A 56,567-nucleotide genomic window follows, 5' to 3' on the forward strand; every position below is an offset into this window, starting at 1 on the left:
GCCCACGATCATCCATGCCGATCACGAGATCCTGGTGGTGGCCAAGCCCGCCGGTCTGCTGTCGGTGCCGGGGAGAGGACCAGACCGCGCCGATTGCCTGATCGCGCGGCTGCGCGGTCCCTTTCCGACAATCCTTCTGGTGCACCGGCTGGATCTGGACACCTCGGGCGTGATGGTCTTTGCGCTGACGCCTCATGCCCAGCGGCACCTGTCGAAGCAATTCGAGGACCGGCGGGTCAAGAAAGCCTATGTCGCGCGGGTCGCGGGGCTGGTGCAGCCCAGGACCGGCCGGGTCGACCTGCCGCTGATCGTCGATTGGCCGAACCGGCCGCGCCAGAAGGTCGATCGCGATCGGGGCCGCCCGGCGCAGACCGACTGGCGGGTGATGCGCGCCCTGGCCGACGAGACGCGGCTGCGACTGTTCCCGCTGACAGGGCGCAGTCATCAATTGCGCGTCCACATGGCCGAAATCGGCCATCCGATCCTGGGCGATCCGCTTTATGCAACAGGGGCGGCGCGCGGCCACCCGCGGCTGATGCTTCATGCCGAAAGCCTGCGGTTCCGGCATCCGGACAGCGGCATCCAGCAGACGTTTTCGGTCAAGCCGCCGTTCTGATCGTCAAGCGCCCTGACCGTTCGGATACCAGTCCGCGATCACGACCTTGGCGCCGGAATCACCGGCTTCGACCAGTTGCGCAAAGGCCTGCACGTCGCTGCCGCGATGATGATAGGGGAAAACGGTCTTCGGCTTGAAGGTCGCCACCGCCTCGGCGGCCTGTTCGATGGTCATCGTATAGGGCAGGTTCATCGGCAGGAAAGCGACCTCGATATTTTCCAGCGCGGCCATTTCCGGCACCGGCTCGGTATCGCCGGCGATGTAGAAACGGCTGCCGCCGATGGTCAGGACATAGCCATTATCGCGACCCTCCGGATGATACTGCATCCGCTCCGGGGTGGTGTTGTAGGCCGGGATCGCCTCGATCCGCATGTCCAGCGCCTGGGCTGAATCGCCGTTCTCCATCGCTGTCGCGCGTTCCTTCATGGCATCGGGCAGCATCTCGTTGACTGCGGGATTGGTGATCAGGCGGACGGCCGGCAGCGTCTCCAGCGTCGGCTGGTCGTAATGATCGCCATGCTGGTGGGTGATCAGGATCAGCGACGGCGCGGGCATGCCGGAAAATTTTTCCGCGCCGCCGACCGGATCGACATAGATCACGCCGCCGGGCGTCTCGATCACCATCGAGGCGTGTTCGACCGGATAAACGACGACCTCGCCGCCCTCCACGGGAAAGCGGAAGGACGCGGACGCCTTGTCCTGAGCCAGCAGGATGCGGGGCAGCGCCGAGGCGCCAAGCGCGAGGGCAGCGGTCGTGAGACCGGAACGGCGGGTGAAATGCATGAAAGTGCCTCCTGCTGGCAGGTTGGATCAGAGGGTCAACGCGGTTCGCGAAGATCCGGTTCCGCTGTCGCCGGTCGCGTCGCTTGCCGTGGACGCGGGGCTGCCCTAGACACGGTTTCCGAAAGCCACGCGAGGATGAAGGGGCGTTTCGTGACACATCTGTGGGTGCGGGCAGAATGCCGCCCGAACGAAGATCGCGTGGGAATCACGCCCGATGGGGTCGCGGCTCTGATCGCGCAGGGGATGGCGGTGACGGTCGAGGACAGCCCGCGCCGGGTGATCCCGACCGCAGCCTATGCCAGGGCCGGGGCCGAGATCGTGCCCGAGGGGTCCTGGCCCGATGCCCCCACGGACGCGATCATCTTCGGGCTGAAGGAATTGCCCGACGACGGCTCGGCCCTGCCGCACAGCCACATCATGTTCGGTCACGCCTTCAAGGGACAGCCCGCCGGGCAGGTGCTGCTGCGGCGCTTTCGCCATGGCGGTGGCACGCTGCTGGATCTGGAATATCTGACCGACGATGAGGGGCGGAGACTGGCCGCCTTCGGCTATTGGGCCGGCTATGCCGGTGCCGCCGTGTCGCTGAAAGCCTGGGTCGCGCAGATCGGCGGCGGCATCTGCGGGCCGGTCCATGCCTATGCTGACCAGCACCGGCTGATCGAGGAATTGCGCGCGCAGATGGATGCCACGGCCCGGCCCCGGCCCCATGCCATCGTCATCGGCGCCAAGGGGCGCGTGGGCAGGGGCGCGGCCGATCTGCTGTCGGCGATGGGCGTGCCCGTGACCCGCTGGGACATGGAGGAGACCGCGCATGGCGGCGTCTTTCCCGAAATCCTGGCGCACGAGATTTTCGTCAATGCGATCCTCGCCCGGCCCGGCGCCCCGGTTTTCGTGCCGGCCAGCGCGGTGGCGCCGGGCCGTGCGCTGCGGGTGATCGGCGATGTGGCCTGCGACCCGACCAGCGATTTTTCCCCGATCAAGGTCTATGAGCGCACGACGACATGGGATGCCCCGGTGCTGCGGGTGGCCGACAATCCGCCGCTGGACGTGATGGCCATCGACAATCTGCCCTCGATGCTGCCGCGCGAATCCTCGCAGGACTACGCGGCGCAATTGCTGCCCGTCCTGGCGCAGCTGGACCGGCCCGAACAAGGCCCGTGGGGCCGCGCCCGGTCGATCTTTCGCGATCATCTGGAAAGGGTTTGACCATGACAATCCACTGGATCGGCACCGGCCTCAGCGCCATTCCCGGCCTGCGCAGGCTGCTGCGAACGGGCGCGCCGGTCACGGTCTGGAACCGGACCGAGGCCAGGGCGCGCGAGGCCGTGGGCGACCTGGCGGGCGACATCCGCTGCTACAGCTTTACCGCGCTGGAAGACGCGGTGGGGCCGGGCGACATCATCGTGTCGATGTTGCCTGCCGATCAGCACCTGGCGCTGGCGAGGATGGCCATCGGCAAGGGCGCGCATTTCGTCAGTTCCAGCTATATAGCGCCGGACATGGCGGCGCTGGATCAGGCGGCGAAGGCCGCGGGTGTGGCGCTGGTGAACGAGGTCGGCCTGGATCCCGGCATCGATCATCTCATGGCACATGATCTGGTGGCGGATTTCCGTCGTGCGGCGCGGCCGGGCGATATGGTCCGCTTTACCTCGTATTGCGGCGGGATTCCGAAATATCCCAATCCGTTCCGCTACAAGTTCAGCTGGTCGCCGCTGGGCGTGCTGCGGGCCCTGCGCGCACCGTCAAGATCCCTGCGCGGCGGTGCGGTGCGCGACGTGTCCCGTCCCTGGCACGCGATCGAGGGTTACGACGCGCCCCTGCCCGTGCCCGAACATTTCGAGATCTATCCGAACCGCGACTCGCTGCCCTTCGTGCGGCAATATGGCTTTGATGCCGACTGGAACCTGCAGGATTTCGTGCGCGGCACCATCCGGCTGAAGGGCTGGGCCGAGGCATGGGCGCCCGTTTTCGACGAGATCGAGGCCCTGGACGGCGAGGCCGCCGAACCGCGCCTGCGCCAGATGGCCGAGGAATTCTGGCGCGACAATGCCTATGCCGAGGGTGAACCCGACCGGGTCGTGCTGTTCGTGGCCCTGCGCGCCGAACGCGACGGCGCGGCGGTCTGGCACAAGGAATGGGTGATGGATGCGCAGGGCGATCGGGATCGCACTGCGATGGCCCGACTCGTCTCGACGCCGGTCGCGCTGGCGATCGCGGCAGTGCGGGACGGGCGCATCGCGCCGGGTGTCCATGCCGCGCCGGATGCGCCCGACCTGATCGCCGAGTGGCTGGCCGAGATCGGCCAGATCGCGCAGCATCTGGAAAAGGTGGATCACCTGGGCTGAGGATCGCGAGGGCGCCGCCAGACGCGCCTCTGCCGGGGCAAGGGATCGATCGGCGACCACGGCCCTGCACTGGGGCGCCACCATCGCGGGCGGGCCGGCCCTGAGACGGAAAGCTATTCCGCCGCTGTCTCGGCCGTGGCGTTTTCGGCCTCGATCATCTCGGCGCGTTTCTCGACCAGATCGACGATGTGGTCGATCATCTGTTCGTTCGACATCTTGTGGCTCTGGCGGCCGGCCATGTAGATCATGCCGCTGCCCGCGCCGCCGCCGGTAAAGCCCAGATCGGTCATCAGTGCCTCGCCGGGACCGTTCACCACGCAGCCGATGATCGACAGGCTCATCGGCGTCTTGATATGTTCCAGCCGCTGTTCCAGCGCCTCGACCGTCTTGATGACATCGAAGCCCTGCCGCGCGCAGGACGGGCAGGAAATGATCTGCACGCCGCGCGTCCGCAGCCCCAGCGATTTCAGGATCTCGAACCCGACCTTCACCTCTTCGACCGGATCGGCCGACAGGCTGACGCGGATCGTGTCGCCGATCCCGGCCCAGAGAAGGTTGCCCAGCCCGACCGCGGATTTCACCGTGCCGCCGCGCAGCCCGCCGGCCTCGGTGATGCCCAGATGGATCGGCGCGTCGGTCGCCTCGGCCAGTTGCTGATAGGCGGCGGCGGCCAGGAACACGTCGCTGGCCTTCACGCTGATCTTGAAGTCGTGAAAATCGTTGTCCTCCAGGATCCGGATGTGATCGAGCCCGGATTCGACCATCGCATCGGGGCAGGGTTCGCCATATTTCTCCAGCAGGTGTTTTTCGAGGCTGCCGGCATTCACGCCGATGCGGATCGAGCAGCCGTGGTCGCGGGCGGCGCGGATCACCTCGCGCACCCGCGCGGCGCTGCCGATATTGCCGGGATTGATGCGCAGGCAGGCGGCGCCGGCCTCGGCGGCCTCGATCGCGCGCTTGTAGTGGAAATGGATGTCGGCCACGATCGGCACCGGGCTTTCGCGGCAGATTTCCTTCAGCGCGCGGGTCGTATCCTGATCGGGGGCGCTGATGCGGACGATATCGGCCCCCGCATCGGCAGCGCGAATCACCTGGTCCAGCGTCGCGCGGACATCGCGGCCGTCGGTATTGGTCATGGTCTGGACACTGATCGGGGCGTCGCCGCCGACCGGGACATTGCCGACCATGATCTGGCGGGATTTCCGCCGCTCGATATTGCGCCAGGGGCGGATCGGGTTCAGCGACATGCGGCACCTTTGGGTTTCGCCCCCGCAAATAAGCCATCGCGGCCCGCGCCACAACCGCCACACGGGCGGTTGATCGGCTCAGTCATCGGCGGACGATCCGCCGGCCTCGTCGAAGAAGGGCTGCACCTGGGCGATGATGACCGCGTTTTCGTCGCGCGCGCGATCCATCAGCGCGCGTTCCTCGTCGTCGATCTCGTGACCATCGGCCAGCCTTTCCTCGCGCGTGCCATAGCCGGTGACGTCCAGCGGCGCCATCCCGGCCTGTTTCAGGATCGCCACGGTTTCGCGAACGGCCTCGTCCTCGTTGCGGCCAGAGGCATAGCAGACCAGCGCCGCGCCCCGGCTGCCGCCGGGCAACCCGTCGCCCGTCCTGCGTCCGACCTCGACCAGCAGCGTATAGACATTCATGATCGCTCGGTCCCTGCCATTGGCGTCTCCGGCGCAACCCAGACCTTGCCGCCGCAATGGCCGCATCTGCCGTCGGGCAGGGCGACATGCGCCGCCTCGATCGCGCCGCATCTGGCACAGCATGTCAGGCCGCCCGGCGCAAGGGCCGGATCGGTCAGCGGCGCGGCGCCGGGCTGGTCGGGGACCACGGAATGGGGCGGCACCAGTGACAGGCCGGGGCGCGGTGACGGAAAGCGAAATACCGACAGCCCGCCGCTGCTTTCGAGATAGGCATGTTCGACCGCACCCAGATTGCGCACGCCGTTCTGGCGCAGCAGGGCCTTGATTTCGGCCGAGCCCATGTCGCAGGCATCCATCCCCTCGGGCAGCAGGCGCCCGTCATGGACCAGCGCCACCGCGCGGCCGTCGATCATGTGCTTGGCGCTGTCGGATCGCAGGATCAGCAGGTCCAGAACCTTGTTCATGCCGATGACGCCGGTGATCACCAGCATCGCCGCCAGCAACGGCACATCGGGGTAGAACATCGCATCGCCCACCGCGGAGCCGAGAGCGATGACCAGGACGAATTCCACCATCGACAATTGCGCCACGCCGCGCCCGCCGATCCAGCGGATCATGACCAGCGTATAGGCATAGATGATCAGCGTCCGCACAAGGATTTCGGCATAGAACAGCAGCGGCTGTTCGCCCAGGAACATGCGTTGCAGGTCAAAGGGGGTGACGGGCTGGTCCATGCCGGGCGCTCGTGGATAGGTGTGGCCGAACGCGCCTTCTCGGGCCGGGTTCCCCGGCGGCGCGGTTGTGGGTATTTGGACAACAGAGAAGCGGAGGGCGGCGTGAGCAAGAGCCTGAACCGCGTGCGCGCCGCGCTGGTGGCGGCGGGCGCGCCGGTCGAGATCGTCGAAATGGGCGAATCTACCCGCACCGCGGCCGAGGCGGCGCGGGCGGCGGGCTGCGGTATCGACCAGATCGCGAAATCGGTCATCTTTCGCGGCGAGGAGAGCGGTCATGTCGTGCTATTTTTGACGGCGGGCGGCAACCGGGTCGATCCGGCCCGGGCGGCCGCGGTCGCCGGGCAGGCCCTGGGCAAGGCGGATGCGGCGCTGATTCGGGCCGAGACCGGGTTCGCGATCGGCGGGGTGGCTCCGCTGGGGCATCTGAAGCCGGTCACAGCCTATTTCGATCCGCGCCTGTCGGATTTCGACCGGGTCTGGGCCGCGGCGGGCACGCCGCGCCACATCTTCGCCATCGCGCCCGATCGTCTGTTGGCAATCACCGGAGCGGTGGTGGCGGATTTCAGCGGCCGGTGAAACGGGCCGCGCCCCGGCCGCGTTCACCCGCTGCCAAAGGAGTGTAGACATGACCCAACCCATTCTGACCCTGAACGATCACCGCCCGATGCCGCAGCTTGGCCTGGGTGTCTGGCAGATGCCGGAAGGCCGGACTGCCGAGGCGGTGGGCGAGGCGCTGCGAACCGGCTACCGGCTGATCGACGGGGCGGCGATGTATGGCAACGAGGCGGGGATGGGGCAGGCGGTGCGCGCGTCCGGCCTGCCGCGCGACGAGGTTTTCGTGACCTCGAAATTGTGGAACGACCAACAGGGGCGGGACCGGACCCTGCGGGCGTTCGATGCGACGATGCAGCGGCTGGGCCTCGATCATCTGGATCTGTATCTGATCCACTGGCCCTGTCCGGACCGCGGGCTCTATGTCGAAACCTGGAAGACGCTGATCGAATTGCGCGATGCCGGGCGGGTCAGGTCGATCGGGGTCGCCAATTTCCTGCCGCCGCACCTGATCCGGCTGATCGACGAGACCGGCGTGGCCCCGGCGCTGAATCAGATCGAGTTGCATCCCGGCTTCAACCAGGCCGACCTTCGGGCCGAGAACCGGCGTCTGGGGATCGTGACGCAGTCCTGGGCACCGCTGGGCCGCGGCGAGGATCTGGCCGCCGCGCCGATCAGGCGGATCGCGGAACGGCTGCAGGCCACGCCGGCGCAGGTGGTGCTGGCGTGGCATTTGGCGCATGGTCTGTCGGCGATTCCGAAATCGCAGGATCCGGGTCGCCAGCGCGGGAATTTCGGCGCCTTGCAGGTCACGCTGTCCGATGATGACATGGCCGCCATCGATGCCCTGGACACGGGGCGGCGAACTGGCCCCGATCCTGCGAGTTTCAACGGCTGAGCAGCGCCCGCGTCATCGCGCTGTCGGGGCATGCCAGCGATTCTATCACATCGAAATGGTGACGGCCGGGCGCGATCACGCATTGCGTGGCCGCCCCCAGGCCCGCCCAGATATCGGCCAGAAGGCGCGCCTGACGTAGGAATTCCGGCCGTTCGGCGCCGCCAACCCAGGCCGTGACCGGGATATCCGCGCGGGGCGTCAGCAAGGCCGGGCTTTCGGCGGCGGCCTCGGCCGGGTCGAGCCGCAACGTGTCGTTCAACCTGGTGCGCATCAGCGGGCGCAGGTCAAACAGCCCCGAGATCGGCACACAGGCCGAGACGCGCGCGGCCAGCGGCGCGGGCAGGGTGCCGTCGTCGCAGATCATCCGCGCGGCAAGATGGCCGCCGGCGGAATGGCCGGTCAGCGCGATCGGGCCCGCGATCGCGGCGGCGGCCTGGGCGATCGTTCGGGCGACCTCTTGCGTGATCCCGGGGATGCGGGCGGCTGGGGCCAAGGTATAGGCGGGCAGGGCGACCGCCCAGCCATGGGCCAGCGGACCCGCCGCCAGATGCGACCACAAGGAAGGGTCGAACCGCATCCAGTAGCCGCCATGAACGAAGACCACCAGTCCTTGCACATCCCCGTCCGGCCTGAACAGATGCCCCTGGCCAAGGGGCTGCGGCATGTGGCGTTGGCGGAAGGCTGCCGCCGCCTCGGCCCAGCGGGCGGGCCATGCCTCGCCGTCGGGAATATGGCGGGCATTGGCGTAGGCGTCGTCCCAGTCGGTGATCCGATACAGCATGGCGGTGCTCCTCTTCCGCGCAGGTCACGCGGCTGGTAGCCTTGGGTCAAGAGCAGGGAGACGCGCATGACCGATTTCAGCCGAACGAAACGCGCCTTCCACCTGCCCTCCGGTGTGACCTATCTGGACGGCAATTCGCTGGGGCCGATGCCGCGGGCGGCGCAGCAGCGGGTGGCGGCGATGATGGCCGATGAATGGTCGGACATGCTGATCACGGGCTGGAACAAGGCGGGCTGGTATGAACAGCCCCAACGCGTCGGGAACCGGATCGCGCGGCTGATCGGCGCCGGGCCGGGCGAGGTGGTGATGGGTGACACGCTGTCGATCAAGGTGTTTCAGGCGCTGAGCGCGGCCCTGGCCCTGCGGCCCGAACAGCGGGTGATCCTGTCCGACAGCGGCAATTTTCCGTCCGATCTGTATGTCGCGCAGGGCCTGGCCACCGCGATGGGTGCCAGGTTGCGCGTGGTCGCGCCCGAGAGCGTGGCCGATGCGATCGGCGACGACCTGGCGGTGCTGATGCTGACCGAGGTCGATTACCGCACGGGGCGCCGGCACGACATGGCGGCGCTGACGGCGCGGGCGCATCGGGCCGGGGCGCTGACGATCTGGGATCTGGCCCATTCCGCCGGCGCGGTCGATGTGGACCTGACCGGCTCAGAGGCGGATTTCGCCGTGGGCTGCACCTACAAGTATCTGAATGGCGGGCCGGGCGCTCCGGCCTTCATCTGGGTCAATCCGCGCCATGCAGATGTCGCGCGGCCGATCCTGCAGGGCTGGATGGGGCACGAGGCGCCCTTTGCCTTCACGCCCGACTACGCCCCCGCCCCGGGGATCGAGCGGATGCGGGTCGGCACGCCGCCGGTCATCGCGATGGCCGCGCTGGAGGCGGCGCTGGATGTCTGGGACGAGGTTTCGATGGACCATCTGCGCGCGAAATCGGTCGATCTGACCGGGGCCTTCATCGCCGAGGTCGAGGCAAGTTGCCCCGATCTGCTGCTGAATTCCCCGCGCGACCCGGAACGGCGCGGCTCTCAGGTCGGGTTCCGGCATCGCCAGGGCCATGCGGTGATGCAGGCGCTGATCGCCGAAGGGGTGATCGGGGATTTTCGCGCGCCGGACGTGATGCGCTTCGGTTTCGCGCCGCTCTACAACGATCGCGACGACGTGTCGCGCGCTGCCGCAACGTTAGCCCGGATCCTGCGCGATGAAGGCTGGAAAAAGGCGCAGTTCATGAGAAAAGCTGCCGTCACCTGAGACGAACTTCCCGAGGTCGCGCGACGATCACGCAAAAGGCGGGCACATTTCTGGTGACAAGAATGATTTCATCGCGATATCTGCCGCTTATGGGAATAATCCTGTCAGCCCAGCCGGCCATCGCCGAGGATCCGGCCTTGCGGGTCGAATTCGTCACGGCAGAAGAACAGACGCTGATGCTGGACATGCGCCTGTCGGGCACGATCGAGGCGCGAAACAGTGTCGATCTGGGTTTTCGTCAGGCCGGGCGCGTGGTCGAGGTCCTGGTGCGCGAGGGTGACCGCGTGACCAGGGGAGAGGTTCTGGCGCGGCTTGATTCGGCGCAGCAGGATCAGGCGCTGAAACTGGCCCAGGCTGGCCTGGCCTCGGCCGAGGCCGGGCGCGCGCAGGCGCAACAGGCCAGCGACCGTGCGGCGGCCATGCTGTCGCGCGGTGTCGGCACCCGTGCGGCGCGCGATTCGGCGGTGCAGGCCCTGTCCGAGGCGGAAGGAATGGTCGAAAGCGCGCAAAGCCGGGTCGAGCAGGCGCGCCGGGCGGTCGAGGATACGCAGCTTCTGGCGCCGGACGATGCCGTCGTGACCCAACGCGACCTGGCTCCGGGGCAGATCGTCGGCGTGGCGCAGCCGGTCCTGTCTCTGGCCGCGCTGGACGGGATGGAAGCGGTATTCGGCGTCGCGGATCAACCGATGTTGCGCGAGGCCATGGGCCGACCGGTGCGCCTGCGCGCGCTGGATGTCGAACGTCCGGCCATGACCGGCATCGTCAGCGAGATCGCGCCGCTGGTCGATCCGGCCTCGGGCACCGTCACCCTGCGCGCCCGGATCGAGGACATGCCGGGCGAGACCGCGCTGCTGGGCGCGGCGGTGCGCGGCGACCTGACGATCGAGGGGGCCGCAGGCATCGTCGTCCCCTGGACCGCGCTGATGCGCGACAATGGCGGCGCCGCCGTCTGGGTGGTGGGTCAGGACGGCCGCGTCGCCCTGACCGATGTCACCATCGGCAGCTTCACCGACCGGGCGGTCTATGTCGCGGATGGGCTGACGCCGGGGCAGGTGGTCGTCGGCGCGGGATCGCAATTGCTGTATCCCGGCCGGGCGGTCATGGCGGCCGAGGTCGTCCGATGAGGCACGCCGCCACGATTCTGGCGGTGCTGCTGATGACGGCCGGTCCGCTTCAGGCCTTGCAACTGCCGGGCTGGCTGGCCTTTGGCAAGGCGGTCAGCGAACCCGCGGCCCCGCGTCCGGTCGTCACCGAAATCGTCGAGGACAGCGGCGAATCATCGCGCTGGGTGCCCGGCGTGATCGCCTCGCGCAATCAGGTCGACATGGCCTTCCAGACGCTGGGCCGCATGACGGCCCGTCGCGTCGATCTGGGCGACCGGGTCCGCAAGGGCGAGATTCTGGCCGAGCTTGCGACCGAGGATCTGGCCGCCAATACCCGCGCCGCGCGGGCGCAGCTGGATGCCGCCGAGGTGCAGCAGCGGACGGCCCTGACAACGCTGGACCGGACCCGTGCGCTGGCCCGGCGCAACGTCGCCTCGGCGGCGCAGCTTGAACAGGCCGAACGCGCCGCCGCCGCCGCGGGCGCGGCCGTCGAACAGGCCCGCTCGGAACTGGCGCAGGCCGAGAATACCGAAGGCTACGCGACCATGAAAGCGCCCTTCGACGGCGTGGTCAGCGCCGTTTTCGAAACCCAGGGCGCGGTGGTCAATGCCGGCAAGCCGATCCTGAGGCTTTCGGCCGAAGACGAACGAGAGGCGGTCATCGACCTGCCGGAACCGGCGCTGGCCGGGTTGCCGCCCGATGCCGTCTTCACCATCTGGCAGCGCGGCGATCCCGGCAGCGAGGTGCCGGCGATCCTGAACCGCATCGACCCGCTGGCCGATACCGCGACGCGAACGCGCAGGCTGTATCTGACGCTGCCGCCGGACACGACGCTGCGGCTGGGCGCGCTGATCCGGGCGCGGCTGGGCAGCGCGCGCGATCCGGCGCTGACCATCCCCGAACAGGCCGTCTTCGACCGCGACGCCAGTCCCCATGTCTGGCGCGTGATCCGCGAGGATGGGAAGGGCCCGTCCGGGCCCGGTCGCGTCGAGGCGGTGGCGATCGGGACCGGCGCCACGCTGATGGGGCGGGTGCTGGTCACCGGCGGTCTGAATCTTGGCGATGAAATCGTGATCCGCGGCGTGCGGTCGCTGAGCGATGGTCAGGCCGTGGGGCGGAGGGTCGATCCGTGAACCGCTTCAATCTGTCCGACTGGGCGCTGCATCACCGCAGCTTCGTCTGGTTCCTGCTGATCGTTTCCATGCTGGCGGGCACGCTCAGCTATCTTGCCCTGGGTCGCGAGGAAGATCCGAATTTCACCATCAAGACCATGGTGGTCGGGGCCGCCCTGCCCGGCGCCTCGATCGAGGAGACGCGCGATCAGGTCACCACGCGGATCGAGAAGAAGCTGGAGGAACTGGACGCGCTGGATTTTACCCGCTCGGTCACGACGCCGGGACAATCGGTCGTCTATGTGGAACTGCTGCCGACGACGCGCGGACCCGCCGTTCCCGAAATCTGGCAGCAGGTGCGGCGGATGATGTCCGATATCCGCGCCGATTTTCCCGATGAATTCGCGGGGTTCCAGTTCAACGACGATTTCGGCGATGTCTATGGCAACATCTATGCCTTTACCGCCGACGGTTTCAGCCCGCGCGAGATGCGCGACCGGGTCGAGGCGATCCGCAGGCAGGTCGCCGCGCTGGATGCCTCGGGCAAGGTCGATCTTCTGGGCGAGCAGGACGAACAGATCTTTCTGGAATTCTCGACCGCGCGGCTGGCCGCGATGGGCCTGAGCCAGCAGCAGGTGCTGAATTCTCTGGCCACGCAGAACGCCATCGTGCCCTCGGGCGTGATCGAGGCCGGGCCCGAGCGGGTGCTGGTCCGCGTGGGCGGGCAGTTCGACGACGCCTCGGCGATCGGTGCGGTGAACCTGCGCGTGGGCGAGCGGTTCTTCAACGTCGCCGATGTGGCGACGGTGACGCGGGGCTACGAGGACCCGCCCCTGACCCTGTTCCGCTATCGTGGCAAGCCCGCCATCGGCTTGCAGATCGGGATGCGCGAGGGCCAGAACATCCTTGAATTCGGCAAGGAGCTGGATGCGCTGATGGATCGCGTCGCGGCCGACCTGCCGATCGGAATCGAGATGGCCAAGGTCGCCGACCAGCCCCTGGTCGTCGACCAGGCGGTCGGTCACTTCGTCAAGGCCCTGGCCGAAGCGGTGTTCATCGTTCTGATCGTCAGTTTCATCAGCCTGGGCTTCCGTGCCGGTTTCGTCGTGACGATGACGATCCCGCTGGTTCTGGCAATCACCTTCGTGATCCTGGAGATTTATGGAATCACGCTTCAGCGGATTTCGCTGGGCGCGCTGATCATCGCGCTTGGCCTGCTGGTGGACGATGCCATGATCGCCATCGAAACGATGATCTCGCGGCTGGAAATCGGAGAATCGCTGGAAAAGGCGGCAAGCTATGCCTGGACGTCGATCGCCTTTCCGATGCTGACCGGGACGCTGGTGACGGTGGCCGGTTTCATTCCCATAGGACTGAACGATTCAGCCGCCGGCGAGTTTACCTTCTCGCTGTTCGTGGTGATCGCGGTGTCGCTGGTCGTCTCGTGGATCGTGGCGGTGCTGTTCGCGCCGCTTCTGGGCGTCACCTTCCTGACCACCCGGATCGCCCGCCACGACGCCCGGCCCGGTCGGCTGCGGCGCGGCTTTCACGTGCTGTTGCGGCTGGCGATGCGGTTCCGCTGGCTGACCATCGCGATCACGCTGGCGCTGTTCGCGGTATCGGTCTTCGGAATGCGCTTCGTCGAGCAGCAATTCTTTCCGACCTCGGACCGGACCGAGGTTCTGGTGGACGTGACCGAACGCCAGAACGCCTCGATCACCAAGACCATCGCCGACATGGACCGGCTGGAAGCGACGCTGGAAGGCGATCAGGACGTGTCGTTCTGGACATCTTACATCGGCCGGGGGGCGCCGCGTTTCGTGCTGTCGATGGACGTGCCGACGCCGGGACCGCATATGGGCCAGATCGTGATCCAGACCCCCGACCTGGCCGCCCGCGACCGGGTCAAGGCGCGGCTGAACCGGCTGGCCGCCGAGGAATTCGCCGGTGTCGACATCTATGTGAAGAACCTCGAAATCGGGCCGCCGGTCGGCAAGCCGGTGCAATATCGCGTCAGCGGTGCCGATGTCGATTCGGTGCGCGATGCCGCGCGTGGGCTGGCCACCGTGATGGCGACCGAGCCGCGCCTGCGCGATATCGCGCTGGACTGGAACGAGCCTGCGCGGGTCGTCCGGCTGGAGGTCGATCAGGAACAGGCGCGGCGTCTGGGCGTGACCAGTCAGGATATTTCCTCGTCGCTGTCGGCGGTGTTTTCCGGCAAGACCGTCACCCAGTTGCGCGACGGGATCTTTCTCGTCGATGTGATCGCGCGCGGAAACGAAGCCGACCGCAATTCCATCAATTCGATCCGCAATCTGCAATTGCTGAACGGCACCGGCCGGAACCTGCCGCTTACGGCCCTGGTCAGTCTTGATTTCGACACCGAACAGCCGCTGATCCAGCAGCGCAACGGCCTGCCAACGATCACCGTCAAGGCGGCGATCAACGGCAAGGATCAGCCCGCGACCCTGGTCGAGGCCCTGGCCGGCCGGATCGCGGATTACGCGGCCGGCCTGCCGCCAACAATCGACATCGCCGTCGGCGGAACCGTCGAAAGCTCGGGCGACAGTCAGGCGCCCATCGCCGCGGTGGTGCCGGTCATGCTGCTGATCATCGCGGTGCTGGTGATGATGCAGATGCAAAGCTTCCGGCTTTCGCTGATCGTCTTCGCGGCGGCACCCTTGGGTCTGATCGGGGTGGTTGCGGTGCTGGTGCCGTTCCGGGTGCCGATGGGTTTCGTGGCGATCCTGGGGATCCTGGCGCTGGTCGGCATCCTGATCCGCAACTCGGTGATCCTGGTCCACGAAATCCAGGAATTGCTGCATCGCGGCCGCTCGCAATGGGATGCGGTGTTCGAGGCCTCGGACAGCCGCGCCCGGCCGATCCTGCTGACGGCGGCGGCGGCGTCGCTGGCGCTCATTCCGATTGCGCGACAGGTGTTCTGGGGACCGATGGCCTATGCGATGATGGGCGGCATCATCGCCGGCACGCTGGTGACGCTGGTCTTCGTGCCGGCGCTCTATTGCGCGGTGTTCCGGGTCAGGCCGCCGCGGGATTGATGCCTGCCCTTGCCCGCGAACGGGTCTGCGCGCGCCGCCGTGCGACCTGGCGGCAGGCACAGCGCCCCGACGGCGGCGCCATCGCGGGACGCAAAAAACAGCGCCGCGAAGCTTGTCTTCGCGACGCCCTGCCTGCCGGTTTCGCGGCCAATTCTGCAAAGACGCCCTTGCGGCACGCCGCGACCGTCAAATCGCGCCGCCTATTCGGCGGCGCTTCGTCTCGGCAGCACCCAGTTCGGGCGCGGGAAATGGCAGGTATAGCCGTTGGGAAAGCGTTCCAGATAATCCTGATGTTCGGGCTCGGCCTGCCAGAAATCCCCGACCGGTTCGATTTCCGTCACGACCTTGCCCGGCCACAGACCCGAGGCCTCGACATCGGCGATCGTGTCCTCGGCCTCGCGCTTCTGAACCGCATCCGCGTAGTAGATCGCCGAGCGATAGCTGGGGCCGATATCGTTGCCCTGCCGGTTCGGCGTGGTCGGATCGTGGATCTGGAAGAAGAATTCCAGCAGCCGGCGATAGCTGATGATCTCGGGGTCGAAATCGATCTCGATCGCCTCGGCATGATTGCCGTGGTTGCGATAGGTCGCGTTCGGAACCTCGCCGCCGGTATAGCCCGTGCGGGTGCTGATCACGCCCGGCAGGCGCCGGATCAGATCCTGCATGCCCCAGAAACAGCCACCCGCCAGTGTCGCGCGCTCGGTCATCTCAGGCCTCCTCTGCCTGATCAAGGTAGGCGCCATAACCCTCGGCCTCCATCCGGTCCCTGGGCACAAAGCGCAGGGCGGCCGAATTGATGCAATAGCGCAGGCCCCCGGACTCGCGCGGGCCGTCGGGAAAGACATGTCCCAGATGGCTGTCGCCGTGTTTCGACCGGACCTCGACCCGTTCCATGCCGAAGGTCACGTCGCGATGTTCGGTGACATTCGCGTCGATGGGTTTGGTGAAAGCGGGCCAGCCGCAGCCGGAATTGTATTTCGCGGCCGAGGCGAAAAGCGGCTCGCCCGTGACGACATCGACATAGATGCCGGGTTCGAAATGATGGTCATATTCGCCGGTAAAGGCGCGTTCGGTGCCGTTTTTCTGGGTCACCCGGAACTGTTCCGGGTTCAGCCGGTCGATCGCATCCTGCGATTTGCGATATTCCACGTCGGTCCTCCGCGAATCCTGTTCGGTTCCCTATATGGGGTGGACCGGGCGGTCCGCAAAGGTCACGCGGCGCAGAGCATGCGCTTTGCCTCGGCATGGTCGCGGGCCAGCATCTCGATGCGCTGGCCGGCCGGCAGGACGTCGCGCACGGCGCCGATGCCTTGGCCCGATCCCCAGATCTGGCTCCATGCCTTGGCCTTGGCGGCATTGTCGCCGAAATTCATCGCCCTCGCATCGGCGCTGCCCAGATTGTCGGGATCAAGTCCCGCGGCGCGGATCGAGGGGGCCAGGTAATTCCCCGAAACGCCGGTGAACAGCGACGAGGTCACGATGTCCATCGCGTTGCTTTCGACGATCATCCGCTTGTATTCGGGCGGGGCATTGGCCTCGTCGGTGGCGATGAAGGGGCTGCCGATATAGGCCAGATCGGCGCCCATCGCCTGCGCCGACAGAACCGCCCGGCCGGTCGCGATCGCCCCCGACAGCAGCAGCGGTCCGTCGAACCAGTCGCGGATTTCCTGCACCAGCGCGAAAGGCGATTGCAACCCGGCATGACCGCCCGCCCCCGCCGCGACGGCGATCAGCCCGTCCGCGCCCTTGTCGATGGCCTTGCGCGCGAATCTGTCGTTGATCACGTCATGCAGCGCGATGCCGCCGCAATCATGGGCAGCGGCGTTCACCTCGGGTCGCGCGCCCAGCGAGGTGATCCAGATCGGCACCTTGTGGCGGTGGCAGATCTCGATGTCGCGTTCCAGCCGCGCATTGCTGCGATGGACGATCTGGTTCACCGCAAATGGCGCTGCGGGGCGGTCGGGATTGGCCTGGTTATGGCGGTCCAGTTCCTCGGATATGCGGGTCAGCCAGGCGTCCAGCAGCGCGGGCTGGCCATCCTTCTCTCGCGCGTTCAGGGCCGGAAAGCTGCCGACGATCCCGGCCTTGCACTGCGCGATGACCAGGTCCGGTCCCGAGACGATGAACATCGGCGCTGCGACGACGGGAATGCGCAGGTTCTGCAGGATCGGTGGCAGCATGGGTTCCTCCGTGAATTTGGGCAAGGATGGCGCGACCCCGGGCAGGCGGCAACCGTGACGCCGCGACAGTCGCGCCGCGCTGGCCCGAGCCGCCGGATCGGTCTATGACGGGGGCCAGACATCGCGAAGGAGAATCCATGACGCTGTCCCGCCTGAGCCTCGCGGCACTTCTTGCCCTGCCTCTGCCCGCCCTGGCCGGGACCGGCCGCATCGCCGTGATGTCCGCCTTTCCGCCGGAGTGGGTCAGTCTCCAGGCCGATCTGGAAGGCGCCGAGACACAGATCGTCAACGGCACCGAATTCGTCACCGGCACGCTGTCGGGCCAGCCGGTCGTGCTGTTCCTGTCGGGCGTGTCGATGGTCAATGCGGCGATGACGACGCAACTGGCGCTGGACCGGTTCCAGATCGACGCCATCGTCTTTTCCGGAATCGCGGGCGGGGTCGATCCGTCGCTGAATATCGGCGATGTGGTGGTGGCCGGCCAGTGGGGATCCTATCTGGAAAGCATCATGGCGCGCGAGACGGATGGAGGCTTTGCGGTTCCGCCGTTTCTGGATTCGCCGTTTCCGAATTACGGCATGATCTTTACCAGCGAGACCACGGTCGCCTCGGACCGGGGTCAGCCTGAAAGCCGGTTCTGGTTTCCGGTGGACGAAATTCTCTTGCAGACAGCGCGCGGTGTTGCCGACAGCACCGAACTGGCCGATTGCAACGCCGAGAATGCCTGTCTGGACAGGACGCCGCAGATCCGCGTCGGCGGGAACGGCGTCTCGGGTTCGGCCTTTGTGGACAATGCGGGCCTGCGCGAATGGATCTTTGAAACCTTCGACGCGCAGGTGGTGGACATGGAATCGGCGGCCGTGGCGCAGGTCGCCTGGGCCAATCAGGTGCCCTTCATCGCCTTCCGGTCGCTGTCCGATCTGGCCGGAGGCGGCGAAGGCGCCAACGAGATGGGCATCTTCATGTCGCTGGCCTCGGAAAATTCGGCATTGCTGGTCAAGCGGTTCCTGGCCGCGATGCCCGCCCCCGAATGATCAGCGCAGCGCGGCGACGCCCCGGACCAGCGGGCGCAGGGCGTCGCCCTTGACCAGCCAGCTTGTCGCGAAGGCGAAGGTGGCCAGCGTTTCCAGCCAGAAGACCGGGCGCAGCGCCGCCAGCCGGGCATCCCAGCCTGTGGCGAACAGAACGCCGATCAGGCCGATGCCGATCACGATCAGCCAGCCGCAGATCAGATAGATGCGGTTCGACGCGCGTTTTTCCATGCTGTCTGCCGCGCCGCGCCGGAACAGCACGAGGCAGGTGACCGCCAGCGCCGCGAAATACAGCGCCGCCGCAACCAGATGGATTCCGCCCGTCAGCCCGACCCCCAGCCGGCATTGCAGAAGCGTGCAATCGGGCAGGGAATCGGGCGCGATGCCCAAGCCCTGTGGGCTGGTCGGCGCCAGCGCGATCAGCGCGGCCGAGACGGCCGCCACCCGCGCCGTCGCCTTGTCGCTGACGATCTCGGACCCGCGGGGGCGATAGCCCTCGTAGCTCCACAGAAACACCGCCTGGGCGATCAGCGTGCCCACGAAAATCTCGCGCATGGGCGAATAATAGGCCGCCGAAATGCTGCGAAAGAGTCCCGCGGGCGCCGCCAGCCCCCACAGGATCAGCACCACCGGAAGGAAGAAGCCCAGCAGACCGATGGCGCGGCGCACCGCCAGGAAGGACAGGACCAGATCGTTCTCGGCCTTCTGGATGATACCCTGTTTGTCGCCCATGATCGCCTCCGCCTGGAAAGGGCGGAATCTGCCGCGCGCTTAGCCTTGGGTCAACGTGTTGCGTGTTTTCTCATTGCGCCGGACGTTGCGCCTGCGGCGATGAGATCTCTGCAAGGATGGCTTCGGCGGCGGCGCGGGGATTGGCGGCTTTCCAGACCGGTCGGCCGACGACGATGTGATCGGCGCCCGCCGCAATGGCGGTGGCCGGCGTCTCGACCCGTCTCTGGTCGCCCGGATCGCCACCTGCCGGGCGCACCCCGGGCGTCACGATCAGCCCCGAACCGGGCAGCGCCCGGATCGCCGCCGCCTCGCGCGGGGAACAGATGATGCCGTCGGCGCCGGCCTCGAAGGCGCGGGCGGCACGTTCCACGGTAATCTGGGCCAGATCGCCTGGACGGATCATCCCGGCATCCAGATCGGCACGTTCCAGCGAGGTCAGGATGGTCACGCCCAGGATCTTCATGTTCGATCCGCCCGCGCCTTCCTTGGCCGCGCGGATGACATGCGGGTCGCCGTGGACGGTCAGGAAATCCAGATCGAACTGCGCCAGCCCGCGCACGGCGGCCTCGATCGTGGCGCCGATGTCGAACAGCTTCATGTCCAGAAAGATGCGCTTGCCATGTTCGGCCTTCAGCTCGTTGGCCAGGGCCAGTCCGCCGCCGGTCAGCATCCCCAGCCCGATCTTGTAGAAGCCGACCGAATCGCCAAGCTTCTGTGCCAGATCCAGTCCCGCCACCGCGTTCGGCACATCCAGCGCCACGATCAGCCGGTCGTCCATCATCGCCCCCGATTTTTCGCAAACGGCCGCCTTATACACGGTTTCTCGCGGCTTGAAAGCACGAAAGCCGGTGCCCATTTCCCAAGCCATGACCCGGACCGGGACGCGCCGCGACAGGGCGTCCGCGACGCGGGGGCTGATGAAAAAGGAGAATTGCCGATGAACATGGAAAAGTTCACGGAACGGTCGCGCGGCTTCCTGCAAGCCGCCCAGACCATCGCGATCCGCGAGGAAAACCAGCGGGTCGTCCCCGAACATCTTCTGAAGGCGTTGATGGATGACGATCAGGGTCTGGCGTCCAACCTGATCACCCGGTCGGGCGGCGATGCCAAGCGCGTGCAGCAGGCCGTCGATCAGGCCGTCGCGAAGCTGCCCAAGGTCTCGGGCGGCAACAGCCAGGTCTATGTCGATCCCTCGATGGTGCGCGTGCTGGACGAGGCCGAAAAGGTCGCCAAGAAGGCGGGTGACAGCTTCGTGCCCGCCGAACGGATCCTGATGGCGCTGGCGATGGTGAACACCAACGCCAAGGACGCGCTGGAGGCCGGATCGGTCAAGGCGCAGAACCTCAACGCAGCGATCAACGACATCCGCAAGGGGCGCACGGCCGACAGTGCCAGCGCCGAAGACAGCTATGAGGCGTTGGAGAAATACGCCCGCGATCTGACCCAGGCCGCGCGCGACGGCAAGATCGACCCGATCATCGGCCGGGACGAGGAAATTCGGCGCGCGATGCAGGTTCTGTCGCGCCGCACCAAGAACAATCCGGTGTTGATCGGCGAACCCGGCGTCGGCAAGACCGCCATCGCGGAAGGTCTGGCGCTGCGCATCATCGACGGCGACGTGCCCGAAAGCCTGCGCGACAAGAAGCTGATGGCGCTGGACATGGGCGCGCTGATCGCCGGGGCGAAGTATCGCGGCGAATTCGAGGAGCGGCTGAAGGCGATCCTGAAGGAAATCGAGGCCGCCGCGGGCGAGATCATCCTGTTCATCGACGAGATGCACGTGCTGGTCGGCGCCGGCAAGACCGACGGCGCGATGGATGCCGCGAACCTGATCAAGCCCGCGCTGGCGCGGGGCGAACTGCATTGCATAGGCGCCACGACGCTGGACGAATACCGCAAGTATATCGAAAAGGACGCGGCCCTGGCCCGTCGCTTCCAGCCGGTGATGGTCGAGGAACCGACGGTCGAGGACACGATCAGCATCCTGCGCGGCATCAAGGAAAAATACGAACTGCATCACGGCGTGCGCATTTCCGATGCCGCGCTGGTCGCCGCCGCGCAGCTTTCCAACCGCTACATCACCGACCGCTTCCTGCCCGACAAGGCCATCGATCTGGTCGATGAGGCCGCCTCGCGGCTGCGGATGGAGGTGGACAGCAAGCCCGAGGAACTGGACGCGCTGGATCGCCAGATCCTGCAGATGCAGATCGAGGCCGAGGCCCTGAAGAAAGAGGACGACGCGGCCAGCCAGGACCGGCTGGAGCGGCTGGAAAAGGATCTGTCCGACCTGCAGGAACGCAGCGCCGAGATGACCGCCCGCTGGCAGGCCGAACGCGACCGGCTGGAGGGCTCGCGCAACCTCAAGGAACAGCTTGACCGGGCGCGCGCCGAACTGGATCAGGCCAAGCGCGAGGGCAATCTGGCGCGGGCGGGCGAATTGTCCTATGGCGTCATTCCGGGGCTGGAAAAGCAGCTTTCGCAGACGGATGAAGCCGAAGCCGACGGGCCCATGGTCGAAGAGGCCGTGCGCCCCGAACAGATCGCCGAGGTCGTCGAACGCTGGACCGGCATCCCGACCAGCAAGATGCTGGAAGGCGAACGCGACAAGCTGATGAAGATGGAAGACGAGATCGGTCGCCGCGTGATCGGCCAGTCCGAGGCCGTGACCGCCGTCAGCAACGCCGTGCGCCGCGCCCGCGCCGGTCTGAACGACGAGAACCGTCCGCTGGGCAGCTTTCTGTTCCTGGGTCCCACCGGTGTCGGCAAGACCGAACTGACCAAGGCCCTGGCCGAATACATGTTCGACGATGATTCCGCGATGGTCCGCATCGACATGTCCGAATTCATGGAAAAACATTCCGTGGCGCGGCTGATCGGCGCACCTCCGGGCTATGTCGGCTATGACGAGGGCGGCGTGCTGACCGAGGCCGTGCGGCGCAGGCCCTATCAGGTGATCCTGTTCGACGAGGTCGAAAAGGCGCATCCCGACGTCTTCAACGTGCTGTTGCAGGTGCTGGACGACGGCGTGCTGACCGATGGGCAGGGGCGGCGCGTGGATTTCAAGCAGACGCTGATCATCCTGACCTCGAATCTCGGTTCCCAGGCGCTGTCGCATCTGCCCGAGGAGGCGGATTCGACCGATGCCCGCCATCAGGTGATGGAGGCCGTGCGGGGTCATTTCCGCCCCGAATTCCTGAACCGTCTGGACGAGATCATCATCTTCCGCCGCCTGTCGCGGGCAAACATGGACGGCATCGTCAGCATCCAGCTGATGCGGCTGGAACATCGCCTGGCGCAGCGCAAGATCACGCTGGATCTGGATCAGGACGCACGGCAATGGCTGGCCGATCAGGGCTATGATCCGGTCTTCGGCGCCCGCCCGCTGAAAAGGGTGATCCAGCGGGCCTTGCAGGATCCGCTGGCGGAACTGCTGCTGTCGGGCGAGGTGCTGGACGGCCAGACGGTGCATGTCGGCGCGGGCGATGAGGGGCTGATCGTCGGCAACCGCGTCGGCCGCGCCGGCCCGAAGCTGGGCGCTGTGGGCGAAGGTCCGAAGCCCGACGCAACCTTGCATTGAAGAAGAGGGCCGCGAAAACCTTTCGCGGCCCTTTTTCGGTTCTCGATCCGGATCTGTCCTCTCTGCCGGGCGCGCTATCTCAGCGCGGCCATGATCCAGTCCTGGACATGCGGCACGGCGCGCGGATGGGTCAGGAATTCCGCGACCGACATCATCCGCCATTCCTGGCCCTCGTCGCCGAAGCGGATCGCCTCGATCTCGGCCGGCACCAGCCGCCCGGCGAACAGCCATGACACCATGTCGGGGCGCTGATGCGATCGGAAGACATGCGCCGACAGGCGTTCTGACGCCAGGCGCAGCCCGAACTCCTCGAACAATTCGCGCAAGGCGCAATCCACCGGCCGCTCGGCACCCTCGCGGCCGCCGCCGGGCAGATCCCAATGCGCTGGGAAGGGGATATGGGCGAAATCGTCGCGCAGGCAGGTCAGCAACCGCCTGCTCTCCATCAGCAGCAGTTTCGCACCGTGAAACGGCGCTTCTTCGTTGCCCAAATACCCGTGGGACGCGGCCCCCCGCGCCGTCATTCGTTGATGTCTCGATCCCACCGGCGGACCTGACCCCGATTGCTCCCGGCGACCCGGCGCAGGATCAGCCAGATCACGCCCGACAGGATCGCCGTCACCACCAGCGTCACCGCCAGACCGGCCCCCCACAACCCGGTCAACAGCAGGATCCCCATCAGCCCGACCGAGGCCGCAAGCCCCATGAACACCCAGCCCGGCGCGAACAGTTCCAGCGCCGCCAGAGCCAGCGCCGCGATCAGCCACAGCCATCCGTTCAGCCAGCTCAAGACGAATGTCCCCGAAGCTGGCTGAAGGCATCCTTGAACGCATCCAGCGCCGCCGCCGGCAACAGGACCACCTGCTTGCCGCTGCCCTGTCCGACCTGCACCAAAGCCTCGACCTGCTTCATCGCCACCTGATATTGCGCGGCCTCCAGCCCCTTGCTGGAAATCGCCTCGGCGATGATCGAGGTCGCATAGGCTTCGGCGTCGGCCATGACGCGGCGCGCCTTGGCCTGTTGCTCGGCCGCATAAAGCGCGCCGTCGGCGGCCAGTTCGACCGCCCGGCGTTTGCCTTCGGCCTCGGTCACCTGCGCGCGGCGGGCGCGTTCCGCATTCAATTGTTGCAGCATCGCGGCGCGGGTCGCGTCGTCCAGATTGACGTCCAGGATCTCGGCCCGCGTCACTTCGATCCCCCAATCATCGACGACATTGGCCAGCGAATCGCGAATTCGTTCGATCAGTTGGGCGCGGTTCGACTGGACCTGATCCAGTTCCATGGTGCCGATCTCGGAGCGGACGATACCCGTGACCGTGGTGGCGATGGCAGCATCGATGTCGCGGATGCGGTAGACGGTCTTTTCGGGTTCGATGATGCGGTAGAAGACCGAAGTCTCGACCTCGACCAGAACGTTGTCCGCGGTGATGGCATCCTGCCTGCTGGTGGGCAATTGCCGTTCCAGGATCGAGATCCTGTGCGCCACCCGGTCCAGAAACGGCATGATGATGTTGATCCCCGGCCCCAGGACCGAGCGCAGCCTGCCAAACCGTTCGACCACGAATTTCTCGGATTGCGGCACGATCCTGACGGCCGCGCTGACGGCCAGCAGGATCACCAGCGCCAGCACGATCAGCGCCAGGTTGCGTCCCGGAAGATCGCTCAGCGCCTGCGGCAGATTGTCCATCCCCATCCCCCCTATTCGGCCGCGATCCGCGCGCCGGTTCCGTCCGCGTCGTCGATCACGGCCAGCTTGCGGATCACCCTGCCCAGTCTTTCGGCAAAGCGGTCGAAATCAGGCAGCGGCGTCAGGGACTTCTCGTCCATGTACAGCGCTCGATCGATCTCGATCTGGACGACATGGACGTTCCGGCCGGGCCGACCATAGGCCGAGCAGATATAGGCCCCCGAGAAGGGGGAATTGCGGCGGATGCGCCAACCCTCGGCCTCGAAGGCGGCGGCGACGATATCCGAGACGCGGGCCGAGGCCGACAGCCCGTGGCGATTTCCCAGCACCATGTCGGGCCGCGGGCCCTGAAGGTGGCTCAGCGCGTCATGCGGCATGGAATGCATGTCGATCAGGATCGCCTGCCCGAAGGTCGTCCGCGCCTCGGCGATCAGCCCGGCCAGCATGGCATGATAGGGCCGCCAGCAGGCGGCGATGCGGCGCTCGGCCTCGGCCCGGTCGATCGGGCGGTCGTGGATCGTGCGGCCCTGCGACACGACACGCGGAATCACCCCCAGACCGGCCAATGTGCGCTGGTTCAGCGGGTGCCGGGGCACGCCGCGCACGACCAGCGGATCGATCTCGTCGGCGCCGCGATTGAGATCGACGATGCAGCGCGGCACCTTGGCCGCCAGCGTCACCGCGCCATGATCGCTGGCGCAGGCGGTCAGGCGGTCCATGAACGCATCCTCGGACGAACGCAGGACGGGAATCGGCAATCTGGTGCCCGCAAGAAACCATTCGGGATAGTCGCGGCCCGAATGAGGCGAGGCCATGATGACGCCGCTGGCCCAGCGTGCGGGCCTGACAAGCGAAAAGGGCAGATCGGACAGGCTCAATTGCTGGTTCCGGGCTCTGTTTGATCCTGCCAATATAGACCGAAGAATGTTGCGCCAATAGGCCTTGAATCCGTCGAAAGCCGCCTATATAGACACGCGGACCGAAGCGGTCGGGCCGAATCCCGAGGGGGTTGGGCCTGGGTGCCGAAGCACGGGCGGTTAGCTCAGCGGTAGAGCACTACGTTGACATCGTAGTGGCCACTGGTTCGATCCCAGTACCGCCCACCATTTTTTCGCCGCCCCCGGCCGCAACCGGGGGCATTTCGTTTTCCAGGGCGGCTCAGCAGCGCCGCGACGATGGAGAAGACCGATGAAGGTTCGCAACTCGCTCCGCTCGCTCAAGAGCCGGCACCGCGACTGCCAGGTCGTGCGCCGCAAGGGCCGCGTCTACGTGATCAACAAGACCAACCGCCGGTTCAAGGCTCGTCAGGGCTGAACCGGCGCCCTTGATCCGGGCGTCCCGGCAGATCGCCACGGAATCGAAATCACCCGCCCCCGGCGGGTTTTTTCTTGGCAAGCCGCCCGACATCGCCTGCCGGATCCGGTGCGCGCGGGCTGGGGGCGCAGTCACGAGGGGGCATCCGTGATCGAACGGTCCTTCAGTGACCGGGACACGCATTCCCGGGCGCTGTTTTCGGAATGCGGCGCCTATCGCTATGCGCTGACGCGCCGGTGGGGCAGGGGCAGGCGGCTGACCCTGGTGCTGCTGAACCCCTCGACCGCCGACGAACGCCGCAATGATCCCACCGTCGCCCGCTGCGAGGTTCGTGCCCGCGCGCTTGGCTTCGGGGCATTTCGCGTGACCAACCTGTTCGCCTTCCGCGCGACCGATCCCCGCGACCTGAAACGTGCCCTCGATCCTGTCGGTCCGGACAATGACGCGATCCTTGAACGATCCGCCGACTGGGCCGATACGGTGCTGTGCGGCTGGGGTCTGCACGGCGCGCATCTGGGGCGCGGACCCGCGGTCGAGGCACGCCTGCGGCAACGGGCGCGCGATCTGTGCCATCTGGGCCTGACCGGCACGGGCGCGCCGCGGCATCCGCTCTATGTCGCCTATCGCGTCATGCCGGTGCCGTGGCGTTAACGTATTCTTAAGAAAACGATTCCCTGCCGCGTGATCTGGGCTACACTTCATGCGTGTGTCCGCCTTGCGCGGTTTTTCGAGGTGTCGGCCGATGCTTATGCTTGCAGGTTTGATGGGGCTTCTGGTCGCCGGGATGAGCATCGACTTGTCTCCGCTTGGGCAGACGCAGGCGGATGACATGCCCGAAGACGATCTGCCCGAAGACGAGGCGGCGGGCGATTCCCTGCCGCCGATCATGCCACAGCCCGACATGCCGGACGAGGGCGACAGTGCCGGTTCCGAAACCGATGGCTTCATTTCCGATGTCAGCAGCCTGCCCGCCGATCTTGCGCCCGAGGCTGGCGCAGATCCCGCCGTTTCGGCCGGCACCGGCGCGGTTGCCGGCGATCCGGGCGATCCGGGCACGGCCGAAGAGACGCCGGAACAGATCCTGGCCGCGATCATCGGGACCGACAGGGCCGATGCGCTGATGGGCGGCGACGGTGCCGACAGCATCGACGGCCTGGGCGGCAGCGACGATTTGCGGGGCGGCCTGGGCGACGACACGATCAGGGGCGGGTCGGGCCAGGACTGGATTCAGGGTGACGCCGCCTATGGCCCCGGTGGCAACGACGAGATCCACGGCGGCTCCGGCGACGATTCGCTGGCCGGGCAGGGCGGCGACGACCTGATCTGGGGCGACGAGGGCGACGACACCATCCTGGGTGGTGCGGGCAGCGACAGCCTGTTCGGAGGCGCCGGCAATGACTGGATGTCGGGAAATGACGGCGACGACGTTCTGGTCTCGGGCGGCGGTTCGGACGATCTGGATGGTGGCACCGGCAACGATCTTCTGATCGGTGGCGACGACGATGAAACCGCCTGGATTCACGGCGGTGACGGCGAAGACACGCTGATGCCGGGGTCCGGCGATTTCGCCGAGGGAAATGCCGGCGCCGACCAGTTCGTGCTGAAGCCGGTGGACGGCGATCTGCCGACCATCGCCGATTTCGACGGGACCGAGGATCGTATCATCCTGCATCTGCCCGAGGACATGACCCAAGGCGCCCAGATCCAGTTGGTGCAACACGACGACGGCACGACCCTGATCAATGTCAACGGCGACGCCGTCGCCCGGATGTTGCAGCTTGGCGGCCTGCGGGTCGAGGATATCGGCATCGTCCCCATTCGGGCCTGACGCGGACACGGTTTCCGCTTTCCAAGGGCGCGATTCTCTTTTATACGCGCGCCTTCGCTGGCGCTTCGTCGCTGGCGGACCTCCACGGGCCTGTGCTGGACGACATCCCGGCCTGCGCCATGAACCCGAACTTTTGAGAAGGAGACCCCGATGTCGATCACTGTCGAGGAAAAAGCCAAGGTCATCAAGGAATTTGGCACCAAGGCCGACGATACCGGATCGCCCGAGGTGCAGGTCGCGATCCTGACCTCGCGCATTTCCACCCTGACCGAGCATTTCAAGACGCACAAGAAGGACAACCACTCGCGTCGTGGCCTTCTGAAGCTGGTCGCGCAGCGCCGCAAGCTGCTGGACTATCTGAAGGGCAAGGACGAATCGCGCTATGCCGATCTGATCAAGCGTCTGGGTATCCGCCGCTGAGCCTGTCGCCTTGCGGCGAAGTTCCGAACGCCCGTCGCGAAAGCGGCGGGCGTCTTGGTTCGCGCTTGCCCGATCGCCAACGGGCGAAGGGTTTCCAGCGTTCAGCCGGTCGCCAGCCGCGTCATCCGGCCCTTGTTGGCGTGGCCGATCCGTTCGACTTCCTGCGCGATGGGCGGAAGCTCCAGATCGGACGCGTCCACGGGGGCCGACAGCAGGCCCAGAGCCGACAACCGGGCAAAGAGATCGGCGAAATCCAGCTCTGCCCAGCTTCTGTCGTCGGCCTTTCGCTTTCCCGGTCGGATCCAGTTCGCGCGGATCGCATCCACCACCTGCACCTTCGCACCCATCGCCACAAGCTGATCGACGATGTTGGCATGATCGGGGGCGCTGCGGCGTTTGATGATCGTGAAAGATTGCCCGGGATCGGTCACGAAACCTGCAAGATGAAACGCGGACCCGTCCGGCCCGATGATCTGTCTGGCGGCCCGGAACGTTGCGAATTGCTCGGTGATGGAATGCTGCTGGGGATGATAGATCTCGAATCCCTGCCGCTCCAGCAGCTGTTCCAGATGACGCTCGGCCAGAATGCTGCCCGCCTTTTCCGGCAGCGCCGAACGTGAAAGATACAGGCGCTTGCGGCCCGTCATGTCGGACGGGACCGCGATCGCGCGCAGGAATTCGCGGAACTCGGGCGTTCCCGCCGCCATCGGCCCAAGGCCGAAGCCGGGGCCTGCGATCAGCAGATCCTCGAATTCTTCAGGCTCATGGACGATGCGGACGGGCAGATCGATATGCAGACATTTCAGCAGCAGGTCTTGATGGTCCGGCAGACGGTCCTGGCGCTTTCTGCCGGGATCCTTTGGCGAGAAGACGATCGACTGGACCCCGCTGTCCCGAACGGCCCAGAGCCGGGACAGGGATTCCGTCAGGAAATGCCCGAAATGGGAAAAGAGGGGACCGCCCCAAAGGTGGCGTCCCTGTGTCCTGTTCACCGCAGAAGGAGCCTGCGCCGCGTTCCCGCGATAGATCGAGCCGTTGCGATAGAGGGCGCCCTCGGGCACGTGGCGGCCATGATGATAGAGCGCCGCGTTGGAGGGATCGACGACGACATTGCGCAACCGCAGCACGGTGCGGGACCAGCCTGTTTCGCAGCGCGGCGGCGGCCATTTCCCCGAATCAGATATCATAGCCGAATCTGTCATAATCATCGCGGTAGAGATTGTGGAAAAGCCCGAGCGTCACCTTGTCCAGGCTGCCGGCTTCATATCGTCCCGCAAGGGTGTGAGCCATGCCCGCACCATGCGTGCTGGCGGACCATGCGTCCAGCCAGGCAATGAATTCGTCGAATCCGTCCTCCAGCCTGAAGACGCGGCACCATTGCGGAACGATGTGGGATTGGCTGCGGAAATGCCCGTCATATCGGTCATGCATGTCGGGTTTGAAGCCGGGAATGCGCCGGATCCAGTCGGCAAGGGACAGATCGGCGTCGATCTTGCCGCGATTGGACTGGTGGAAATGAAACGCGCTCGTGGCGCGGGCAAGAGGGTCGCGGACGAAGGCGAAACCCGCATCGAAGAAACCTTCGGGAAACAGACGTTCCAGTTGCGCCGCGGGCACGTGCTGGGGCGAGGTGCTGGTCCAGTTTCGTTGCCGGCCCGGAACGAAGCGACGATCCAGCAGCGCGGCCGGACCAAACCGCCGGGTCAGATAATTTTCGATGCTGGTGCCCGCGCATTTCGGAACATGCGCAAAATACAGCAGCTTTCCGGCATTCTGAAAGATCGGCATCGCAGTAATACTGATCGCCGGACGGGCGCCGTCAAGCCGTTCCTGCACGCTGCGATGGCCCTGTGGGGCGGGACGTCAGACATCTTTCCATTCTGCGTATTTTCCTGTACGTGCCACAAATCTGTGACGTGATACCCGGCTCCGGGGTGACGCCTGAGGATCGGGACGGCGGCAATGGGGCCGCCATAGGACAAGGCGCGGCCAGAGGGCTGGCGTGCCTATGAGGAAATCAGATGTTTGATGATGTGAAGAAATCGATCCAGTGGGGGCAGGATACCCTGACGCTGGAAACGGGCAAGGTCGCCCGTCAGGCCGATGGCAGCGTGATCGCCACCCTGGGCGAGACCAGCGTGATGGCCAATGTGACCTTCGCCAAGGAACCGAAGCCGGGACAGGACTTTTTCCCGCTGACGGTCCACTACCAGGAAAAATACTATGCCGCCGGCAAGGTGCCGGGCGGTTTCTTCAAGCGCGAGGCGCGCCCGACCGAGAAAGAGACGCTGACCGCGCGTCTGATCGACCGTCCCTGCCGACCGCTGTTCGCGCCGGGCTTCAAGCACGAAGTGCTGGTCATGTGCACCGTGCTGAGCCACGATCTGGTCAATGACCCCGACATCGTCGCGATGATCGCCGCCAGTGCCGCGCTGACGATCTCGGGCGTTCCGTTCATGGGCCCGATCGGCGCGGCGCGGGTCGGGTTCGTCGATGGCGAATATGTTCTGAACCCGGACGTCGAGGACATGCAGGGGCTGCGCGGCAACCCCGAGCAACGGCTGGATCTGATCGTGGCGGGCACCAAGGACGCCGTGATGATGGTCGAATCGGAAGCCTATGAGCTGACCGAGGACGAGATGCTGGGTGCGGTCAAATTCGGCCACGAGGCGATGCAGCCCGTGATCGACCTGATCGTCGATCTGGCCGAGGCCGCGGCGAAAGAGCCGTTCGACTTCCAGTCGCCCGATTACAGCGCGCTTTATGCCCGCGTGAAGTCGCTGGGCGAGGCTGACATGCGCGCGGCCTATGCGATCAAGGACAAGTCCGACCGCCAGGACGCGGTTGCTGCGGTCAAGGCGAAGGTCAGGGACGCTCTGTCGGATGAGGATCTGGAGGATCCGAATCTGGGCTCGGCGCTGAAAAAGCTGGAATCGGCCATCCTGCGCGGCGATATCATCAATGGCGGTGCCCGGATCGACGGCCGCGACACCAGGACGGTGCGCGCGATCGAAAGCGAAGTGGGCTTCCTGCCGCGGACGCATGGCTCGGCCCTGTTCACGCGCGGCGAAACCCAGGCGCTGGTGGTGACCACGCTGGGAACCGGCGACGACGAACAGATCATCGACGCCCTGCATGGCAATTTCCGCAGCAATTTCCTGCTGCACTACAATTTCCCGCCCTATTCGGTCGGCGAGGTCGGTCGCGTGTCCGGCCCCGGCCGGCGCGAGATCGGGCACGGCAAACTGGCCTGGCGCGCGTTGCAGGCGGTGCTGCCGGCGGCGACGGATTTCCCCTACACGATCCGGGTGGTCAGCGAGATCACCGAATCCAACGGCTCGTCCTCGATGGCGTCGGTCTGCGGCGGTTCGCTGTCGATGATGGATGCGGGTGTGCCGCTGAAGGCGCCGGTCGCCGGTGTCGCGATGGGCCTGATTCTGGAAGATGACGGCAAATATGCGGTCCTGACCGACATCCTGGGCGACGAGGATCACCTGGGCGACATGGACTTCAAGGTCGCGGGAACCCAGGCCGGGATCACCAGCCTTCAGATGGACATCAAGGTTGCCGGCATCACCCCCGAGATCATGCAACAGGCGCTGGCTCAGGCGAAGGACGGCCGGATGCATATCCTGTCCGAGATGTCCAAGGCGATCAGCGAAGCGGGCTCGTTCTCGGCCCACGCGCCGCGGATCGAGACGATGACCATCCCCACCGACAAGATCCGCGAAGTGATCGGCTCGGGTGGCAAGGTGATCCGCGAGATCGTCGAGGTGTCGGGCGCCAAGGTCGATATCAACGACGACGGTGTCATCAAGATCGCTTCGGCCAATGGCGATGCGATCAAGAAGGCGCATGACATGATCTGGTCCATCGTGGCCGAACCGGAAGAAGGTCAGATCTACACCGGCAAGGTGGTGAAGCTGGTCGATTTCGGCGCCTTCGTGAACTTTTTCGGCAAGCGTGACGGGCTGGTCCATGTCAGCCAGATCGCCAACAAGCGCCTGGGCCATCCCAGCGAGGTCTTGCAGGAAGGCCAGGAAGTGAAGGTCAAGCTGCTGGGCTTCGACGATCGCGGCAAGGTGCGCCTTGGCATGAAGATGGTCGATCAGCAGACCGGCGAAGAGATCGACGAGAAGCAGGAACAGACCGCCGAGTGATCGGCCCGGTCAACCGCGATGTGACAGCCTCGGCCCTGTGCCGGGGCTGTTGCGTTCAGGCCAGATCCATCAATGCGCGATGGCGGGCGTGTCGCGCCACAAGGGCAGCCACGTCAAAGCGACCGGCGCGCAGGTCAGCCTCGGGCACGAAGAAGTCGCTGAAGAGGAAATCCATCAGATCATCGCGGGCGGCCTGATCAAAGTCCAGGGCCCATGGCTGACGCAACAATGAAGAAAGCGCCGGGATCGAATCGGCGGTCCGGGTGCGGCCCAGCCCACCATAATAGCTGGCACCCAGAACGATCACCGGCTTGTCAAAGAAAAACGCCTCGAGTCCCATGGCGGAATTGACCGTGATCACGCCCTGTGAGGCGCGTAGTTGATCCAGTGAATTGGTGTCACGGTCGATCACAAGCCGGTCCTGCGGATGTCGCGCCACCAGACGCGCCAGATCGCCGCGAGCATTGGGATGCGGCTTCAGCCGCAGATGCCAGCCCGCCGGCAAGGCGCGGCTGGCCGCCGCCAGCGCCGCGATCAGATCGGCCGGATCGGCCACCCAGCCGGCATCCGGCAACAGATCGCCCGCGGCGTTCAGTTGAAGCGGGCAGAACAGGAAGGGCGCTTCGTCCGACCAGTCGGCGCGCGCGGCCTGCGCCACCTGTTTGCGGCGCGGCGAGCGTGCGGCCAGCGTTTCGCGAAGATCGCGCCAGCCGCTTGAGGTTTTGCCGCACTGGCTGCGCCAATTTCGGAAAAAGGCCGCATCGCGCGGGATCGAACTGCGTGCATTGACGCCCTGCATGTCGATCTGAAGCCAGCCGGGCAGGGGGCCGCGCTCGAAGAACACGCAGGCCAGATCCGCCGCGTTCGCGGCACGTGCGGCAAGCGCCGCTCGCCCCAGAAGGCCACGCCAGACATAGACCATATTGGCGCCCTCCTGCCGCAACCGGCGCGCAATACCGGCATGGCGGCTGGCCGCTGTCAGCATCTTGGCCGGGTTCGCCCAGCCATGCGTCATACGCACCACCTCTTTCGCATCGTGCAAGGCCCGTGGTCCGATACAGAGCGACAATTGCCGCATCGAGATCCGGTGCGGGGCCTGGCCGTTGCAAGTCAGTGACTGCATGACGCCGTCGCAGAATTCATCGCGGCTTTCGAGGAACACGGGCCGGCGGACGTTCGCGGTCATGGATTCAGCAATTCATCGCGGCGATAACCGATGTCAAGCAGAGCCGAGACCGGCGAGGCGCAGTCAAGCGCGATGCCGCGACGCCCCGCGACCGTCGCGGCGAGGCTGAATCCCGCAAGGATCCGCCTTAGTCCGGACCTCAGACCCGAGGGCGCCGAATCGGCCCGCCTTTCATAGAACCGGGGTTCTGTGTCGTTGGTCAGATCGATTCCGGCCAGAAGTATCCTTTCCGGCCCGGCCGCCAGTGCGAATTGCAACGCCGAGAAGGCCACGGTGCCGGTGATCACAACTCCTCGATCCGGTGCAATCGAGATCGCCCCCTCGCGGCCAAGGATCACGAAATCGCTCAGTTCCGGGTCCGTCAGCGCCCGCCGGGCCGCGCCGATGGGCTTGATCACGTTTTCGATCAGCGCGACATCGCGATCACGAAGCGGGCCCGTGTCGCGCTCGGCCAGGGCGCGCATGGCGGAGGGCGACAGCATCAACGGAATATCGCAGGGCAGAGCCGCCAGCATCGCGTGATGGCGAAAGACGAAGCGTTCGTCCTCGACGGCCACGGCCAGCGGGCGAATTCTGTCGGCCAGCGCGGCGGCCCCATTGCAGAGGATGGCGGTGCCGGAACCAAGCGCCTCGACCCGCTGATCCCGGAGTGACGGGCCCGATCCGACGATTGCCAACAGGGACCGGCCCGAGGGTATGAATCGCGCGGCCGGCACCAGCGTCAAAAGGTGCCCTCCCTTCCAAGAGACGGCGCCCGACGCCCGGTCGATCGCAAGGCCCGGCCACAGATCCTGACGATGCGCCCGCGCCCGCCCCAGCACCTGAAAGCCGAGGCGGACCAGCTTGCGCGAAAGCGGCCGGTCCGAACGTGTCATTCGCCCCTTCTACGCAGGATCCTTGGCAAAGCGAAGGTAAGGCAGCTTGATATCCAGCGGGCCAAACTTTTCTTCCGCCGCCTTGTCGTCCAGTGACAGGGCCACGATCACGTCCTGGCCGGGTACCCAGTTGGCGGGCGTCGCGATGGGAACGCCGTCGGTCCGCTGGACCGCATCCAGCGCGCGCAGGATCTCGGCAAAGTTGCGGCCGATGGACATCGGATAGGTCATGGTCAGCCGCACCTTCTTGTCCGGCCCGATGATGAAGACGCTGCGCACCGTGGCCGAATGGGCCGGCGTGCGGCCTTCCTGCGGCAGGTAATATTCGGCCGGCAGCATGTCATAGGCCTTGGCCACGTTCAGCGCGGTGTCGTCGATGATGGCGAAATTAGCGGGCGCTCCGGCGACCTTCTCGATGTCCGATTTCCACTTCTTGTGGTCCTCGACCGAATCGACCGAGACACCCAGAACCTTGGTATTGCGCTTCTCGAATTCCGGGGCCAGTTGCGCCACGGCGCCGAATTCGGTGGTGCAGACCGGGGTGAAATCGCGCGGATGGCTGAACAAGATGGCATAGCTGTCGCCCAGCCAGTCGTGGAACCGGATCTGGCCCTCGGTGGATTCGGCGGTGAAATCCGGAGCGGTGTCATTGATGCGCAGGGACATGGGACGTCCTTTCCGTTTGATTGCGTCGTTTCCAACATAGGCAGCGCGCGAACGAATGCCAGAGGCCGCCGGCCGCGGCGAATCCGCCCGCGCCGCCTGACCGCCGCTGGCCCTTGCAGGCGCCCGGCGGCGGTGCCACCTTCATGCCAGGTCAGAAACGGAGATCGCGATGAGCACGCTGCTGGACAAGCGCAAATTCTATATCGACGGCCAATGGGTCGAGCCGGCCACGCCCAACGATCTGGAGGTCATCGACCCCTCGACCGAAGAGCCGGTCGCGGTGATCAGTCTGGGCAACCAGGCCGATACCGATGCCGCCGTCGCGGCCGCCAGGCGCGCCTTGCCGTCGTGGTCGCGAACCGCGCCCGCCGAAAGGCTGGCCCATATCGAGAAGATTCTGGAAATCTATGACAGGCGGGCCGAGGACATGGCCTGGGCGATCAGTCACGAGATGGGCGCGCCGCAGGACATGTCGCTGGAGGACCAGGTTGGCGCCGGACGCGGGCATATCCGCAACTTCATCACCGCGTTCAAGGATTTCAAGTTCATCCGCCCGCTTGGCGATCATGCCCCGTCCTCGATGACGGCATGGGAGCCGGTCGGCGTCGTCGGCCTGATCACGCCGTGGAACTGGCCGATGAATCAGGTCACGCTGAAGGTGATTCCGGCGATCCTCGCTGGCGATACCTGCGTGCTGAAACCCTCGGAAATCGCCCCCCTCTCGTCGCTCCTCTTTGCCGAGATTCTGCACGAGGCGGGGCTGCCCAAGGGCGTCTTCAACCTGGTGAACGGCGATGGAGCGGGCGTGGGCAGCCAGCTTTCGACCCATCCCGAGGTTGACATGATCAGCTTTACCGGCTCGACCCGGGCGGGGATCGCGATCACCAAGGCGGCGGCGGACAGCCTGAAGAAGGTGGTGCTGGAACTGGGCGGCAAGGGTGCCAACATCGTCTTCGCCGATGCCGACGACAAGGCGGTGGCGCGCGGGGCCACACATTGCTTCTACAACAGCGGCCAGTCCTGCAACGCGCCGACGCGGATGCTGGTCGAACGTTCGGTCTATGATCGCGCGGTCGAGACGGCGGCGCAGGTGGCCGAAAAGACCGGCGTCGCATCGGCGCATCAGCCCGGCACGCATATCGGGCCGGTCGTCAGCAAGGGTCAGTGGGAAAAGATCCAGGATCTGATCCAGAAGGGCATCGACGAGGGCGCGCGCCTGGTCGCCGGCGGCACCGGATTGCCCGAAGGCGTCAATCGGGGCTATTTCGTCCGTCCCACGGTCTTTGCCGATGTCAGCAACGACATGACCATCGCCCGGCAGGAAATCTTTGGTCCGGTCCTGTCGATCATTCCCTTCGACAGCGAGGAAGAGGCGATCCAGATCGCCAATGACACGCCCTATGGGCTGACCAACTACGTCCAGACGCAGGACGGCGCACGGCGCAATCGCGTGGCCCGGCAATTGCGTTCGGGCATGGTCGAGATGAACGGCGAGCCGCGCGGGCCGGGTTCGGCCTTCGGCGGCGTCAAGGCATCGGGACGGGCCCGCGAGGGCGGTGTCATGGGCCTTGAGGAATTCATGGATTCCAAGGCGATCAGCGGCTGGGATCGCGACGCCTGATCCTCACGAGGCGCGCGGCGCGGCGGGCCGGTCTCAGCCCGCCGCGCTGACGAATTCGATCCCGATGGTCAGGCCCTCGCCTTCGCTGGACTGGATGTTCAGCTCGCCCTGCAACTCGGCCGAGATGATCGCGGCGATCTGCATCCCCAGACCGTCCTGTCCGCCCAGGGCGATGTCGGGCAGCCCGACGCCGTCGTCGCGGCAGGTCAGTTGCACCTTGCCATCGCCGCTGCCGCGTTCGGCGGTGACGTGAACCATGCCGTGACGACCATCCGGGAAGGCGTGCTTGAAGGAATTCTGCACGAATTCGTTGACCAGCGTACCCACCGCGACGGCCTGTTCGGACGAGACGGCAAGATTGTCGGCCTTGACCTGCAGCCGGACATGCGAGGGCGCGATTTCGGCCAGATGCCCGGTCAGGTTGGCCATGTAGCGGCCCAGATCGACGATCCGGCCGCCATCGGACCGATACAGTTCCTCGTGCAGCCGGGCCACCGCGTCGATGCGCGATTGCAGCGTCGAAAGCGCCTCGGCCGTCTCGCGGTGACGCGCCCGCCTTGCGGCCAGACGGACCAGCGAAGCCAGTGATTGCAGCGAATTCTTGACCCGGTGATCGACCTCCTTGCGCAGCATTTCGGCATGGGCCAGCGATTTGCGCAATTCCATCCGTGCCATGATTTGCGCGGCCAGCACCCGCAGCGTGTCGCGTTGCAGCGGGGTCAGCTTCGCGGGTCTCCTGCCCAGCACGCACAGGGTGCCCAGTGGCAGGCCGTCGCTGGTCTTCAACACGGCGCCGGCATAGAAGCGAAATCCCTCGCGGCCCGTGCAAAGCGGGTTGTCGATGGTGCGCGGATCGTCCTGCGTGTCGGCGATTTCCAGAATGTCGTCGCCCAGAAACGCATGGGTGCAGATGGATTCCGTCAGCGAGGTCTCGCGCCGGTCGATCCCGGTCGCGGACTTGAACCATTGCCGGTCGGCATCGACGAAGCTGATCAGCGCGACGGGCATGTCGCAGATCGCGCCCGCAAGATGCGCAATCTCGTCATATTCCGATTCGGGATCGGTATCGAGGATCTCGTAGGACCGAAGCGCCGCAAGCCGGGCGGCGTCGTCGGGATGCTGGGGGGCAAGCGCCATCACGAATCTCTGGAAAGAAGGCGGCAGCGTGCCGCGGGCTGTGGCGGCGTTCTCTGGTCTCGCCGGGGATTGACGAACCGCTTATCGGCTTGTCGGCGGCGAAACAACCGCCGCGAACCGGTTCAGGAGGTTTCGGCAAGAAAAATATAGCCCGCACCGTAGATCGTCTTGATCAGCCGCGGGTTCTTCGGATCCTCGCACAGCTTGTTCCGCAGGCGCGAGATGCGCACATCCATCGCCCGGTCGAAGCTGTCGCCGGCCGCGCCGCCCAGCGTTTCCAGCATCTGCGCGCGGGTGATCAGGCGGCGCGGATGATCGGTGAAAAGACGCAGCACCTCGGCCTCGGCATGGCTGAGCGGCGTCTGGGCGCCATCGGGCGCGGTCAGCATGTAGCGATCGAAATCGGCGGTCCAGCCTGCAAAGCGTGCTTTCGCTGCCCCGCAGCCCTGCACCGCGGCGGGGCGGCGCAGCCGGGCGCGGATGCGGGCCACCAGTTCGGCCGGTTCGAAGGGCTTGATGATGTAATCGTCCGCGCCCAGTTCCAGCCCGGTCACGCGATCCTGCACCTGCGCCCGCCCCGAGACGATGATGATCGCCGCCCCCGATTCGGTCGCCAGCCGGTGCACCAGCGCCAGCCCGTCGCGGTCGGGCAGGCCCAGATCGATCAGGCAGGCATCGGGGGTGATACGGCGCAGCGCGGCCTCGAACTCGGTCGCCCTGGCGAAGCCCTGGGTGCGAAAGCCCGCATCCTGCAGGACCGAGGCCAGAAGCCGACGGATCTCGGGTTCGTCGTCGAGAATCGCGATCAGAGGGGGCTCGGACATGCCGGTGCTTTCGTCTGGGACAGGGCGGCTGCAAGCCGGGCCGTCGTGAAGGGCTTGGTCAGGACCGGGCCGGACGCGCGGGCGCGGACCGGATCGCCCGGCGGCAGCGATGTCATCAGCAGCATCGGCAGCGGACCCGCCAGATCAAGGCCCAGCCCGTCGCCAAGCTGCATGTCCGACAGGATCAGCGTCAGCCCCGGCAGGTCGGACATGGCGCGGGCCTCGGACAGGCTGGCGGCCTCGATCACCGCATGGCCCAGCCCGGTCAGCATCGCGCGGATATCGGCGCGGATCGTGTCGTCATCCTCGACCAGCAGCACCATCTGCCTTGCCACCGGCCTGCGTGGCAGGCGCAGGGTCACCAGGGCGCCGCGCGCGGTGTTGTCCAGCCGCATGGTCCCGTCCATCAGCTTGGTCTGGTCATAGACCATCGACAGGCCGAGGCCCGACCCCTGTCCGGCCTTGGTGGTAAAGAAAGGCTCGGTCGCGCGGCGCAAGGCCTCGTCGGAAAAGCCGTGGCCGGTATCGGCGACCGCGATCTCGATCCATTCGCCGCTGCGACGGGCCGACAGCGTGATCCGGCCGCCCGGCCCGGCAATGGCGGCATTGGCGTTCAGGATCAGGTTCAGCGCCGAATCCTGCACCGCGCCGGGATCCAGCAGCAGCGGCTGGGATCCCAGGTCGCAATCCAGATGCAGCTTGATCCCGTCGCCCAGCGAGGGGCGGGCCAGCGCCGCAACCTCGTGCAGCAGAGCCGGCAGATCGACCGGTTGCAATGCCACCTCGCGCGGGCCGCTGATCCGGGCCAGCCGGTCCAGCAGCGCGGCACCGCGACGGGCGGCGGCCAGCGTGGCATGCACATCGCCCGCCGCGTCCTCGGGCAGATCCCGCGCCGCCAGCCGCCCCTGCAGGCCCAGGATGATGGTCAGCAGGTTGCCGAAATCATGCGCCATCCCCGATGTCAGTTGCGCCGCAAGGCTGCGCTTGCCCGCATGGCTCAGCGCCTCGCGCGCCTGCACCTCGGCGCTGACATCGGTCGACAGGACATAGACGCCGTGCCCGGCCCGATCCGGGGTCAGCGCGATGCGGATGCGGCGGCCCGAGGGCGCATGGGTCATCTCGAAGACCTGCGGATCGCCGGCCAGGGCGCGGTCCAGCCGGGGGCGAAGCGTGGCGAAGCTGCCGCTGCCAAGCGCTTCTTCGATGCTGCGGCCGATGATGCCGGCATCGCTGCCCGGAAAGACCTGCGGCAGCTGCCGGTTGGAAAAGGTATAGCGGTAATCCGCATCCACATGGGCGATATGGGCCGGCACCATTTCCGTCACCTGCCGGATCCGCGCCTCGCTGCGGGTCAGGACGCGCTGCGCCTCTTTCAGCGCGGCGTTGGTAGCGGCCAGTTCGCGGTTGGCGGCGGACAGGCGTTCGGCATGATCCAGCACCTGTTCGGACAATTCCTCGGACCGGGCGCGCAGCAATGATTCCTGACGCCTGATTTCGGTGATGTCGGTATAGACCGTCACCCAGCCGCCCTGCGACAGCGGCGCGCCCTCGACCGCGATCCAGCGGCCATTGGCACGCTCGCGTTCGAAGTAATGCGGCTGGAAGGTCCGCGCCTGTTCGACGCGAAAGGCCACCGCCGCCGGCGGGTCGTCCTGCGGGCCATATTCGCCGCGCTCGACCAGAAACCGGATCGTGTCCTCGAACCGGGTGCCGGGCCGGGTCAGGGTCTCGGGCAGATCGAACATGGCCTGATACTGGCTGTTGGCGACCGCCAGCCGCAGATCGGCATCAAAGATCGACAGCGCCTGCCCGATCAGGTTCAGCCCCGACCGCGTCAGATCGGCGGGCAGGTCCGCGATCATCCCTTCCTCCGCTTGCATCCGTTCCACTGACCCTCCTCCCCCCTCAGCAGCGATAGCATCGCCCCGCGAGCCATGAAAGCGATGTAACATTTCGTTGGATTCGTGAAAAATTGCGGCAAGAATTGGCGATCAGGATGGTCGCATCCCGGCCGTGCGGAGGAGGCGCGCCCGGGATCGCGCGGGCACGGCGCCGCGACAGGGAGGAAAGATGACGGACCCGCAGACGCCGGAGGGCGAATTGCATTCGATTCCCGCGCTGCTCGCGCGGAACGTGGCCCGTTACGGTGATCGCCCGGCATGGCGCGAGAAGGAATTCGGCATCTGGCAAAGCTGGACCTGGGCCCAGGCGGCCGGGGAAATCCGTGCGCTGGCGCTTGGCCTGCTGACGCTTGGGCTGCGGCCTGGCGATCGCGTCGCCATCATCGGGCGCAACCGGCCTGCCCATTACTGGGGGATGATCGCGGCGCAGATGTGCGGGGCGGTGCCGGTGCCGCTGTATCAGGATGCGGTGGCCGACGAGATGGCCTTCGTGCTGGATCATTGCGGCGCGCGTTTCGTGCTGTGCGGTGATCAGGAACAGGTCGACAAGGTCCTGGAAGTCGAGGACCGCGTGACGGGGATAGAGCGGATCCTCTATACCGACAGACGCGGGATGCGACGATACGACCATTCGCGCATGGATGCGCTGGCCGATGTGCAGGCCGAGGGGCGCGACGCGGCGCCGCGACTGGACGCGGAACTCGATGCCCGGATCGCGGGTCTGGGCTACGACGACACCTGCGTCATGCTGTATACCAGCGGCACGACCGGCAGGCCCAAGGGCGTGGTCCTGTCGAACCGCAACATCATCGAAACCTCGAAGAACAGCGCCGAATTCGACCGTCTGACGCAGCGCGAGGATATCGTGGCCTACCTGCCGATGGCCTGGGTCGGCGATTTCATCTTCTCGGTCGGGCAGGCGCTGTGGGCCGGGTTCACGGTGAACTGCCCCGAGGACGCGCAGACGATGATGACCGACATGCGCGAGATCGGACCGACCTATTTCTTCGCGCCGCCGCGCGTCTTCGAAGGACAATTGACCAATGTCATGATCCGCATGGAGGATGCCGGCCGCTTCAAGCGCTGGCTGTTCGGGTGGTGCATGTCGGTCGCCCGGCGTGTCGGCCCCGCGCTGCTGGATGGCAAGCCGGTAGGCCCTGGCGACCGGCTGGCCTACGGGCTGGGACGGGTTTTCGTCTACGGACCATTGAAGAACACGCTGGGCCTGTCCCGCATCCGTGTCGGCTATACCGCGGGCGAGGCGATCGGCCCCGAGATCTTCGATTTCTACCGCAGTCTGGGGATCAACCTGAAACAGCTCTACGGCCAGACCGAGGCCAGCGTCTTCATCACCCAGCAACCCGACGGCGAGGTCAGGTCCGACACGGTCGGCGTGCCCAGCCCCGGCGTCGAGGTCAGGATCGCCGACACCGGCGAGGTTTTCTATCGCAGCCCCGGAACCTTCGTCGAATATTACAGGAACGCCGACAGCACGGCCTCGACCAAGGATGCCGAGGGCTGGGTCGCGACCGGCGACGCGGGCTTCTTCGAAGAGGAAACCGGCCATCTGCGCATCATCGACCGTGCCAAGGATGTGGGCAGGATGGCCGACGGCACGATGTTCGCGCCCAAATATATCGAGAACAAGCTGAAATTCTATCCCAACATCCTGGAAGCCGTGGCGATCGGGAATGGCCGCGATTTCTGTGCGGCGATGATCAATATCGACCTGAATGCGGTCGGGAACTGGGCCGAGCGGAACAACATCGCCTATGCCAGCTATCAGGAACTGGCCAGCCATCCGCAGGTCTACGCCGCGATCCGCGCCCATGTCGAAGAGGTGAACCGATCCGTGGCCGAGGATCCGATGCTGTCGGGCTGCCAGATCCGCCGGTTTCTGGTCCTGCACAAGGAACTGGATCCCGATGACGGCGAGATGACCCGCACCCGCAAGGTCCGCCGCGCCGTGATCGGCGAGAAATTCGCCGATCTGGTCGCGGCGCTCTATGACGGCTCGGACAGCATCTATACCGAAACAGAAGTGACCTACGAGGATGGCCGCAAGGGCAAGATCAAGGCGACGCTGAAGATCGAGGACGTGCAGGTCTTCGGCGATGCGCAGGGACAGAAGGTGGCGGCGGAATGAGCAGGGCGGTGGTCACCTTCAGGCCCAGCTATCTGAGCGGCGGGCTGATCGCACTGGCCGGGCTGCTCCTGGCCTGGCTGCTTCCGGGTTTCCTGCCGGCCTGGATGAGCGATCTGGTCGCCGGGGCGCTGACCGGCGGTTTCGGTGTGGCCGCGGCCAGCCGGCTGTGGCCCGGCCTGCCGCTGAAACAGATGATCCAATATGGTCCGGCCGTGGCGCTGTATGGCGTGATCGTCGGCCTGATTGCCGGGAACTAGGCCGATGCTGGACAGGACCGAAGGCTACACCGCCCCCGATGGCCGACAGATCGGCGGCGTGCTGATGGAGTTGAAGGACATCACCCTGCGGTTTGGTGGTGTCGTCGCGATCAAGGAGATCAGTTTCGACATCCGCGAGGGCGAGATCCGGGCGATCATCGGGCCGAACGGGGCCGGGAAATCCTCGATGCTGAACGTCATTTCGGGCTTTTATCATCCCCAGGACGGAGAGGTCTGGTTCAAGGGCCGCCGCCGCCCGCCGATGCGGCCCTATCAGGTCGCGCGGCTGGGCATCGCGCGGACGTTTCAGAACATCGCCCTGTTCGACGGGATGACGGTCCTGGACAACATCATGACCGGCCGGCTGAACAAGATGAGGTCCGGCCTGCTGAGCCAGGCCCTGTGGTGGGGCGCGGCCGAACGCGAAGAGGTCGAAAACCGCGCCGAGGTCGAGAAGATCATCGATTTTCTGGAGATCCAGAACATCCGCAAGACCCCGGTCGGGCGACTGCCCTATGGTCTGAAGAAGCGCGTCGAACTGGCCCGCGCCCTTGCGGCCGAGCCGGGCTTGCTGCTGCTGGACGAGCCGATGGCGGGCATGAATGTCGAGGAGAAGGAAGACATGAGCCGCTTCATCCTGGACGTGAACGACGAATTCGGCACCACGATCTGTCTGATCGAACATGACATGGGCGTCGTCATGGACCTGTCGGACCGGGTGGTGGTGATGGATTACGGCCGCAAGATCGGCGATGGCACCCCCGATCAGGTGCGTTCGAACCAGGAGGTGATCGACGCCTATCTGGGGGTCGCCCATGACTGACAAGGGAGCGCTTTGATGGAACAGCTGATCTTCGCCGGCGAAGTTTTCCTGAACGGGCTGATGACCGGCGTGATGTATGCGCTGGTGGCATTGGGCTTCGTGCTGATCTTCAAGGCCTCGGGGGTGTTCAATTATGCGCAGGGCGTCCTGGCCCTGTTCGCGGCGCTGACGCTGGTCGGTATCCAGAAGGGACAGGTGCCCTTCGCGGATCTGATCAATGCGGTCTTCGGCAGCCGTCTGGAGCAGTTCGGCTGGACGGTGCCGGCGGCGCTGGCGATCGTGCTGGCGGCGCTGGTGATGGTCCTGCTGGCCTTCCTGATCGAGACGCTGATCCTGCAACATCTGGTCGGGCAGGCGCCGATTATCCTGTTCATGGCCACGATCGGACTGGCCTATTTCCTCGAGGGGCTGGGCGACGTGATGTGGGGTGCCAATATCAAGGCGCTGGACGTGGGCCTGCCGCAGGGGATTTCGGACGGCATCGAGCAGGTCACGGCGGGCTGGTTCGGATACGGCTATTTCATCGACCGGCTGGACATCTGGGCCACGATCATCGCGGCCGCGCTGGTCTGCGCGCTGGTGCTGTTCTCGCAATATACCAGACAGGGCCGCGCCATGCGGGCCGTGGCCGACGACCATCAGGCGGCGCTGTCGGTGGGAATCTCGCTGCGCTTCATCTGGGTCATGGTCTGGTCCATCGCAGGTTTCGTGGCGCTGGTCGCAGGGATCATGTGGGGCACCAAATCGGGTGTGCAGTTCAGTCTGTCGCTGATCGCGCTGAAGGCCCTGCCGGTGCTGATGCTGGGCGGCTTCACCTCGATTCCCGGTGCCATCGTCGGCGGGCTGATCATCGGCGTTGGCGAAAAGCTGTTCGAATTCTTCATCGGCCCGATGGTGGGCGGGGCGACCGAAAACTGGTTCGCCTATGTCCTCGCGTTGCTTTTCCTTGTCTTCCGGCCACAGGGCCTGTTCGGCGAGCGGATCATCGAAAGGGTTTGAGGATGGCGCATATGGCCAAGGGCGGAGTGGGTATTTGGACAACGGAGATACCGGTTTCTTCGTTGCACAAATACCCGGACGCGGCGACGGGGAAGGCGGGGGGCGGCGATGCTGTATCGTGAGGCGGGCGATTTCAAGACCAGCTACCGCGAGGACGGACAGACCTTTCCGATCCGGCTGGATCGCTGGGGCTATTATGCCGTCCTGGCGGTGGCATTCGGAATCGTGCCATTCCTCATCAACGATTACTGGGCCAGCGCGGTGCTGGTGCCGTTCCTGATCTATGCGGTGGCGGCGATGGGGCTGAACATCCTGACCGGCTATGCCGGTCAGGTCAGCCTGGGCACAGGGGGCTTCATGGCGGTAGGGGCCTATGCGGTCTACAAGCTGATGACCGCCTTTCCAGAGGTCAACATCGTCCTGCACATCCTGCTGGCCGGCGGCATCACCGCCATCGTCGGCATGGTGTTCGGCCTGCCGAGCCTGCGGATCAAGGGTTTCTACCTGGCCGTCGCCACGCTGGCTGCGCAGTTCTTTCTGGTCTGGCTGTTCAACAAGGTGCCCTGGTTCTACAACTACTCGGCTTCGGGCCAGATCACGGCGCCCGAGCGGACCCTGCTGGGCTATGCGATTACCGGACCGGCCAGTTCGGCGGCGGTGAAATACCTGGTCTGCCTGTGTTTTGCGGTGGTGCTGGCATGGGTCGCGCGGAACCTGACGCGCGGCACGCTGGGGCGCAAGTGGATGGCGATCCGCGACATGGATATCGCCGCCGAGATCATCGGGGTCAATCCGCTGACCGCCAAGCTGTCGGCCTTTGCGGTCAGCAGCTTTTTCGTGGGCATCGCCGGAGCGCTGCTTTTCGCCGTCTATCTGGGCGCGGCCGAGGTCGGCGAGGCTTTCGGCATCAACAAGAGCTTTCTGGTCCTGTTCATGATCATCATCGGAGGGCTGGGCAGCGTCTTCGGCAGTTTCGCCGGCGCGGCCTTCATGGTCCTGTTGCCGGTCCTGCTGAAGAATCTGCTCGTGGGCGGGTTTGGCTGGCCCACCAATCTGGCCGCGCATATCGAACTGATGATCGTGGGCGGACTGATCATCCTTTTCCTGATCGTCGAGCCGCACGGTCTGGCCCGGCTGTGGCGACTGGCGAAGGAAAAGCTGCGGCTCTGGCCGTTCCCGCATTGACGCAGAAGACCGGGACGGACCCGGCCAAAATCATCTTGGGGAGGAGACCCGAATGAAGACGAAACTGACCGCATTGGCACTGGCCGCGACTCTGGCCGCGGCCGCGCCCGCCAGGGCCGAACTGGTCGTGCCCAGCCTCAGCTATCGGACCGGCCCCTACGGGGCGAACGGCACGCAATATGCCGACGGCTTTGCCGATTACTTCACGCTGCTCAATGAACGCGACGGCGGTATCGGCGGCGAAAGGATCCAGGTCCCTGAATGCGAGACCGCCTATAACACCGAAAAGGGCGTCGAGTGTTACGAGGCGACCAAGGATACCGGCGCGCTGGTCTATAATCCGCTGTCCACCGGCATCACCTATCAGCTGATTCCGAAGGTCAGCGTGGACAAGAAGGTGCTGTATACGCCCGGTTACGGACGCACCTCGGCCAAGAACGGCAAGGTCTTCGAATGGGTCTTCAACGCTCCGGCGAATTACTGGGACGGGGCCTCGGTGGCGATCAAGTATCTTCTGGACGAGAATGGCGGAGATCTGAGCGGCAAGAAGATCGCGCTGGTCTATCATAACAGCGCCTATGGCAAGGAACCGATCCGCACGTTGCAGAAGCTGTCCGAGAAGCACGGCTTCGAATTGTCCGAGATTCCGATCGACCCGCCGGGGCAGGAGCAGAAAAGCCAGTGGCTGCAGATCCGCCGCGAAAGGCCCGATTACGTGATCATGTATGGCTGGGGTGTGATGAACCAGGCCGCCATCCAGGAGGCCGCCAATATCCGCTTTCCGATGGAAAATTTCATCGGCATCTGGTGGGCCGGTTCCGAGGTGGATGTGTTGCCGGTGGGCGCGGGCGCCAATGGCTACAAGGCACTGACCTTCAACGGCGTCGGCATGGATTACCCGGTCTATGACGACATGAGGAAATTCGTCATCGAACCCGGCAAGGCCAGCCAGGGCGGGCAATATGTCGGCTCGGCCCTCTATTCGCGCGGCATGTATGCGGCCGTCGTGATCGCCGAGGCGATCAGGAAGGCGCAGGAAATCGCGGGGACGGCGGCGATCGATGCCCAGCAATTGCGCGACGGTTTCGAGCAGCTCGACATCACCCCCGAGCGTCTGACCGAGATCGGCCTGCCGGATTTCGGCCCCGAGATCAGCCTGAGCTGCGCCAACCACGGCGGCAGCGGCATGGCGCGGCTGCAGCAATGGGATGCCGAGGCCAAGCAGTGGAACCTGATCAGCGATTTCACCGAGCCCGATCAGGAGGTGCTGGAGCCTTTGATCGCCGAAGACAGCGAGGCCTATGCCAAGGAAGCCGGGATCACCCCGCGCGACTGCAACTGAAGCCGTTCCCGGCGGCGTTGACCGCCGCCGGGACCGCCAGACCGGAGACATGCCATGTTCGACGCCGACCCGCGCGAGACACTGCTGGAAGTCAACAATATCGAGGTGATCTACAACCACGTGATCCTGGTGCTGAAAGGCGTCAGCCTGTCCGTGCCCAAGGGTGGCATCACCGCGCTTCTGGGCGGCAACGGCGCGGGCAAGACAACGACGCTGAAGGCAATCTCGAACCTGCTGGCCAGCGAACGCGGCGAGGTGACGAAGGGCAGCATTCTCTATCGTGGGGAACGGGTGGCGGATCTGAACCCGGCGGCGCTTGTCACCAAGGGCGTCATACAGGTGATGGAGGGGCGGCGGTGCTTCGAACACCTGACGGTCGAGGAAAACCTGCTGACCGGCGCCTATACCCGCAAGGATGGGGCGGCAGCGATCCGCCGCGATCTCGACATGGTCTATGATTATTTTCCCCGCCTGCGCGAGCGGCGCAGATCGCAGGCGGGCTATGCCTCGGGCGGCGAACAGCAGATGGTCGCGATGGGCCGCGCGCTGATGTCGCGCCCGGAGACGATCCTGCTGGATGAACCCTCGATGGGACTCGCGCCGCAACTGGTCGAGCAGATCTTTCAGATCGTGAAGGCCGTGAACGAGGGCGAGGGCGTGACCTTCCTTCTGGCCGAACAGAACACCAACGTCGCCCTGCGCTTTGCCCATTACGGCTACATCCTGGAAAACGGCCGCGTCGTCATGGACGGGCCCGCGGATGCGCTGCGCGAGAACCCGGATGTGAAGGAATTCTATCTCGGCATGTCCGATGAGGGACGCCGATCCTTTCGCGACGTGCGCAGCTATCGCCGCCGCAAAAGATGGCTGGCGTGAAGGAGTTCGCGATGCCCCGCTACTACGACCACCTCGAAAGCCGCGATCCCCGCGACCGCGATGCGGCGATGGCGGTCCAACTGCCCGCCGCCATCCGTCGCGCGAAGTCCGCGCCGGCGCTGGCGCGGCTGCTCGGTGACATCGATCCCCGTGTGGTGACGGGTCGCGCGGCCCTGGCGCAGCTGCCGGTGGTCCGAAAGGCGGATCTGTCCGAAGCGCAGAAGATCTCGCCGCCCTTCGGCGGTTATACGACCCGATCCGCCGCCGAATTCGACCACGTCTTCCAGAGTCCGGGACCGATCTACGAGCCCGGTCGACGGGAAGGTGACTGGTGGCGGCTGGGCCGGTTCCTTCATGCCGCGGGCGTCGGGCGCGGCGATATCGTGCAGAATTGCTTCGGCTATCACCTGACCCCGGCCGGAATGATGTTCGATTCGGCGGCCCGTGCCGTCGGTGCGGCGGTTCTGCCCGCGGGCACCGGCCAGACCGATCTGCAGGTGCGCGCGGCGGTCGATATCGGCACCACCTGCTATGCCGGAACGCCGGATTTCCTGAAGGTGATCCTGGATCGCGCCGATGCTCTGGGCGAGCGTCTGGGCTTTGCCAGGGCTGTGGTCGGCGGCGGTGCGCTGTTCCCATCGCTGCGGCAGGAATATCAGGATCGCGGCATCGTGACACGGCAATGCTATGCCACCGCCGATCTGGGCAATATCGCCTATGAAAGCGAGGCGGGCGAGGGAATGATCGTGGACGAGGGCGTCCTCGTCGAGATCGTGCGTCCCGGCACCGGCGATCCGGTTGCGGAGGGCGAGGTCGGCGAGGTTCTGGTGACCGCGCTGAACCCGGATTATCCTCTGATCCGCTTCGCAACCGGCGATCTGTCCGCCATCATGCCCGGAACCAGTCCCTGCGGGCGCACGAATATGCGCATCAGGGGCTGGATGGGCCGAGCCGACCAGACGACCAAGATCAAGGGCATGTTCGTGCGTCCCGAACAGGTCGCAGCGCTGGTCGCGCGCCATCCCGAAATCCTGCGTGCGCGCGTGATCGCGGACCGCGATGGCGAGATGGACGTGATGATCGTCCAGCTCGAATCCTCCGCCGGGGCGGGGGCCGCTTTCGACGGTTCGGTGGTGGATACGCTGAAACTGAAGGGCCGGATACAGATCGTCGCTCCGGGCAGCCTGCCCAATGACGGCAAGGTCATCGAGGATCGCCGCAGCTATGATTAGACGCGGAATGTCAGGCATTTGATCCGTTAACTTGTTTCGTGCGCCGCCCGGCCCGAGATTGCCAAGCTGTGATCGAAAGGCAGGTGGCGACATGGCCGTGGGCAAGGGATCGCCGCCGGCGATCATCATCAAGCGCAGCGTCGAAAGCGGTGAAGCCGGCCATCATGGCGGCGCATGGAAGGTGGCCTATGCGGATTTCGTGACCGCGATGATGGCCTTCTTCCTGCTGATGTGGTTGCTGAACGCCACCACGGAAAAGCAGCGGACCGGCCTGGCGGAATATTTCAACCCGACCCTTGTGCGCACTCCGGGCGCGTCCGGAGACGGGGTCGAGGCAGGCATGCGCTCTGCCGTCGTGCAGGACCTGCCCGACAGTGAAAAGGCCGCGGAATTCGACGACATCTCGCGCCGGATCCAGAATCAACTGTCCGGAACAGGCGCCGAATCGATGCAGATGACGAATCTGCTGCGGCATGTCGTGACCCGGATGACCGATGAAGGGCTGGTGATCGAATTGTCTGACCTGACCGAGCAGCCGCTTTTCATGGATGACACCGCACAGCCGCAACCCGCACTTGAAGAACTGGCCCGGATCATTGCCCGCGTTCTGGGCCAGGTCCGCAACCAGATCGCAATAGCCGGTCATGTGCGTGCCTATCCCGAAATGCTGGTGACTTCGCCTGTCTGGGCGCTGTCGGATGCCAGGGCTCATGCGGTTCGCAACCTGCTGGAACGCGGGCGGCTGGATCCGCAGCGGATCCAGCGTGTGACGGGATATGCCGATCGCAAGAACCGCTCGGCCAATCCGATGGACCCGGTCAACAACCGGATTGAGCTGATTTTACTGAGATAGACGATTTTGGCCTGCCGCGATTAGGCGAATCTTAAGGCCCGTGCCGCAAGGTGCCTGTCAAACCTGTACTCGACGAAAGGTCACTTCATGTCCATGTCATCCGCGATGAATGCCGGCGTTGCCGGTCTGTCGGCGAATTCGACCCGTCTGGCGACCATTTCGGACAATATCGCCAATTCCGGAACCTACGGCTACAAGCGGATGGAAACGGACTTCAACGCTTTCGTCCTGCAGCAGAACCGCACGGCCGGGCTTTACTCGGCGGGCGGTGTTCGGGCCAGCACGCAGCGGATCATCGATGAAGACGGCGCGCTCGTCACCACGTCCCATCCTCTTGATATCGCCATCAGCGGGCGCGGAATGTTGCCCGTGACCTCGGCGGTCGACATGGACAACGGCTTTGACGAACTGCCCTTCATGATGACCCGGACAGGCTCGTTCCGAACCGATTCGGAGGGCGTGTTGAGGACCGAATCCGGCCTTGTCCTGATGGGCTGGCCGGCGCAGGCGGATGGTACCGTGCCGCTGATGTCGCGCGACACGATGCAGGGTCTGCAGCCGGTGCAGATCTCTGCCAACCAGACGTCGGGCGACCCGACGACGCGCGTCAGCCTTGGTGTCAATCTGCCGGCGACCGAGACCGAGCCGACCGCACCGGGTGATCCGATGAGCCTGAAGGTCGAATATTTCGGCAATCTGGGAACCTCGGAATCACTCGATTTCACCTTTACCCCGGACACGACCGATCCGACCGGCATGTCGAATATCTGGACCGTCGAGGTCCGCGATTCCGCCCTCGATCCGACGGCGAACGTGGTGGGCAGCTACCGGATCGAATTCGACGACAGCATGTCGGATGGCGGCAGCATTCGCAGTGTCACCACGCTGAGTGGCGGCGCCTACGACGCGGCCACCGGCAATCTGGGACTGACGGTGGCAGGTGGTCCGATGGACGTGTTCATCGGGACGCCCGGCGGCACGACCGGCTTGCGCCAGCTCTCGGCCAGCTTCTCACCGACCAATATCACGAAGAACGGATCTCCGGTCGGACAATTGACGACTGTCGAGGTCGATCAGGACGGTTATCTCAAGGCGACCTATGATACCGGCTTCGTCCGCACTCTCTATCAGGTGCCCGTGGTCGATGTTCCCAACCCCAATGGGCTCATTTCACTCGACGGCCAGGCGTTCAAGATTTCTCCGACCTCGGGTAATTTCTTCCTGTGGGATGCCGGCGATGGGCCGAGCGGATCGGTCCAGGGCTATGCGCGCGAGGCTTCGACGACGGATGTGGCCGAAGAACTGACCTATCTGATCTCGACCCAGCGGGCCTATTCGTCGAACGCGAAGATCATTCAGACCGTGGACGAGATGCTGCAGGAAACCACGAATATCAAACGCTGACCCGGAAGGCGGCATCTGGCCAAGGAGACCGGAGATGAGTATCGCAAGGGCGCTTTCGAACGCGATGTCGGGGCTGACGGCGACGGCACGCGGGACCGAAACGGTCGCCGCCAACATGGCGAACGCGATGACGCCCGGATATGCTAGGCGCGAGCTTGCCGTTTCCGTTCAGACCCTGGGCGGCAATGGCGGTGGTGTCCGCCTGGACGGTGTGACCCGCGTCGTCAATGCCAGCCTTGTCGCCGAGTCGCGCCTTGCCGGATCGGCCAGCGCCGAGGCCGGGATTCGCTTGAATTTCCAGTCCGCGATGGAAAAGCTGGTCGGCCTGCCGGGTGAAACCGGCGCTTTGGCGACCCTGCTGGGCGATTTCCGCACGGCACTGCAATCGGCGTCCGCTCGTCCCGATGATGAGATTCGGCTGGGCCAGGTCGTCATCGCGGCGGATCGTCTTACGAAGGGTTTGAACGCCGCTTCAAACCAGGTTCAGAAGTCGCGCCAGATGGCCGACCAGGCTATCGCCGCAGATGTCGCGACCCTGAGCGCCTCTCTCGAGCGGGTCGCATATCTGAACCGGCGCATTTCGATCCTGGAATCGAACGGCTCCGACCCCTTGTCTCTGATTGACGAAAGGGCCTTGGTCGTCGACCAAATCTCGAAGATCGTGCCGATTCAGGAAGTCGCGCGCGAGGCGGGCAAGATCGCATTGTTTACCATTGAAGGGGCGGTCCTGCTGGACGGAACCACACCGACCGAGCTCTCCTTTACAGATTCAGGCGAACTGACCGCTGACAGCGTGGTTGGAAGTGGCTCGGTCACGCGACTGTTCGAGAATGGTCAGGAATTGTCAGCCAGCCAGATGCGCCCTTTCGCCGGTGGTTCGCTGTCGGCGAATTTCGCCATCCGCGACGATCTGGCGCCTCAGCTTCAGCAAGAGCTGGACGCTCTGGCCTTCGAATTGCACGAGCGACTGGCGGATCCATCCGTGGATCCTTCCATCACGGCGACTGATCCCGGCCTTTTTACCGATGCAGGATCGCGAGCGGACGTGGCATCGGTCGCCGGACTTGCCGCCCGGCTGCAGTTGAACGATTCGGTCAGGCCGGAAAGCGGTGGCGCATTGTGGCGCATCCGCTCTGGCGCGGGCGCTGTTTCCAGTTCCGCCGTGGGGGATTCAACCTATCTCAACGCGCTCGCCAACGCGCTTGAGGCGGTCGGCGCACCGCTTGCGGGCAGCGGCTTCGACGGCAATGCCAGTTTCGCGGCGCGGCTCGCCAGTGTCGAATCGCGGGTCGCCACGCGCCGAGTAAATGCGGAAGCAGACGCTGCGGTCCGCAATTCCCGTGCTGAAACGATTTCCTCGCGCTTGATGGCCGATGGCGTGGACAGCGACGCGGAAATGCAGCGCCTCTTGGAATACGAACAGGCCTATGCGGCGAACGCCCGCGTGATCCAGGCAATCAACGAGATGATGGACCAAATTCTGAGGCTTTGACCATGAACGTGAATTCTTTGGGTGATCAGGCACGCGCCTTTGCGTTGCAGGCCGCCTCGAACCGGATCAAGACAACGCTTGCGACGCTCAGCGATGAATTGTCCAGCGGCGAGGTCAAGGATTTGTCCGGCCGTTTGGGCGGGAATACGCGCGTTCTGAACGACATCGAATCGCGATTGTCGATGGCGGCGCAATACAGCCGGAACGCGAGGGAAGCGGCATCACTGACCCAAGGGATGCAGGACGCGCTGGTTTCCACGAACGACATGTCGGTTGCCTTGTCGTCGGCGCTTTTGTCCGATGCCGGCAATGCGACCGTCACGACCCTCGCTGCTCATGCGGCTGACGCGGCCGGCGTTTTCGAATCGACCGTTGCGCGTTTCAACGGGGCCGTGGCTGGACGCTATTTCTTCGCGGGTACGAATACCGATCAGCCGCCGCTGATGGCGGCCGGACAGATTCTGGACCAACTTGAGACGGTTGTTTCGGGGTTGAATACCGCAGGCGATGTGACTGCTGCCGTTGCAGCCTGGTTTGATGCGGCGCCGGGTGCAGGGGGTTTTTCCGACTTGGCCTATTCCGGAAGCGTGGACGAAGCGCAGAACATCGCGATTGCGGAAGATAGCAGCATCGTGCTGCGGACCACGGTGCTGTCTCCGGCCCTGCGCGACCAGTTGAAGGGTTTGGCAACCGCGGCGCTTCTGGATCGTGGTGTCCTGGCGGGTGATCACGCGGAAAGAAGCGCATTGTTGCAAAACGCGACCACCGCGATCGTTTCCAATCGCGATTCTCTGCTGTCAGAAATGGCGAGAATCGGATTGAACCAGCAATTGGTCGAGCGTGCGCAGAGCGAGACTTCAGCGGTCGAGGCTACGCTGACCAGCGCCCGCAACCAGATCAGACAGGCCGATCCCTATCAGACCGCTGCGGCAATCACCGAGGCCCAGAGCCAGCTTCAAACGCTCTATGCGGTGACTGCGAGGCTGTCAAAACTCAGATTGGTGGATTTCCTGTGAAACGACTGATATCATTTGTCTGTTCGCTTGTCATGCTGGTGCCCCTGATCGCAGGGGCAGCCCCGGTTCGCATCAAGGATCTGGCTGATTTCGACGGAGTTCGCGGGAACGATCTGGTCGGCTATGGCTTGGTCGTGGGCCTGGACGGCACCGGCGACGGTTTTCGCAATGCACCTTTCACCGAGGAAATGCTTGCCGGCCTCCTGGAGCGGTTGGGGGTAAATGTCACCGACGAAGCACTGCGATCGAAGAACGTCGCCGCCGTCGTCGTGACAGCGACCTTACCACCCTTCGCGCGGTCGGGCAGTCGCATCGATGTCAGCGTCTCTACCATAGGCGATGCGAAAAGCCTGCTTGGGGGCACGTTGGTCATGACCCCGCTTAAGGCTGCCGATGGAGAAATCTACGCCGTGGCGCAAGGCTCGATCATTGCGGGTGGCGTTTCGGTTTCCGGCCAGGCGTCGCGCGTCGTCCAGGGCGTGCCGACAGCCGGTGCCATACCGGTTGGCGCGCGTGTGGAACGCGAGGTTCAGTTCGATTTTGCGGAGATCCAGAATATCCGCATCGCCCTGAGGAATGCCGATTTCACCACGGCCACCCGCGTAGAGGACGTGATCAACCGCGACTTCAAGCTTCGCATCGCGACGACTCAGGACAGCGGCACGGTGATCGTGGAGTTTCGCAACCTTGGCGAGGTAAACCCCGCCCGGGTATTGGGTCGGATCGAGAATCTGACCGTCGAACCCGAGGATCGCGCGAAGGTAGTGATCGATCCGAAGGCCGGAACAATCGTCATGGGGGAAAAGGTGCGCATTTCGCGCGTTGCCGTTTCGCAAGGCAACCTGACCCTCAGGGTCAGCGAAGCCCCGGTCGTCTCCCAGCCAAATCCCTTTGCCCAGGGGGAAACCGTGACTGTTCCGCGAACATCGTCAGAAATTCGCGAGGAGCCGGGCATCGGCTTTGCCGAGGTTGCGGGCGAAACGTCGCTGAGCGATCTTGTCGAAGGGCTGAATTCACTGGGCGTCAGGCCACGCGACATGATCGATATTCTGAAATCGATCCATGCCGCAGGGGCGCTTCATGCCGATCTGATCGTCGAATGAGGTCCGGATGAAGGCGAATCGGCGAAGTCGGAAGCGGCAGGTCGGATCAGGCCCTCTCCGCGGTTGAAGTTCCAGCTGTTTTGAGGTTGGATCCGCGGGAAAGCGATTGATGGCATCAGCATGTATATCGAGAAGACCGACTTGGATGGCGTGCTGATCATCACCCCGATCCGGCATGGTGACGACAGGGGGTTCTTCTCTGAAAGCTGGAGCAGAAAGTCGCTGCTCGAGGCAGGTATCGATCTTCCCGAATTCGTTCAGGACAATCATTCCCTGTCTTCGCATGCCGGAACACTGCGCGGGCTTCACTATCAGGCGCCACCACATGCGCAGGGAAAACTTGTCCGTTGCGGTCGCGGACGGCTTTTCGACGTCGCCGTGGATGCCCGGCAAGGCAGCCCGGATTTCGGGCGCTGGATCGGGGTCGAGCTTTCCTTTGCAAACGGCCGGCAGATCTGGATCCCGGCGGGCTTTCTGCATGGTTTCGTGACGCGCGAACCCGAAACCGAAATCGTCTACAAATGTACTGATTATTATGATCGTGCCAGCGACGGTGTCGTCCGCTGGGACAGCCTGGGGATCGATTGGAGTGTGGCGGATCCCGTTCTGTCGCAAAAGGATGCCGCAGCCCCTGCCTTCGGCGACTGGACGAGTCCATTTGCGCTCGGGGAACCGGGATGAGGATTCTTGTCACCGGCGGCGCCGGTTTCATCGGCTCAGCCGTTGTGAGGCGGGCTATCGAACGCGGGCACCAGGTCGTGAACCTCGATGCGCTTACCTATGCTGCGAATCCGGCAAATGTTGCGAGTGTCGCGGGAAATCCGCGCTATTTTTTCGAAAAGGCGGACATTCGCGACCGGGCGGCGCTTGATCGCGTGATCGCCCGCCACCGTCCAGAGGCGATCATGCACCTCGCGGCTGAAAGTCATGTCGATCGTTCGATCGACGGACCTGCGGCCTTCATCGAGACGAATATTCTGGGAACTTTCAATCTGCTGGAGTCGGCAAGGGCCTATTGGGTCGCCCGAGGGCGGCCGGATCACTTCCGCTTCCATCACATCTCGACCGACGAGGTTTTCGGCAGTCTCGGCAATGAAGGACAATTCATCGAGGACACGCCCTATGATCCGCGCAGTCCCTATTCGGCAAGCAAGGCAGGCTCCGATCATCTGGCAAGGGCATGGCACGAGACCTATGGCCTGCCGGTCGTTCTCACGAATTGTTCGAACAACTACGGGCCTTTTCATTTTCCCGAAAAGCTGGTTCCGGTCGTCATTCTCAGGGCACTTGCGGGACAAAGCATACCCGTCTACGGCGATGGCGGAAACATCCGCGATTGGCTCTATGTCGAGGACCATGCCGATGCCTTGCTGCTGGTGCTGGAAAAGGGCCGGACGGGACGCAGCTACAATATCGGCGGAGAAAACGAGGCGACCAATCTGGAACTGGTACGGATGATCTGCGCGCAGATGGATGTCTTGAAGCCCGAAAATGGGCCTCATGGGCGGCTTGTCACCTTCGTGCCTGACCGGCCGGGGCATGATCGCCGTTATGCCATCGATCCCACACGCATTCGCAGCGAATTGGGATGGCGTCCCTCGGTGACCATAGAGGAGGGGCTGCGCCGGACCGTCCGGTGGTATCTGGACAATCCCGCGTGGTGGCAGCCCTTGCTGGGGCGGGACGGCGTCGGGAAGCGGTTGGGGACCGGTCGGTGAAGGGTTTGCTGGTCTTCGGTCTGAACGGACAACTGGCGCGGGAATTGCGTGGCCTGGCTCCAGAGGCGATTTTCCTCGGCCGGCAGCACGC

The 56,567-nt window shown here is 65.2% G+C and carries 55 protein-coding genes and 1 tRNA gene (2 of these 56 running past the window's edge); 34 read left to right on the top strand and 22 right to left on the bottom strand.

Annotated features, from left to right (window positions below; genetic code table 11):
* Positions 1-616, top strand: partial view of an RluA family pseudouridine synthase gene (locus AC13CR_RS15180; RefSeq protein ID WP_292958341.1) — the 3' portion only. It extends 41 nt beyond the left edge of the window; 616 of the gene's 657 nt are visible here — the last part of the coding sequence; its start codon lies beyond the left edge, outside the window; it ends in the stop codon at positions 614-616.
* A 3-nt stretch (positions 617-619) separates the two neighbouring features.
* Here AC13CR_RS15180 and AC13CR_RS15185 read toward each other — a convergent pair whose 3' ends face one another.
* Complete coding sequence (locus tag AC13CR_RS15185) at positions 620-1,399, bottom strand: MBL fold metallo-hydrolase (protein WP_446236303.1); 780 nt, start codon at positions 1,397-1,399, stop codon at positions 620-622.
* A gap of 150 nt (positions 1,400-1,549) precedes the next feature.
* Here AC13CR_RS15185 and AC13CR_RS15190 point away from each other — a divergent pair, with 150 nt between their 5' ends.
* Positions 1,550-2,605 carry a saccharopine dehydrogenase gene (locus tag AC13CR_RS15190; RefSeq protein WP_292956826.1) on the top strand — a complete coding sequence of 352 codons (1,056 nt, stop codon included), beginning with the start codon at positions 1,550-1,552 and terminating at the stop codon, positions 2,603-2,605.
* A gap of 2 nt (positions 2,606-2,607) precedes the next feature.
* Complete coding sequence (locus tag AC13CR_RS15195) at positions 2,608-3,744, top strand: saccharopine dehydrogenase C-terminal domain-containing protein (RefSeq protein WP_446237434.1); 1,137 nt, start codon at positions 2,608-2,610, stop codon at positions 3,742-3,744.
* Between the two features lie 113 nt (positions 3,745-3,857).
* Here AC13CR_RS15195 and ispG read toward each other — a convergent pair whose 3' ends face one another.
* The 3 genes from ispG to AC13CR_RS15210 form a co-directional block, all read right to left on the bottom strand.
* Entirely contained in the window at positions 3,858-4,991 is a 1,134-nt protein-coding gene (gene ispG / locus AC13CR_RS15200) for a flavodoxin-dependent (E)-4-hydroxy-3-methylbut-2-enyl-diphosphate synthase (protein ID WP_292978152.1), read from the bottom strand.
* A 78-nt stretch (positions 4,992-5,069) separates the two neighbouring features.
* Positions 5,070-5,399: a hypothetical protein gene (locus AC13CR_RS15205; RefSeq protein WP_292952974.1), complete on the bottom strand. Its 330-nt coding sequence runs from the start codon at positions 5,397-5,399 to the stop codon at positions 5,070-5,072.
* Complete coding sequence (locus AC13CR_RS15210) at positions 5,396-6,133, bottom strand: DUF421 domain-containing protein (RefSeq protein WP_292952971.1); 738 nt, start codon at positions 6,131-6,133, stop codon at positions 5,396-5,398. The genes AC13CR_RS15205 and AC13CR_RS15210 overlap by 4 nt, the downstream gene beginning before the upstream one ends.
* Positions 6,134-6,235: 102 nt before the next feature.
* Between AC13CR_RS15210 and AC13CR_RS15215 the strand changes: the two genes are divergently transcribed.
* Positions 6,236-6,709, top strand: coding sequence for a YbaK/EbsC family protein (locus AC13CR_RS15215; protein ID WP_292952969.1), 474 nt, complete (start codon positions 6,236-6,238; stop codon positions 6,707-6,709).
* A gap of 49 nt (positions 6,710-6,758) precedes the next feature.
* A complete protein-coding gene (locus tag AC13CR_RS15220) occupies positions 6,759-7,583 on the top strand; it encodes an aldo/keto reductase (RefSeq protein ID WP_292952967.1) in 825 nt (274 codons plus the stop codon).
* Here AC13CR_RS15220 and AC13CR_RS15225 read toward each other — a convergent pair.
* Complete coding sequence (locus AC13CR_RS15225; protein WP_292952965.1) at positions 7,573-8,364, bottom strand: alpha/beta hydrolase; 792 nt, start codon at positions 8,362-8,364, stop codon at positions 7,573-7,575. The genes AC13CR_RS15220 and AC13CR_RS15225 overlap by 11 nt on opposite strands.
* A 66-nt stretch (positions 8,365-8,430) precedes the next feature.
* Between AC13CR_RS15225 and kynU the strand changes: the two genes are divergently transcribed.
* The 4 genes from kynU (at position 8,431) to AC13CR_RS15245 (ending at position 14,892) form a co-directional block, all read left to right on the top strand.
* Positions 8,431-9,618, top strand: a complete 1,188-nt coding sequence (gene kynU / locus AC13CR_RS15230; protein WP_292952962.1) for a kynureninase — start codon at positions 8,431-8,433, stop codon at positions 9,616-9,618.
* Between the two features lie 89 nt (positions 9,619-9,707).
* Positions 9,708-10,742, top strand: a complete 1,035-nt coding sequence (locus AC13CR_RS15235; protein WP_482920000.1) for an efflux RND transporter periplasmic adaptor subunit — start codon at positions 9,708-9,710, stop codon at positions 10,740-10,742.
* Complete coding sequence (locus tag AC13CR_RS15240) at positions 10,739-11,854, top strand: efflux RND transporter periplasmic adaptor subunit (protein WP_292952956.1); 1,116 nt, start codon at positions 10,739-10,741, stop codon at positions 11,852-11,854. The genes AC13CR_RS15235 and AC13CR_RS15240 overlap by 4 nt, the downstream gene beginning before the upstream one ends.
* Positions 11,851-14,892: an efflux RND transporter permease subunit gene (locus AC13CR_RS15245; protein WP_446233566.1), complete on the top strand. Its 3,042-nt coding sequence runs from the start codon at positions 11,851-11,853 to the stop codon at positions 14,890-14,892. Before AC13CR_RS15240 ends, AC13CR_RS15245 begins: the two co-directional genes overlap by 4 nt.
* A gap of 200 nt (positions 14,893-15,092) precedes the next feature.
* Here the strand turns inward: AC13CR_RS15245 and msrA are convergent, their stop codons facing one another.
* The 3 genes from msrA to AC13CR_RS15260 form a co-directional block, all read right to left on the bottom strand.
* Positions 15,093-15,599, bottom strand: a complete 507-nt coding sequence (msrA, locus tag AC13CR_RS15250; protein WP_292952950.1) for a peptide-methionine (S)-S-oxide reductase MsrA — start codon at positions 15,597-15,599, stop codon at positions 15,093-15,095.
* A gap of 1 nt (position 15,600) precedes the next feature.
* Entirely contained in the window at positions 15,601-16,041 is a 441-nt protein-coding gene (msrB, locus tag AC13CR_RS15255; protein ID WP_292952947.1) for a peptide-methionine (R)-S-oxide reductase MsrB, read from the bottom strand.
* Between the two features lie 62 nt (positions 16,042-16,103).
* A complete protein-coding gene (locus tag AC13CR_RS15260; RefSeq protein WP_292952944.1) occupies positions 16,104-17,072 on the bottom strand; it encodes an NAD(P)H-dependent flavin oxidoreductase in 969 nt (322 codons plus the stop codon).
* Positions 17,073-17,209: 137 nt separating this feature from the next.
* Here AC13CR_RS15260 and AC13CR_RS15265 point away from each other — a divergent pair, with 137 nt between their 5' ends.
* Entirely contained in the window at positions 17,210-18,106 is an 897-nt protein-coding gene (locus AC13CR_RS15265; RefSeq protein WP_482900871.1) for a 5'-methylthioadenosine/S-adenosylhomocysteine nucleosidase, read from the top strand.
* Here AC13CR_RS15265 and AC13CR_RS15270 read toward each other — a convergent pair whose 3' ends face one another.
* The gene (locus tag AC13CR_RS15270) at positions 18,107-18,835 is read right to left on the bottom strand and encodes a hypothetical protein (protein ID WP_292952938.1); all 729 of its coding nucleotides are present in this window, start codon (positions 18,833-18,835) and stop codon (positions 18,107-18,109) included.
* 70 nt (positions 18,836-18,905) lie between these two features.
* Positions 18,906-19,652, bottom strand: coding sequence for an orotidine-5'-phosphate decarboxylase (pyrF, locus tag AC13CR_RS15275; RefSeq protein WP_292952935.1), 747 nt, complete (start codon positions 19,650-19,652; stop codon positions 18,906-18,908).
* 120 nt (positions 19,653-19,772) lie between these two features.
* Here pyrF and clpB point away from each other — a divergent pair, with 120 nt between their 5' ends.
* The gene (gene clpB, locus AC13CR_RS15280) at positions 19,773-22,412 is read left to right on the top strand and encodes an ATP-dependent chaperone ClpB (RefSeq protein ID WP_293014882.1); all 2,640 of its coding nucleotides are present in this window, start codon (positions 19,773-19,775) and stop codon (positions 22,410-22,412) included.
* Between the two features lie 74 nt (positions 22,413-22,486).
* On the opposite strand, the gene AC13CR_RS15285 is transcribed toward clpB, so the two are convergent.
* From AC13CR_RS15285 to AC13CR_RS15300, 4 genes are read right to left on the bottom strand one after another with little or no spacing between them, the layout of a single operon-like run.
* Positions 22,487-22,903 (bottom strand): NUDIX hydrolase, encoded by a 417-nt coding sequence (locus AC13CR_RS15285; RefSeq protein ID WP_292952926.1) that lies wholly within the window; start codon positions 22,901-22,903, stop codon positions 22,487-22,489.
* Positions 22,904-22,932: 29 nt separating this feature from the next.
* The gene (locus tag AC13CR_RS15290; protein ID WP_292952923.1) at positions 22,933-23,202 is read right to left on the bottom strand and encodes a hypothetical protein; all 270 of its coding nucleotides are present in this window, start codon (positions 23,200-23,202) and stop codon (positions 22,933-22,935) included.
* Positions 23,199-24,098, bottom strand: coding sequence for an SPFH domain-containing protein (locus tag AC13CR_RS15295; protein WP_292952920.1), 900 nt, complete (start codon positions 24,096-24,098; stop codon positions 23,199-23,201). Before AC13CR_RS15295 ends, AC13CR_RS15290 begins: the two co-directional genes overlap by 4 nt.
* Before the next feature lie 11 nt (positions 24,099-24,109).
* The gene (locus AC13CR_RS15300) at positions 24,110-24,976 is read right to left on the bottom strand and encodes an N-formylglutamate amidohydrolase (protein ID WP_292952917.1); all 867 of its coding nucleotides are present in this window, start codon (positions 24,974-24,976) and stop codon (positions 24,110-24,112) included.
* A gap of 153 nt (positions 24,977-25,129) precedes the next feature.
* Between AC13CR_RS15300 and AC13CR_RS15305 the strand changes: the two genes are divergently transcribed.
* The 5 genes from AC13CR_RS15305 to rpsO all read left to right on the top strand — a co-directional run bounded on the left by AC13CR_RS15305 (position 25,130) and on the right by rpsO (position 27,660).
* A tRNA-Val gene (locus AC13CR_RS15305) sits at positions 25,130-25,204 on the top strand.
* An 82-nt stretch (positions 25,205-25,286) separates the two neighbouring features.
* Positions 25,287-25,412 (top strand): type B 50S ribosomal protein L36, encoded by a 126-nt coding sequence (gene ykgO, locus AC13CR_RS15310; RefSeq protein WP_119747228.1) that lies wholly within the window; start codon positions 25,287-25,289, stop codon positions 25,410-25,412.
* A gap of 147 nt (positions 25,413-25,559) precedes the next feature.
* The gene (locus tag AC13CR_RS15315) at positions 25,560-26,063 is read left to right on the top strand and encodes a DUF1643 domain-containing protein (RefSeq protein WP_292952906.1); all 504 of its coding nucleotides are present in this window, start codon (positions 25,560-25,562) and stop codon (positions 26,061-26,063) included.
* Between the two features lie 91 nt (positions 26,064-26,154).
* Positions 26,155-27,240: a calcium-binding protein gene (locus AC13CR_RS15320; RefSeq protein WP_482900872.1), complete on the top strand. Its 1,086-nt coding sequence runs from the start codon at positions 26,155-26,157 to the stop codon at positions 27,238-27,240.
* 150 nt (positions 27,241-27,390) lie between these two features.
* Positions 27,391-27,660 (top strand): 30S ribosomal protein S15, encoded by a 270-nt coding sequence (rpsO, locus tag AC13CR_RS15325; RefSeq protein ID WP_292952900.1) that lies wholly within the window; start codon positions 27,391-27,393, stop codon positions 27,658-27,660.
* A 101-nt stretch (positions 27,661-27,761) separates the two neighbouring features.
* Here rpsO and AC13CR_RS15330 read toward each other — a convergent pair whose 3' ends face one another.
* Both AC13CR_RS15330 and AC13CR_RS15335 read right to left on the bottom strand, forming a co-directional pair.
* Positions 27,762-28,787, bottom strand: coding sequence for a glycosyltransferase family 61 protein (locus AC13CR_RS15330; RefSeq protein WP_292978805.1), 1,026 nt, complete (start codon positions 28,785-28,787; stop codon positions 27,762-27,764).
* Positions 28,788-28,836: 49 nt separating this feature from the next.
* Positions 28,837-29,448, bottom strand: a complete 612-nt coding sequence (locus tag AC13CR_RS15335) for a sulfotransferase family 2 domain-containing protein (protein WP_292952894.1) — start codon at positions 29,446-29,448, stop codon at positions 28,837-28,839.
* A gap of 233 nt (positions 29,449-29,681) precedes the next feature.
* Here AC13CR_RS15335 and pnp point away from each other — a divergent pair, with 233 nt between their 5' ends.
* Positions 29,682-31,820 carry a polyribonucleotide nucleotidyltransferase gene (gene pnp / locus AC13CR_RS15340; RefSeq protein ID WP_292978803.1) on the top strand — a complete coding sequence of 713 codons (2,139 nt, stop codon included), beginning with the start codon at positions 29,682-29,684 and terminating at the stop codon, positions 31,818-31,820.
* Positions 31,821-31,875: 55 nt separating this feature from the next.
* Here the strand turns inward: pnp and AC13CR_RS15345 are convergent, their stop codons facing one another.
* The 3 genes from AC13CR_RS15345 to AC13CR_RS15355 are packed head-to-tail and all read right to left on the bottom strand — an operon-like array spanning position 31,876 to position 34,547.
* Entirely contained in the window at positions 31,876-33,006 is a 1,131-nt protein-coding gene (locus AC13CR_RS15345; protein WP_292978801.1) for a capsular polysaccharide export protein, LipB/KpsS family, read from the bottom strand.
* Positions 33,003-33,881, bottom strand: a complete 879-nt coding sequence (locus AC13CR_RS15350; protein ID WP_292952882.1) for a glycosyl transferase — start codon at positions 33,879-33,881, stop codon at positions 33,003-33,005. The genes AC13CR_RS15345 and AC13CR_RS15350 overlap by 4 nt, the downstream gene beginning before the upstream one ends.
* Before the next feature lie 9 nt (positions 33,882-33,890).
* Positions 33,891-34,547, bottom strand: a complete 657-nt coding sequence (locus AC13CR_RS15355) for a peroxiredoxin (RefSeq protein ID WP_292952879.1) — start codon at positions 34,545-34,547, stop codon at positions 33,891-33,893.
* Positions 34,548-34,725: 178 nt separating this feature from the next.
* Here AC13CR_RS15355 and AC13CR_RS15360 point away from each other — a divergent pair, with 178 nt between their 5' ends.
* Entirely contained in the window at positions 34,726-36,168 is a 1,443-nt protein-coding gene (locus AC13CR_RS15360) for an aldehyde dehydrogenase family protein (RefSeq protein ID WP_482900877.1), read from the top strand.
* A 33-nt stretch (positions 36,169-36,201) separates the two neighbouring features.
* Here the strand turns inward: AC13CR_RS15360 and AC13CR_RS15365 are convergent, their stop codons facing one another.
* The 3 genes from AC13CR_RS15365 to AC13CR_RS15375 all read right to left on the bottom strand — a co-directional run bounded on the left by AC13CR_RS15365 (position 36,202) and on the right by AC13CR_RS15375 (position 39,991).
* Positions 36,202-37,305: a sensor histidine kinase gene (locus AC13CR_RS15365; protein ID WP_292953201.1), complete on the bottom strand. Its 1,104-nt coding sequence runs from the start codon at positions 37,303-37,305 to the stop codon at positions 36,202-36,204.
* A 122-nt stretch (positions 37,306-37,427) separates the two neighbouring features.
* Positions 37,428-38,129, bottom strand: a complete 702-nt coding sequence (locus AC13CR_RS15370) for a response regulator transcription factor (protein WP_292953198.1) — start codon at positions 38,127-38,129, stop codon at positions 37,428-37,430.
* Complete coding sequence (locus AC13CR_RS15375) at positions 38,111-39,991, bottom strand: PAS-domain containing protein (RefSeq protein ID WP_292953195.1); 1,881 nt, start codon at positions 39,989-39,991, stop codon at positions 38,111-38,113. Before AC13CR_RS15375 ends, AC13CR_RS15370 begins: the two co-directional genes overlap by 19 nt.
* A 208-nt stretch (positions 39,992-40,199) precedes the next feature.
* Between AC13CR_RS15375 and AC13CR_RS15380 the strand changes: the two genes are divergently transcribed.
* The 16 genes from AC13CR_RS15380 to rfbD form a co-directional block, all read left to right on the top strand.
* Positions 40,200-42,176: an AMP-binding protein gene (locus tag AC13CR_RS15380; protein WP_292953192.1), complete on the top strand. Its 1,977-nt coding sequence runs from the start codon at positions 40,200-40,202 to the stop codon at positions 42,174-42,176.
* Positions 42,173-42,433, top strand: coding sequence for a hypothetical protein (locus AC13CR_RS15385; protein WP_292953189.1), 261 nt, complete (start codon positions 42,173-42,175; stop codon positions 42,431-42,433). The genes AC13CR_RS15380 and AC13CR_RS15385 overlap by 4 nt, the downstream gene beginning before the upstream one ends.
* A gap of 4 nt (positions 42,434-42,437) precedes the next feature.
* Positions 42,438-43,256 carry an ABC transporter ATP-binding protein gene (locus tag AC13CR_RS15390; protein ID WP_446232275.1) on the top strand — a complete coding sequence of 273 codons (819 nt, stop codon included), beginning with the start codon at positions 42,438-42,440 and terminating at the stop codon, positions 43,254-43,256.
* 12 nt (positions 43,257-43,268) lie between these two features.
* Positions 43,269-44,255, top strand: a complete 987-nt coding sequence (locus tag AC13CR_RS15395; protein WP_292953183.1) for a branched-chain amino acid ABC transporter permease — start codon at positions 43,269-43,271, stop codon at positions 44,253-44,255.
* 108 nt (positions 44,256-44,363) lie between these two features.
* Entirely contained in the window at positions 44,364-45,440 is a 1,077-nt protein-coding gene (locus tag AC13CR_RS15400) for a branched-chain amino acid ABC transporter permease (RefSeq protein WP_292953180.1), read from the top strand.
* A 52-nt stretch (positions 45,441-45,492) separates the two neighbouring features.
* Positions 45,493-46,782 (top strand): ABC transporter substrate-binding protein, encoded by a 1,290-nt coding sequence (locus AC13CR_RS15405; protein ID WP_292953177.1) that lies wholly within the window; start codon positions 45,493-45,495, stop codon positions 46,780-46,782.
* Positions 46,783-46,836: 54 nt separating this feature from the next.
* On the top strand, positions 46,837-47,658 hold the full coding sequence (locus AC13CR_RS15410) for an ABC transporter ATP-binding protein (protein WP_292953174.1): 822 nt from the start codon (positions 46,837-46,839) through the stop codon (positions 47,656-47,658).
* Positions 47,646-48,890 carry a phenylacetate--CoA ligase family protein gene (locus AC13CR_RS15415; protein WP_446238393.1) on the top strand — a complete coding sequence of 415 codons (1,245 nt, stop codon included), beginning with the start codon at positions 47,646-47,648 and terminating at the stop codon, positions 48,888-48,890. The genes AC13CR_RS15410 and AC13CR_RS15415 overlap by 13 nt, the downstream gene beginning before the upstream one ends.
* A gap of 91 nt (positions 48,891-48,981) precedes the next feature.
* Positions 48,982-49,743: a flagellar motor protein MotB gene (locus AC13CR_RS15420; RefSeq protein ID WP_292953168.1), complete on the top strand. Its 762-nt coding sequence runs from the start codon at positions 48,982-48,984 to the stop codon at positions 49,741-49,743.
* An 87-nt stretch (positions 49,744-49,830) separates the two neighbouring features.
* Positions 49,831-51,147, top strand: a complete 1,317-nt coding sequence (locus tag AC13CR_RS15425; protein WP_292953165.1) for a flagellar hook protein FlgE — start codon at positions 49,831-49,833, stop codon at positions 51,145-51,147.
* A 64-nt stretch (positions 51,148-51,211) separates the two neighbouring features.
* The gene (gene flgK, locus AC13CR_RS15430; protein WP_292978795.1) at positions 51,212-52,639 is read left to right on the top strand and encodes a flagellar hook-associated protein FlgK; all 1,428 of its coding nucleotides are present in this window, start codon (positions 51,212-51,214) and stop codon (positions 52,637-52,639) included.
* Positions 52,640-52,737: 98 nt separating this feature from the next.
* Positions 52,738-53,655, top strand: a complete 918-nt coding sequence (locus AC13CR_RS15435) for a flagellin (RefSeq protein ID WP_292953159.1) — start codon at positions 52,738-52,740, stop codon at positions 53,653-53,655.
* Between the two features lie 32 nt (positions 53,656-53,687).
* Complete coding sequence (locus tag AC13CR_RS15440) at positions 53,688-54,758, top strand: flagellar basal body P-ring protein FlgI (RefSeq protein ID WP_292953156.1); 1,071 nt, start codon at positions 53,688-53,690, stop codon at positions 54,756-54,758.
* A 120-nt stretch (positions 54,759-54,878) separates the two neighbouring features.
* A complete protein-coding gene (gene rfbC / locus AC13CR_RS15445; RefSeq protein WP_292953153.1) occupies positions 54,879-55,439 on the top strand; it encodes a dTDP-4-dehydrorhamnose 3,5-epimerase in 561 nt (186 codons plus the stop codon).
* Positions 55,436-56,476: a dTDP-glucose 4,6-dehydratase gene (gene rfbB, locus AC13CR_RS15450; RefSeq protein ID WP_292953150.1), complete on the top strand. Its 1,041-nt coding sequence runs from the start codon at positions 55,436-55,438 to the stop codon at positions 56,474-56,476. The genes rfbC and rfbB overlap by 4 nt, the downstream gene beginning before the upstream one ends.
* Positions 56,473-56,567 carry the 5' end (the start) of a dTDP-4-dehydrorhamnose reductase gene (gene rfbD, locus AC13CR_RS15455; protein WP_446233903.1) on the top strand. Its footprint extends 763 nt past the window's final position, so only the first 95 of its 858 coding nucleotides appear in the window; the start codon lies at positions 56,473-56,475; the stop codon falls past the right edge of the window. Before rfbB ends, rfbD begins: the two co-directional genes overlap by 4 nt.

The organism is Paracoccus sp. L-17, assembly GCF_056857655.1.

Bases quoted from the DNA above. Each gene is read 5' to 3' on its own strand.
- AC13CR_RS15185 (WP_446236303.1), bottom strand. From the start codon at position 1,399: ATGCATTTCACCCGCCGTTCCGGTCTCACGACCGCTGCCCTCGCGCTT.
- clpB (WP_293014882.1), top strand. From the start codon at position 19,773: ATGAACATGGAAAAGTTCACGGAACGGTCGCGCGGCTTCCTGCAAGCC.
- rfbC (WP_292953153.1), top strand. From the start codon at position 54,879: ATGTATATCGAGAAGACCGACTTGGATGGCGTGCTGATCATCACCCCG.
- AC13CR_RS15390 (WP_446232275.1), top strand. From the start codon at position 42,438: ATGCTGGACAGGACCGAAGGCTACACCGCCCCCGATGGCCGACAGATC.
- AC13CR_RS15210 (WP_292952971.1), bottom strand. From the start codon at position 6,133: ATGGACCAGCCCGTCACCCCCTTTGACCTGCAACGCATGTTCCTGGGC.
- AC13CR_RS15380 (WP_292953192.1), top strand. From the start codon at position 40,200: ATGACGGACCCGCAGACGCCGGAGGGCGAATTGCATTCGATTCCCGCG.
- rfbB (WP_292953150.1), top strand. From the start codon at position 55,436: ATGAGGATTCTTGTCACCGGCGGCGCCGGTTTCATCGGCTCAGCCGTT.
- msrA (WP_292952950.1), bottom strand. From the start codon at position 15,599: ATGACCGAGCGCGCGACACTGGCGGGTGGCTGTTTCTGGGGCATGCAG.
- flgK (WP_292978795.1), top strand. From the start codon at position 51,212: ATGTCGGGGCTGACGGCGACGGCACGCGGGACCGAAACGGTCGCCGCC.
- AC13CR_RS15350 (WP_292952882.1), bottom strand. From the start codon at position 33,881: ATGACACGTTCGGACCGGCCGCTTTCGCGCAAGCTGGTCCGCCTCGGC.
- AC13CR_RS15405 (WP_292953177.1), top strand. From the start codon at position 45,493: ATGAAGACGAAACTGACCGCATTGGCACTGGCCGCGACTCTGGCCGCG.
- AC13CR_RS15270 (WP_292952938.1), bottom strand. From the start codon at position 18,835: ATGGGCGACAAACAGGGTATCATCCAGAAGGCCGAGAACGATCTGGTC.
- AC13CR_RS15345 (WP_292978801.1), bottom strand. From the start codon at position 33,006: ATGACCGCGAACGTCCGCCGGCCCGTGTTCCTCGAAAGCCGCGATGAA.
- kynU (WP_292952962.1), top strand. From the start codon at position 8,431: ATGACCGATTTCAGCCGAACGAAACGCGCCTTCCACCTGCCCTCCGGT.
- AC13CR_RS15205 (WP_292952974.1), bottom strand. From the start codon at position 5,399: ATGAATGTCTATACGCTGCTGGTCGAGGTCGGACGCAGGACGGGCGAC.
- AC13CR_RS15375 (WP_292953195.1), bottom strand. From the start codon at position 39,991: ATGATCGCGGACCTGCCCGCCGATCTGACGCGGTCGGGGCTGAACCTG.
- AC13CR_RS15265 (WP_482900871.1), top strand. From the start codon at position 17,210: ATGACGCTGTCCCGCCTGAGCCTCGCGGCACTTCTTGCCCTGCCTCTG.
- AC13CR_RS15225 (WP_292952965.1), bottom strand. From the start codon at position 8,364: ATGCTGTATCGGATCACCGACTGGGACGACGCCTACGCCAATGCCCGC.
- AC13CR_RS15220 (WP_292952967.1), top strand. From the start codon at position 6,759: ATGACCCAACCCATTCTGACCCTGAACGATCACCGCCCGATGCCGCAG.
- rpsO (WP_292952900.1), top strand. From the start codon at position 27,391: ATGTCGATCACTGTCGAGGAAAAAGCCAAGGTCATCAAGGAATTTGGC.
- AC13CR_RS15235 (WP_482920000.1), top strand. From the start codon at position 9,708: ATGGGAATAATCCTGTCAGCCCAGCCGGCCATCGCCGAGGATCCGGCC.
- AC13CR_RS15240 (WP_292952956.1), top strand. From the start codon at position 10,739: ATGAGGCACGCCGCCACGATTCTGGCGGTGCTGCTGATGACGGCCGGT.
- ykgO (WP_119747228.1), top strand. From the start codon at position 25,287: ATGAAGGTTCGCAACTCGCTCCGCTCGCTCAAGAGCCGGCACCGCGAC.
- AC13CR_RS15415 (WP_446238393.1), top strand. From the start codon at position 47,646: ATGGCTGGCGTGAAGGAGTTCGCGATGCCCCGCTACTACGACCACCTC.
- AC13CR_RS15295 (WP_292952920.1), bottom strand. From the start codon at position 24,098: ATGGACAATCTGCCGCAGGCGCTGAGCGATCTTCCGGGACGCAACCTG.
- AC13CR_RS15420 (WP_292953168.1), top strand. From the start codon at position 48,982: ATGGCCGTGGGCAAGGGATCGCCGCCGGCGATCATCATCAAGCGCAGC.
- AC13CR_RS15260 (WP_292952944.1), bottom strand. From the start codon at position 17,072: ATGCTGCCACCGATCCTGCAGAACCTGCGCATTCCCGTCGTCGCAGCG.
- pnp (WP_292978803.1), top strand. From the start codon at position 29,682: ATGTTTGATGATGTGAAGAAATCGATCCAGTGGGGGCAGGATACCCTG.
- AC13CR_RS15370 (WP_292953198.1), bottom strand. From the start codon at position 38,129: ATGTCCGAGCCCCCTCTGATCGCGATTCTCGACGACGAACCCGAGATC.
- ispG (WP_292978152.1), bottom strand. From the start codon at position 4,991: ATGTCGCTGAACCCGATCCGCCCCTGGCGCAATATCGAGCGGCGGAAA.
- AC13CR_RS15355 (WP_292952879.1), bottom strand. From the start codon at position 34,547: ATGTCCCTGCGCATCAATGACACCGCTCCGGATTTCACCGCCGAATCC.
- AC13CR_RS15195 (WP_446237434.1), top strand. From the start codon at position 2,608: ATGACAATCCACTGGATCGGCACCGGCCTCAGCGCCATTCCCGGCCTG.
- AC13CR_RS15400 (WP_292953180.1), top strand. From the start codon at position 44,364: ATGCTGTATCGTGAGGCGGGCGATTTCAAGACCAGCTACCGCGAGGAC.
- AC13CR_RS15335 (WP_292952894.1), bottom strand. From the start codon at position 29,448: ATGCCGATCTTTCAGAATGCCGGAAAGCTGCTGTATTTTGCGCATGTT.
- AC13CR_RS15425 (WP_292953165.1), top strand. From the start codon at position 49,831: ATGTCCATGTCATCCGCGATGAATGCCGGCGTTGCCGGTCTGTCGGCG.
- AC13CR_RS15440 (WP_292953156.1), top strand. From the start codon at position 53,688: ATGCTGGTGCCCCTGATCGCAGGGGCAGCCCCGGTTCGCATCAAGGAT.
- AC13CR_RS15385 (WP_292953189.1), top strand. From the start codon at position 42,173: ATGAGCAGGGCGGTGGTCACCTTCAGGCCCAGCTATCTGAGCGGCGGG.
- AC13CR_RS15365 (WP_292953201.1), bottom strand. From the start codon at position 37,305: ATGGCGCTTGCCCCCCAGCATCCCGACGACGCCGCCCGGCTTGCGGCG.
- AC13CR_RS15410 (WP_292953174.1), top strand. From the start codon at position 46,837: ATGTTCGACGCCGACCCGCGCGAGACACTGCTGGAAGTCAACAATATC.
- AC13CR_RS15320 (WP_482900872.1), top strand. From the start codon at position 26,155: ATGCTTATGCTTGCAGGTTTGATGGGGCTTCTGGTCGCCGGGATGAGC.